The sequence below is a fragment of the Heyndrickxia faecalis genome, assembly GCF_040267745.1.
Taxonomy (GTDB): domain Bacteria; phylum Bacillota; class Bacilli; order Bacillales; family Bacillaceae_C; genus Weizmannia; species Weizmannia faecalis.
In genome coordinates this window covers 2,306,863-2,364,533 of sequence record NZ_CP158453.1, presented here as the reverse complement: position 1 = coordinate 2,364,533, position 57,671 = coordinate 2,306,863, and the positions used below count along the sequence as shown (strand labels likewise).

The 57,671-nt window shown below is 48.3% G+C and carries 52 protein-coding genes and 2 pseudogenes (2 of these 54 only partly in view); 45 read left to right on the top strand and 9 right to left on the bottom strand.

Annotated features, from left to right (window positions below):
• From ABR335_RS11505 to pyrE, 7 genes are all read left to right on the top strand, one after another.
• On the top strand, positions 1–649 hold the 3' portion of the coding sequence (locus ABR335_RS11505) for a dihydroorotase (protein ID WP_014095539.1). It extends 638 nt beyond the left edge of the window; 649 of the gene's 1,287 nt are visible here — the last part of the coding sequence; its start codon lies off the left edge, out of view; its stop codon occupies positions 647–649.
• A complete protein-coding gene (locus ABR335_RS11500) occupies positions 646–1,743 on the top strand; it encodes a carbamoyl phosphate synthase small subunit (RefSeq protein WP_017552204.1) in 1,098 nt (365 codons plus the stop codon). The genes ABR335_RS11505 and ABR335_RS11500 overlap by 4 nt, the downstream gene beginning before the upstream one ends.
• Positions 1,727–4,927 (top strand): carbamoyl-phosphate synthase large subunit, encoded by a 3,201-nt coding sequence (gene carB, locus ABR335_RS11495; protein WP_014095537.1) that lies wholly within the window; start codon positions 1,727–1,729, stop codon positions 4,925–4,927. The genes ABR335_RS11500 and carB overlap by 17 nt, the downstream gene beginning before the upstream one ends.
• Positions 4,924–5,700: a dihydroorotate dehydrogenase electron transfer subunit gene (locus tag ABR335_RS11490; RefSeq protein WP_014095536.1), complete on the top strand. Its 777-nt coding sequence runs from the start codon at positions 4,924–4,926 to the stop codon at positions 5,698–5,700. Before carB ends, ABR335_RS11490 begins: the two co-directional genes overlap by 4 nt.
• 275 nt (positions 5,701–5,975) lie before the next feature.
• On the top strand, positions 5,976–6,887 hold the full coding sequence (locus tag ABR335_RS11485) for a dihydroorotate dehydrogenase (protein ID WP_035181882.1): 912 nt from the start codon (positions 5,976–5,978) through the stop codon (positions 6,885–6,887).
• Positions 6,880–7,587: an orotidine-5'-phosphate decarboxylase gene (gene pyrF / locus ABR335_RS11480; RefSeq protein ID WP_014095534.1), complete on the top strand. Its 708-nt coding sequence runs from the start codon at positions 6,880–6,882 to the stop codon at positions 7,585–7,587. Before ABR335_RS11485 ends, pyrF begins: the two co-directional genes overlap by 8 nt.
• On the top strand, positions 7,587–8,222 hold the full coding sequence (gene pyrE, locus ABR335_RS11475) for an orotate phosphoribosyltransferase (RefSeq protein WP_035181877.1): 636 nt from the start codon (positions 7,587–7,589) through the stop codon (positions 8,220–8,222). Before pyrF ends, pyrE begins: the two co-directional genes overlap by 1 nt.
• Positions 8,223–9,024: 802 nt before the next feature.
• Here pyrE and ABR335_RS11470 read toward each other — a convergent pair.
• Positions 9,025–9,929, bottom strand: a pseudogene (locus tag ABR335_RS11470) (nuclease-related domain-containing protein).
• A gap of 88 nt (positions 9,930–10,017) precedes the next feature.
• Between ABR335_RS11470 and ABR335_RS11465 the strand changes: the two are divergent.
• Positions 10,018–11,127 carry a transposase gene (locus ABR335_RS11465; protein WP_350346173.1) on the top strand — a complete coding sequence of 370 codons (1,110 nt, stop codon included), beginning with the start codon at positions 10,018–10,020 and terminating at the stop codon, positions 11,125–11,127.
• Between the two features lie 177 nt (positions 11,128–11,304).
• On the opposite strand, the gene ABR335_RS11460 is transcribed toward ABR335_RS11465, so the two are convergent.
• Complete coding sequence (locus tag ABR335_RS11460) at positions 11,305–12,165, bottom strand: helix-turn-helix domain-containing protein (protein ID WP_014095530.1); 861 nt, start codon at positions 12,163–12,165, stop codon at positions 11,305–11,307.
• A 212-nt stretch (positions 12,166–12,377) separates the two neighbouring features.
• Between ABR335_RS11460 and rhaB the strand changes: the two genes are divergently transcribed.
• The 7 genes from rhaB to ABR335_RS11425 all read left to right on the top strand — a co-directional run bounded on the left by rhaB (position 12,378) and on the right by ABR335_RS11425 (position 18,780).
• Positions 12,378–13,835 carry a rhamnulokinase gene (rhaB, locus tag ABR335_RS11455; RefSeq protein WP_041818188.1) on the top strand — a complete coding sequence of 486 codons (1,458 nt, stop codon included), beginning with the start codon at positions 12,378–12,380 and terminating at the stop codon, positions 13,833–13,835.
• Positions 13,836–13,851: 16 nt separating this feature from the next.
• Complete coding sequence (gene rhaA, locus ABR335_RS11450) at positions 13,852–15,117, top strand: L-rhamnose isomerase (RefSeq protein ID WP_014095528.1); 1,266 nt, start codon at positions 13,852–13,854, stop codon at positions 15,115–15,117.
• An 18-nt stretch (positions 15,118–15,135) separates the two neighbouring features.
• Positions 15,136–15,972, top strand: coding sequence for a rhamnulose-1-phosphate aldolase (gene rhaD, locus ABR335_RS11445; RefSeq protein WP_014095527.1), 837 nt, complete (start codon positions 15,136–15,138; stop codon positions 15,970–15,972).
• 3 nt (positions 15,973–15,975) lie between these two features.
• On the top strand, positions 15,976–16,179 hold the full coding sequence (locus ABR335_RS11440) for an iron-containing alcohol dehydrogenase (RefSeq protein WP_014095526.1): 204 nt from the start codon (positions 15,976–15,978) through the stop codon (positions 16,177–16,179).
• Between the two features lie 102 nt (positions 16,180–16,281).
• On the top strand, positions 16,282–16,704 hold the full coding sequence (gene mgsA / locus ABR335_RS11435; RefSeq protein WP_014095525.1) for a methylglyoxal synthase: 423 nt from the start codon (positions 16,282–16,284) through the stop codon (positions 16,702–16,704).
• Between the two features lie 163 nt (positions 16,705–16,867).
• Positions 16,868–17,443, top strand: a complete 576-nt coding sequence (locus ABR335_RS11430) for a 5-formyltetrahydrofolate cyclo-ligase (RefSeq protein WP_014095524.1) — start codon at positions 16,868–16,870, stop codon at positions 17,441–17,443.
• Positions 17,440–18,780, top strand: a complete 1,341-nt coding sequence (locus ABR335_RS11425) for an MFS transporter (protein WP_014095523.1) — start codon at positions 17,440–17,442, stop codon at positions 18,778–18,780. The genes ABR335_RS11430 and ABR335_RS11425 overlap by 4 nt, the downstream gene beginning before the upstream one ends.
• Before the next feature lie 172 nt (positions 18,781–18,952).
• Here the strand turns inward: ABR335_RS11425 and ABR335_RS11420 are convergent, their stop codons facing one another.
• Both ABR335_RS11420 and ABR335_RS11415 read right to left on the bottom strand, forming a co-directional pair.
• On the bottom strand, positions 18,953–20,374 hold the full coding sequence (locus tag ABR335_RS11420; protein WP_187287746.1) for a DHA2 family efflux MFS transporter permease subunit: 1,422 nt from the start codon (positions 20,372–20,374) through the stop codon (positions 18,953–18,955).
• Positions 20,375–20,466: 92 nt separating this feature from the next.
• Positions 20,467–21,027: a TetR/AcrR family transcriptional regulator gene (locus ABR335_RS11415; RefSeq protein ID WP_014095521.1), complete on the bottom strand. Its 561-nt coding sequence runs from the start codon at positions 21,025–21,027 to the stop codon at positions 20,467–20,469.
• 233 nt (positions 21,028–21,260) lie between these two features.
• Between ABR335_RS11415 and ABR335_RS11410 the strand changes: the two are divergent.
• From ABR335_RS11410 to ABR335_RS11380, 7 genes and pseudogenes are all read left to right on the top strand, one after another.
• Positions 21,261–21,508: pseudogene (locus ABR335_RS11410) on the top strand (transposase); the annotation flags it as partial.
• Between the two features lie 209 nt (positions 21,509–21,717).
• Entirely contained in the window at positions 21,718–22,263 is a 546-nt protein-coding gene (locus ABR335_RS11405; RefSeq protein ID WP_035181846.1) for a GNAT family N-acetyltransferase, read from the top strand.
• 174 nt (positions 22,264–22,437) lie between these two features.
• Positions 22,438–23,595, top strand: coding sequence for an AI-2E family transporter (locus ABR335_RS11400; RefSeq protein ID WP_350346172.1), 1,158 nt, complete (start codon positions 22,438–22,440; stop codon positions 23,593–23,595).
• Positions 23,596–23,656: 61 nt separating this feature from the next.
• Positions 23,657–24,514 (top strand): Cof-type HAD-IIB family hydrolase, encoded by an 858-nt coding sequence (locus ABR335_RS11395; protein ID WP_014095518.1) that lies wholly within the window; start codon positions 23,657–23,659, stop codon positions 24,512–24,514.
• Between the two features lie 430 nt (positions 24,515–24,944).
• Positions 24,945–26,600: an FAD-binding dehydrogenase gene (locus tag ABR335_RS11390; RefSeq protein WP_014095517.1), complete on the top strand. Its 1,656-nt coding sequence runs from the start codon at positions 24,945–24,947 to the stop codon at positions 26,598–26,600.
• 294 nt (positions 26,601–26,894) lie between these two features.
• On the top strand, positions 26,895–27,035 hold the full coding sequence (locus ABR335_RS11385; RefSeq protein WP_155245505.1) for a hypothetical protein: 141 nt from the start codon (positions 26,895–26,897) through the stop codon (positions 27,033–27,035).
• A gap of 327 nt (positions 27,036–27,362) precedes the next feature.
• Positions 27,363–28,760 carry an MFS transporter gene (locus ABR335_RS11380; RefSeq protein ID WP_014095516.1) on the top strand — a complete coding sequence of 466 codons (1,398 nt, stop codon included), beginning with the start codon at positions 27,363–27,365 and terminating at the stop codon, positions 28,758–28,760.
• Between the two features lie 281 nt (positions 28,761–29,041).
• On the opposite strand, the gene ABR335_RS11375 is transcribed toward ABR335_RS11380, so the two are convergent.
• The gene (locus tag ABR335_RS11375) at positions 29,042–29,452 is read right to left on the bottom strand and encodes a helix-turn-helix domain-containing protein (protein WP_014095515.1); all 411 of its coding nucleotides are present in this window, start codon (positions 29,450–29,452) and stop codon (positions 29,042–29,044) included.
• Positions 29,453–30,156: 704 nt separating this feature from the next.
• On the opposite strand from ABR335_RS11375, the gene queD reads away from it, so the two are divergent.
• Both queD and queE read left to right on the top strand, forming a co-directional pair.
• Positions 30,157–30,648: a 6-carboxytetrahydropterin synthase QueD gene (queD, locus tag ABR335_RS11370; RefSeq protein ID WP_014095513.1), complete on the top strand. Its 492-nt coding sequence runs from the start codon at positions 30,157–30,159 to the stop codon at positions 30,646–30,648.
• Complete coding sequence (queE, locus tag ABR335_RS11365) at positions 30,638–31,363, top strand: 7-carboxy-7-deazaguanine synthase QueE (protein ID WP_014095512.1); 726 nt, start codon at positions 30,638–30,640, stop codon at positions 31,361–31,363. The genes queD and queE overlap by 11 nt, the downstream gene beginning before the upstream one ends.
• A gap of 596 nt (positions 31,364–31,959) precedes the next feature.
• Here the strand turns inward: queE and ABR335_RS11360 are convergent.
• A complete protein-coding gene (locus ABR335_RS11360; RefSeq protein WP_014095511.1) occupies positions 31,960–32,934 on the bottom strand; it encodes a bile acid:sodium symporter family protein in 975 nt (324 codons plus the stop codon).
• A 181-nt stretch (positions 32,935–33,115) separates the two neighbouring features.
• Positions 33,116–34,834 carry an Rqc2 family fibronectin-binding protein gene (locus ABR335_RS11355; RefSeq protein ID WP_035189905.1) on the bottom strand — a complete coding sequence of 573 codons (1,719 nt, stop codon included), beginning with the start codon at positions 34,832–34,834 and terminating at the stop codon, positions 33,116–33,118.
• 141 nt (positions 34,835–34,975) lie between these two features.
• Between ABR335_RS11355 and ABR335_RS11350 the strand changes: the two genes are divergently transcribed.
• The 16 genes from ABR335_RS11350 (at position 34,976) to spoVM (ending at position 51,961) form a co-directional block, all read left to right on the top strand.
• Entirely contained in the window at positions 34,976–37,657 is a 2,682-nt protein-coding gene (locus ABR335_RS11350; RefSeq protein ID WP_104851375.1) for a cation-translocating P-type ATPase, read from the top strand.
• 221 nt (positions 37,658–37,878) lie between these two features.
• On the top strand, positions 37,879–38,754 hold the full coding sequence (locus ABR335_RS11345) for a YicC/YloC family endoribonuclease (RefSeq protein ID WP_014095507.1): 876 nt from the start codon (positions 37,879–37,881) through the stop codon (positions 38,752–38,754).
• The gene (remA, locus tag ABR335_RS11340; protein ID WP_017551488.1) at positions 38,751–39,056 is read left to right on the top strand and encodes an extracellular matrix/biofilm regulator RemA; all 306 of its coding nucleotides are present in this window, start codon (positions 38,751–38,753) and stop codon (positions 39,054–39,056) included. The genes ABR335_RS11345 and remA overlap by 4 nt, the downstream gene beginning before the upstream one ends.
• 2 nt (positions 39,057–39,058) lie before the next feature.
• A complete protein-coding gene (gene gmk, locus ABR335_RS11335; protein WP_014095505.1) occupies positions 39,059–39,673 on the top strand; it encodes a guanylate kinase in 615 nt (204 codons plus the stop codon).
• A 1-nt stretch (position 39,674) separates the two neighbouring features.
• Positions 39,675–39,881 carry a DNA-directed RNA polymerase subunit omega gene (gene rpoZ / locus ABR335_RS11330; protein WP_014095504.1) on the top strand — a complete coding sequence of 69 codons (207 nt, stop codon included), beginning with the start codon at positions 39,675–39,677 and terminating at the stop codon, positions 39,879–39,881.
• Between the two features lie 135 nt (positions 39,882–40,016).
• The gene (coaBC, locus tag ABR335_RS11325; RefSeq protein WP_017551489.1) at positions 40,017–41,228 is read left to right on the top strand and encodes a bifunctional phosphopantothenoylcysteine decarboxylase/phosphopantothenate--cysteine ligase CoaBC; all 1,212 of its coding nucleotides are present in this window, start codon (positions 40,017–40,019) and stop codon (positions 41,226–41,228) included.
• Positions 41,225–43,630: a primosomal protein N' gene (priA, locus tag ABR335_RS11320; protein WP_104851376.1), complete on the top strand. Its 2,406-nt coding sequence runs from the start codon at positions 41,225–41,227 to the stop codon at positions 43,628–43,630. Before coaBC ends, priA begins: the two co-directional genes overlap by 4 nt.
• A 19-nt stretch (positions 43,631–43,649) precedes the next feature.
• Positions 43,650–44,135, top strand: coding sequence for a peptide deformylase (gene def / locus ABR335_RS11315; protein WP_035181825.1), 486 nt, complete (start codon positions 43,650–43,652; stop codon positions 44,133–44,135).
• Positions 44,132–45,085: a methionyl-tRNA formyltransferase gene (gene fmt, locus ABR335_RS11310; RefSeq protein WP_017551492.1), complete on the top strand. Its 954-nt coding sequence runs from the start codon at positions 44,132–44,134 to the stop codon at positions 45,083–45,085. Before def ends, fmt begins: the two co-directional genes overlap by 4 nt.
• Positions 45,078–46,421: a 16S rRNA (cytosine(967)-C(5))-methyltransferase RsmB gene (gene rsmB / locus ABR335_RS11305; RefSeq protein ID WP_017551493.1), complete on the top strand. Its 1,344-nt coding sequence runs from the start codon at positions 45,078–45,080 to the stop codon at positions 46,419–46,421. Before fmt ends, rsmB begins: the two co-directional genes overlap by 8 nt.
• 47 nt (positions 46,422–46,468) lie before the next feature.
• On the top strand, positions 46,469–47,221 hold the full coding sequence (locus tag ABR335_RS11300; RefSeq protein WP_014095498.1) for a Stp1/IreP family PP2C-type Ser/Thr phosphatase: 753 nt from the start codon (positions 46,469–46,471) through the stop codon (positions 47,219–47,221).
• Positions 47,221–49,317, top strand: coding sequence for a Stk1 family PASTA domain-containing Ser/Thr kinase (gene pknB / locus ABR335_RS11295; protein ID WP_328229100.1), 2,097 nt, complete (start codon positions 47,221–47,223; stop codon positions 49,315–49,317). The genes ABR335_RS11300 and pknB overlap by 1 nt, the downstream gene beginning before the upstream one ends.
• Before the next feature lie 165 nt (positions 49,318–49,482).
• The gene (gene rsgA / locus ABR335_RS11290; protein ID WP_104851377.1) at positions 49,483–50,370 is read left to right on the top strand and encodes a ribosome small subunit-dependent GTPase A; all 888 of its coding nucleotides are present in this window, start codon (positions 49,483–49,485) and stop codon (positions 50,368–50,370) included.
• Positions 50,371–50,372: 2 nt separating this feature from the next.
• Entirely contained in the window at positions 50,373–51,023 is a 651-nt protein-coding gene (gene rpe, locus ABR335_RS11285; protein ID WP_014095495.1) for a ribulose-phosphate 3-epimerase, read from the top strand.
• Positions 51,024–51,127: 104 nt separating this feature from the next.
• On the top strand, positions 51,128–51,784 hold the full coding sequence (locus tag ABR335_RS11280) for a thiamine diphosphokinase (RefSeq protein ID WP_026684358.1): 657 nt from the start codon (positions 51,128–51,130) through the stop codon (positions 51,782–51,784).
• Positions 51,785–51,880: 96 nt separating this feature from the next.
• Complete coding sequence (gene spoVM, locus ABR335_RS11275) at positions 51,881–51,961, top strand: stage V sporulation protein SpoVM (protein ID WP_017551496.1); 81 nt, start codon at positions 51,881–51,883, stop codon at positions 51,959–51,961.
• 127 nt (positions 51,962–52,088) lie between these two features.
• Here spoVM and rpmB read toward each other — a convergent pair whose 3' ends face one another.
• On the bottom strand, positions 52,089–52,277 hold the full coding sequence (gene rpmB, locus ABR335_RS11270) for a 50S ribosomal protein L28 (protein WP_013859045.1): 189 nt from the start codon (positions 52,275–52,277) through the stop codon (positions 52,089–52,091).
• A gap of 269 nt (positions 52,278–52,546) precedes the next feature.
• Between rpmB and ABR335_RS11265 the strand changes: the two genes are divergently transcribed.
• Both ABR335_RS11265 and ABR335_RS11260 read left to right on the top strand, forming a co-directional pair.
• Positions 52,547–52,909, top strand: coding sequence for an Asp23/Gls24 family envelope stress response protein (locus ABR335_RS11265; RefSeq protein WP_013859046.1), 363 nt, complete (start codon positions 52,547–52,549; stop codon positions 52,907–52,909).
• A gap of 15 nt (positions 52,910–52,924) precedes the next feature.
• Entirely contained in the window at positions 52,925–54,610 is a 1,686-nt protein-coding gene (locus ABR335_RS11260; RefSeq protein WP_017551499.1) for a DAK2 domain-containing protein, read from the top strand.
• Positions 54,611–54,627: 17 nt separating this feature from the next.
• On the opposite strand, the gene ABR335_RS11255 is transcribed toward ABR335_RS11260, so the two are convergent.
• Complete coding sequence (locus ABR335_RS11255) at positions 54,628–54,837, bottom strand: hypothetical protein (RefSeq protein WP_017551500.1); 210 nt, start codon at positions 54,835–54,837, stop codon at positions 54,628–54,630.
• Positions 54,838–54,888: 51 nt separating this feature from the next.
• On the opposite strand from ABR335_RS11255, the gene sdaAB reads away from it, so the two are divergent.
• From sdaAB to recG, 3 genes are all read left to right on the top strand, one after another.
• Positions 54,889–55,551 carry an L-serine ammonia-lyase, iron-sulfur-dependent subunit beta gene (sdaAB, locus tag ABR335_RS11250; protein WP_035181806.1) on the top strand — a complete coding sequence of 221 codons (663 nt, stop codon included), beginning with the start codon at positions 54,889–54,891 and terminating at the stop codon, positions 55,549–55,551.
• Positions 55,552–55,671: 120 nt separating this feature from the next.
• On the top strand, positions 55,672–56,559 hold the full coding sequence (sdaAA, locus tag ABR335_RS11245) for an L-serine ammonia-lyase, iron-sulfur-dependent, subunit alpha (protein WP_326244116.1): 888 nt from the start codon (positions 55,672–55,674) through the stop codon (positions 56,557–56,559).
• A protein-coding gene (recG, locus tag ABR335_RS11240) for an ATP-dependent DNA helicase RecG (protein WP_350346171.1) crosses the window boundary here: on the top strand, positions 56,552–57,671 show its 5' portion. 929 nt of this gene lie beyond the right edge of the window; only the first 1,120 of its 2,049 coding nucleotides appear in the window; the start codon lies at positions 56,552–56,554; the stop codon falls past the right edge of the window. Before sdaAA ends, recG begins: the two co-directional genes overlap by 8 nt.

Sequence of the window (57,671 nt, the reverse complement as noted above, 5' to 3'; positions counted from 1 at the left end):
CGCCCGCGACGTGTTGCTTGCAGAACATACAGGCTGCCATTATCATGTCTGCCATATCAGCACGAAAGAATCCGTCCGGGTTGTTCGTGACGCAAAACGGGCCGGCATTCCAGTGACAGCCGAAGTGACACCGCACCATTTGCTCCTTTCTGAAGACGACATCCCGGGCCCTGATGCCAACTGGAAAATGAACCCGCCGCTCCGGTCGAAAAGAGACCGCGACGCCCTTATTGAAGGCCTTTTGGATGGCACGATTGATTTTATCGCCACTGACCACGCTCCGCATACCGCGGAGGAAAAAGCAAAAGGCATTGAACAGGCGCCATTTGGCATCACCGGATTTGAAACAGCTTTTCCGCTTTTATATACACATTTTGTTGAAACTGGCATATTTACGCTAAAACAGCTTGTTGACTGGATGACAATAAAGCCGGCTAGCGTGTTCGGTCTTCCATACGGGACGCTGAAAACAGGGGCACCCGCCGATATCACGGCAGTTAACCTGGCAGAAGAAAAAACAATTGACCCGGATCGCTTTTTATCGAAAGGAAAAAATACCCCGTTTTTGGGGTGTGTATGCAAAGGCTTCCCGCAAGCCACATGGGGAAGCGGAAAACTGGTATGGGAAAAGGAGCTGGCATTGAAATGAAAAGGCAACTGCTCTTGGAAGACGGCACGGTTTTTAAAGGGGAAGGTTTTGGCAGTGAAAAAGCGGCTTACGGGGAAATCGTTTTTACAACCGGGATGACTGGTTACCAGGAGACATTAACCGACCCGTCTTTTTACGGCCAGATCGTCACGTTCACCTACCCGCTCATCGGGAACTACGGCATCAACTGGAACGATTTTGAAGCGGTAAAGCCGTATGTGAAGGGGGTCGTGGTGAAAGAAGCGGCTTCGTACCCGTCAAACTGGCGGAGCACCTTAACGCTCGATACCTTTTTAAAAGAAAAAGGCATCCCCGGTATATCCGGCATTGACACCCGGAAACTGACAAGAAAAATCCGCGCTTTCGGTACGCTCAGGGCCGCCCTTTGTGCCGAAGACGAAGATCCGGAAGCCGTGATCAAAAATCTTCAAGCGAAACGAGCTATTCATGATGCCGTTGCAAGAGTATCCACAAAGAAGCGTTACGAAATGGAAGGGCCCGGCAAACATATTGCCCTTGTCGATTTCGGCGCGAAAAAAAGCATTTTAACCGAACTTTCAAAACGAAACTGCCGCGTTACCGTGTTGCCGTATGATACAACGGCGGCGGACATTTTACAGCTCCGGCCGGATGGGGTGATGTTGTCAAACGGTCCCGGCAACCCGAAAGATGTCGCTTGTGCGGTTGATATGGTAAAAGGCATACTCGGGAAAGTGCCGCTTTTCGGGATTTGTCTCGGGCACCAGCTGTTTGCGTTAGCGTGCGGCGCCGATACGTTCAAATTAAAATTCGGCCACCGCGGCGCGAATCATCCTGTCCAGGACATCGAAACAGGGAAAACGGTGATCACCTCGCAGAACCACGGCTATGCGGTCGATGAACATTCGCTTGCCGGAACAGACCTTATCGTAACGGAACGGGCATTGAACGACGGCACGATTGAAGGACTGGCACATCGCAAATACCCTGCTTTTACCGTCCAGTACCACCCGGAAGCATCGCCAGGCCCGCACGATTCGAACCCGTTATTCGACAAGTTTTTAACCATGGTTGAAAAACAAAAGGAGGAACAAACCTATGCCAAAACGCACTGATATCGAAAAAATTCTTGTGATCGGATCCGGCCCGATCGTGATCGGCCAGGCTGCAGAATTTGATTACGCCGGCACGCAGGCCTGCCTTGCTTTAAAAGAAGAAGGGTATCATGTCGTTTTGGTCAATTCCAATCCGGCAACGATTATGACCGATACGGAAATGGCGGATAAAATCTACATCGAACCGCTTACGCCGGCATTTGTCGCCCGCATCATCCGCAAAGAACGCCCGGATGCCCTCCTGCCGACGCTTGGTGGCCAGACCGGTCTCAACATTGCAATGGAACTGGCGAAATCCGGCATCCTTGACGAGTACGGCGTCGAAGTGCTCGGAACAAGACTGGGCGCCATCGAGCAGGCGGAAGACCGGGAAGCGTTCCGCGAACTGATGGGAAAACTTGGCGAGCCGGTGCCGGACAGCATGATCATCCATACACTCGAAGAAGCTTACCGTTTTATCGAAAAAGCGGGCTACCCGGTCATCGTCCGTCCGGCTTACACGCTGGGCGGAACGGGCGGCGGCATCTGCCGTAATGAAGAGGAGCTGATCGAAACCGTATCAGGCGGATTGCGCCAGAGCCCTGTCCACCAGTGCCTGCTCGAAAAAAGCATTGCCGGCTTTAAAGAAATCGAATACGAAGTGATGCGCGACAGCGAAGACCATGCCATCGTCGTCTGCAACATGGAAAACATTGACCCGGTCGGCGTCCATACCGGCGATTCGATTGTCGTCGCCCCAAGCCAGACGTTAAGCGACAAAGAATACCAGATGCTGCGCAATGTTTCATTGAAAATTATCCGCGCCCTCGGCATCGAAGGCGGCTGCAATGTACAGTTCGCGCTTGACCCGGACAGTTTTCAATATTATGTAATCGAAGTCAACCCGCGCGTCAGCCGTTCATCTGCGCTCGCTTCGAAAGCAACCGGATACCCGATTGCGAAACTGTCAGCGAAAATTGCAGTCGGGCTCACGCTGGCCGAGATGAAAAACCCGGTCACCGGCACTTCTTACGCCAATTTTGAACCGGCGCTTGATTATGTCGTCACAAAAATTCCGCGGTTCCCGTTCGATAAGTTTGAACAGGCATACCGCAGACTTGGCACGCAAATGAAAGCAACGGGCGAAGTAATGGCGATCGGCCGCACATTTGAAGAATCGCTGTTAAAAGCAGTACGGTCGCTTGAAATCGGCGTCCATCATTTGGAACTCGAGGAAGCATCCGGTATGGGCGTGATCGAAAAAAGGATCAAAAATGCCGGCGACGAACGCCTTTTTTACATCGCAGAAGCGCTAAGAAAGGGTGTCACGATCGGGCAGCTGCATGACTGGAGCAAAATCGACTTGTTTTTCCTTCATAAGCTGGAAAACATCATCCGCTTTGAAAACACGCTTCAGGAGGCGCAATGGGACAAAGAGGCGGCCCGGAAAGCAAAAGAAATGGGCTTTGCCGATCAGACGATTGCCGGGCTGTGGAAAACGACAGAAGAAAAAGTGTACGCATGGCGCAAAGAGAATGGCATTTTACCGGTCTATAAAATGGTCGATACATGTGCCGGCGAATTCGCATCAGAAACGCCGTATTTTTACGGTACATATGAAGAAGAAAACGAATCGGTTGTGACAAACAGAAAAAGCATCATTGTCCTCGGTTCCGGCCCGATCCGGATCGGCCAGGGAATCGAGTTTGACTATGCAACCGTCCATGCGGTGTGGGCAATCCAGGAAGCCGGGTACGAAGCGATCATCATTAACAACAACCCGGAAACCGTCTCCACCGATTTCAGCATCTCTGACAAGCTCTATTTTGAACCGCTGACGATTGAAGATGTCATGCATATCATCGATTTGGAACAGCCGGAAGGGGTTGTTGTCCAGTTCGGCGGCCAGACGGCGATCAATCTCGCGGAACAGCTCGCAAACCGCGGGGTGCGCATTCTCGGCACTTCGCTTGAAAATCTCGATCGTGCCGAAGACCGCGACAAATTCGACCATTTGTTAAACCGGCTCGGCATTAAACGCCCGCTTGGAAAAACCGGCACTTCGGCGGAAGAAGCCGTCCGAATTGCGGCCGAAATCGGCTATCCGGTGCTCGTGCGCCCGTCGTTTGTGCTCGGCGGACGGGCGATGGAAATCGTCTACCATGAAGAAGACTTGCGCCAGTATATGAAACACGCGGTGAAAGTCAGCCCGAACCAGCCGGTTTTGATTGACCGCTATGTGACAGGGCAGGAGTTTGAAGTCGATGTGATCGCGGACGGCCGGGATATTTTAATCCCGGGCATCGTGGAACATATTGAACGGGCCGGCGTCCACTCCGGCGACTCGATCGCAGTCTATCCGCCGCAGCGGCTTTCCGAGGCATTAAAAGCGGAAATGGTGGAGACGTGCCGCAAGCTTGCTTCAGAGCTTGAAATCAAAGGGTTAATGAACATCCAGTTTATCGTCTCGCACAATGAACTCTTTGTGATCGAAGTGAACCCGCGCTCAAGCCGGACGGTTCCGTTTTTAAGCAAAATTACCGATGTCCCGATGGCAAAACTCGCGATGAAAGTGATTTTAGGCGAATCGCTTGAAAATCTCGGCTATGGCACCGGCTTGAGGCCGGAAAAAGCGGAGGTGTTCGTGAAAGTGCCGGTCTTCTCTTTTGCAAAATTGAAGCGGGTGGAACCGACACTCGGACCGGAAATGAAATCGACGGGAGAAGTGATGGGTTGCGACCGTACATTTGAAAAAGCGCTGTACAAAGGGCTCGTTGCAGCAGGCATGAAGCTTTCGCCGGATGGCAGCATCCTGTTTACGGTTGCCGATAAAGACAAACCGGAAGCCCTGCCGCTTGCGAAACGCTTTGTCGAGATCGGTTTTACCTTAAAAGCAACGGCGGGAACGGCAAAATTTTTAAGGGAAAACGGCCTGGCTGTCGAAGAAGTGGAAAAAATTGGCGGCGAAGGGGCGACCGTGCTCGACTCGATCCAAAGGGGCGATGTGCAATTTGTCCTGAACACGATCACAAAAGGCCGGGAATACGAACGCGACGGCTTCCGGATCCGCAGGGAAGCAGTCGAATGCGGCATCCCGTGCCTGACTTCGCTTGATACAGCAGCAGCCATCGTATCCATTTTGGAATCGATAAGTTTTTCGATCATGCCGATGGTGCAGGGGGCAAAGCAGGCGGTGCACGCATGATCCAGGAATATATGATCGTGAAAAGCAACCGGCTCATTGCGCAGGATATTTGGGAAATGGTGCTTGCCGGCAGTTTGGTCCGGCAAATCGCCCGCCCCGGACAGTTTGTTCATGTGAAAGCGGGAAGCGGGTTTGATCCCCTGTTGCGCCGTCCGATCAGCATCGCGGCGGTGGACCGCAAAAACGGCGCGCTTACTTTGTTGTACCGGGTGCAGGGAAAAGGAACGCGCCTGATGGCAAACATGGCACCCGGCGCACGGCTCGATGTGCTCGGCCCCCTTGGCAACGGGTTCCCGGTGGACGCGCTTCGCCCCGGGCAAAAAGCGCTCCTTGTCGGCGGCGGCATCGGGGTCCCGCCGCTGTACGAGCTGTCCCGGCAGCTTAAAGCAGGCGGCGTTGAAGTCCGCCACGTGCTCGGGTTTGAATCGGCGGCCCACGCTTTTTACGTGGAGAAGTTTTCAACCCTTGCCCCGACATCCGTCGCAACGGTGGACGGTTCATGGGGGACGAAAGGGTTTGTAACGGATGTACTGGCGGCGGAGAATTGGGCATTTGACTGTTTGTACGCATGCGGCCCGGCTGCGATGCTGCGCGCATTGGAAGCGGCATACCCGGGGCAGCGCGGCTTTTTCTCGCTTGAAGAACGGATGGCGTGCGGAACCGGCGCTTGCTACGGGTGCGTCTGCCGCCCGAAAAATGACCCAACCGGCACCGCTTCGAAAAAAGTATGCAGCGACGGGCCTGTATTTGAAATGGGGGAGATCCTAATATGACCGAGTTACCTGAACACCATGATGAAAGACGGGAAGTAAAGCACCGCGTTCCCCCGGATTTGCCTGAACATCATGCTGCAAGACGGGAAATAGAGCACCGTGTTCTTCCGGATTTGCCTGAACATCATGCTGAAAGACGGGAAATAGAGCGCCGTGTTCCCCCGGATTTGTCTGAACATCATGCTGAAAGACGGGGAATAGAGTGTCGTGTTCCCCCGGATTCACCTAAAGACCATGCCGAAAGACGGGGAATAAAGCGCCGTGTTCTTCCGGATTTGCACGTCGAACTGCCGGGCTTGTCCTTGAAAAATCCGGTCATGCCGGCATCGGGCTGCTTCGGTTTCGGGCGTGAGTACAGCCGCTGGTATGATTTGAGCGAACTGGGCGCGATCATGATTAAAGCGACAACAACAGAACCGCGCTTCGGCAACCCGGTCCCGCGGATTGCGGAAACGGAAGCCGGCATGCTGAATGCAATCGGCCTGCAAAATCCGGGGCTGGAAAGTGTGCTTGTGGAAGAGCTCCCGTTTTTACAGTCATATGATGTTCCAATCATTGCGAATGTAGCGGGCTCCACTTTTGAAGATTATGTCTACGTGTCCACCCGCCTTTCAAAAGCGCCGAATGTGCACGCGCTTGAACTCAATATTTCCTGCCCAAACGTGAAATCCGGCGGCATCGCATTCGGTACCGATCCGGAGATGGCGTTTGAACTGACACGGCAAGTAAAAGCTGTTTCGGAAGTGCCGGTGTATGTAAAACTTTCCCCGAATGTCACGGATATTGTGGCGATTGCCAAGGCAGCAGAAGCCGGCGGTGCCGACGGGCTCACGATGATTAACACACTCCTTGGCATGAAAATCGATTTGAAAACGGCGCGCCCGCTTCTCGCCAATGAAACAGGGGGGCTCTCGGGACCGGCCGTCAAACCGGTTGCTGTCCGGATGATTTACGAGGTGAGCCGGGAAGTGGATATCCCGATTATCGGCATGGGCGGTATTATGACGGCAGAAGATGCAGTGGAATTTTTATACGCCGGCGCCAGTGCAGTCGCAGTCGGTACCGCGAATTTTATTGATCCGCTCGCCTGCCCGCGCATCATCCGTGAACTGCCGGCTGTGATGGAACAGCTCGGCGCCGAAAGCATTCAAGACCTGATAGGAAGGAGCCACACGCAGCATGCATAAACCGATCATCGCCCTTGATTTTTCATCGGAAGAAGAAACGCTCGCTTTTTTACAGCAGTTTGGCGGCGAACCGCTCTATGTCAAAGTGGGAATGGAACTGTTTTACCAGACCGGCCCTTGTTTGATTGCTGCCCTCAAAGAAATGGGGCATGATATTTTTCTTGATTTAAAGTTGCATGACATTCCACATACAGTGGGGCGGGCAATGAAAGGGCTGGCACGGCTTGGAGTGGATATGGTGAACGTCCATGCCGCCGGCGGTTCGGACATGATGAAAGCCGCTTTGGCTGGTTTGGAAGCCGGCACCCCTGCAGGGAAAAAACGCCCGGCGATTCTCGCAGTAACACAGCTAACAAGCACCTCTGAAACGCAAATGCAAAAAGAACAGGGCATTTTAAAACCGCTGCGCGAATCAGTGCTGGATTACGCTGTGCTTGCTTATGATGCAGGGCTTGACGGTGTTGTCTGCTCCGCATTTGAAGCCCCTGATATTACGGCGCGGCTCGGCGGGGCGTTTTTGAAAGTGGTGCCGGGCATCCGGCTGGCCGGAGATGATGTTTCCGATCAGAAACGTGTCGTTACACCTGCGAAGGCAAGGGAACTCGGTTCGACCGCAATTGTCGTCGGGCGTTCGATTACGAAAGCGCCCGACCCGTACGAAGCTTATTTAAAAGTGAAACAACAATGGGGGAACGAATAATGGAAAAATACATTGCCGGACAATTGCTTGACATTGAAGCTGTTTTTTTAAAACCCGGTGAACCTTTTACATGGTCATCCGGAATCAAATCGCCAATTTACTGCGATAATCGCATTACATTGTCCTATCCGAACCTGCGGAAAGAAATCGCCATCGGACTGAAAAAGCTGATCGAAGCACACTTCCCGGAAACGGAAGTGGTGGCAGGCACGGCAACTGCCGGGATTGCCCACGCCGCTTTTGTCAGCGACCTGATGAATTTGCCAATGGTATACGTCCGTTCGAGTGCAAAAACACACGGCAAGGGCAACCAGATCGAAGGGCGGGTTTCCACCGGGCAAAAAGTTGTCGTTGTCGAAGATTTAATTTCAACCGGCGGCAGCGTGCTCACCGTTGTCCGCGCATTACGGGAAGCCGGCTGCGAAGTGCTCGGCGTTGTCTCGATTTTTACATATGAACTTCCGGCCGGAGCGGCAAATTTTGCAAAAGAAGGCATCACCGCTTACTCCTTATCGAATTACTCCACACTGCTTCAGGTTGGCGTAGAAAGGGGGCTGATCCGGGAAGAAGACTTGGCGACACTCGAGGAATGGCGGCGGGAACCGGAGAAATGGGGGAAATCCAAAAAGGGCTGAACAAGATACTTTGGTTTGCTATAAAATATGGCAAAAGTAAGCTTACTGTTGTTTCAGGGAGGCATTTAAAAACACAAATGAAATCGCGGGACCATAGCAAATTGTTTTTTTTGGAGTATTCAAGACAAAAAGGAGCCGCACCTAGGCCTGAAATGTTTTTTTCAAGCTGTCAAAAGGACAAAACACGCTGCATCCGGGCTCGAAATGTCTTTTTGAAGCTGCCAAAAGGACAAAACACGTTGCATCTGGTCTCGGAATGTCCTTTTGAACCTGTCAAAAGGACAAAACGCGTTGCATCGGGGTCCAAAGTGTCTTTTTGAAGCAGTCAAAAGGACAAAACACGTTGCATTCTGGCTCGAAATGTCTTTTTGAAGCAGTCAAAAGGACAAAACAAGCTGTATCTGGGCCCGAAATGTCTTTTTGAAGCTGCCAAAAGGACAAAACACGTTGCATCTGGGCTCGGAATGTCCTTTTGAAGCTGCCAAAAGGACAAAACGCGTTGCATCTGGGATCGGAATGTCCTTTTGAAGCAGTCAAAAGGACAAAAGGAGCCGTGAACTGAAACAAAATGTCCTTTTGAAGCTGTCAAAAGGACAAAAGGAGCCGTGGACCGGAGCAAATTGTTCTTTTGGAGCATCCAAAAGGACAAAAGGAGCCATTGACCGGAACAAAATGTCTTTTTGGAGTGTTCAAAAGGACAAAAATAACCGGGGAACTGAGCATATTTGGTCTTTTTGAAGTGTCAAAATACCAAATGCTTTTCCCCGGTAGAATTTGTAATTCATAAGTTTGTGATCATCAATTACTCATAGTAAGACCACCTTCCACCTCTGAACTTATTAAAATTTTTTGCCAGTATCCTGCTCACCCTTTTTTTCGATTCCACAATCCTGCACCAGTCAAAAATATCATTTGTTGTAATCTTCCGCTCTGGAAACAACATCCGAAATTCTCTGACACTGCGGAGGACCGCGGCCTCAACAGATTCAGCATGTCCACAATCCTCACAAATCATTGCATGCCCTTTTACCGCACAGGAAAAAAACCACAAGCGTCGCACACAATGCCTTTCCGCAATTGATCATACTCATATTTCGGCAAATGAAGAAAAGGCGATTCTTCTATATGCAGCGAAGATAGCTTTTCTGCCAGCCTTCTATGCTTTCCGCTCAGCTTTGCAGAAATTGCATTCAAATCTTTCATATACCGTTTTAACTGATTCGGGAAAATAAATGGCGCACTCAGGGGTGCCTGGTACAGGGTAAATTCGGGGTTTACAAAAACAACGGAAGCCGAGACCGGCATATTGAAACCGAGCGAGAGAATCAACTGCCGGAAAAGCGATTCGCAACGTTTGACCTGAAGCAGCGCATTGTTGATTTCAGACTTATTTTTTGTAAAAATTCTGTCCCGCTCGTAATAAAAATCGCCTTCATAATTTTTCACTTCAAACAGGTAAATGGTTTCGCCGGTAATCATGAGGGCATCAATCTGGAACGTAGCATTGTTGCAGGAAAGCCGCAAATCATTCAGTACAAAACAATCACATGTAAGTGCTGCTGTTAAAGAGTCAAAATACCGCTCGCCTTCGTCCCCTTTTTCCAAATTCCGGAGATACTGGATGTCTTTTTCATGGAGTTTCATCCGGTTGTTCAGCGACTTTAAAAGAGCACATTCAAGTGAAGTTTTTCTTTCCTTGAAAAGCATCGTTCACATCCTTTCTAAAATTCAGACTTCACACCCATTATAAGCTACTTTTTGTATAATATAAATATCAATTTTCGCAGGTGAGCAGATGAAAAATTTACGGATTGAGCAAACGAATGAAATGATATTGGATAAATTCGGAATGGGCATAGTAGAGTTCCTTATCAGCCAGACTCATCTCGCATCAAGGCTGAATAGCGCCAAGTCAGAAACCATTAAAAGGAATCCCGGCTATTCAAACGGGGACATCGCGAAGGCCTATATCGGGCTGCTTTGCCTTGGAAAAAATAAGTTTGCTGAAATTGAACCGTTACGGAGCGACTATGATTTCCGTCCTTTTTTAAAATTGGAAAGGGTTCCCTCGCCGGCTGTCTTGGAGCACCGTCTGGACGAGGCAGCTTTATCAGAAGAATGGAAACAGATCATCCTTGAAGAGTCTCTTCACCTGCTTCGCAAGGCTGGTGCACCTATCAACCCGGTGACCATACAAGGCAAAAGTTTTATACCGGTGGATGTTGCAATGCCGTTTGCTTTTATTGGAAAGGAAGGGTACTGCCTTTCCTTTGGACAAGAAACGAGCGTGTCGGTCCGTGCTGCTGAACAATTGGCGGAAGGGGCTTTCCTTTGGCGGCTCGAGGCAAAAGAAGGATCCGAAATTGCGGCAAAACTGCTGGACCTTCACATCGATTTTGTGATGAAACTTCAGACAGATGCTAGCACTTGGGTAGAAACTGCACGGAAACACGGCACATGCTCATCCGAACGGGAAGGAAAAAACGTTTACTTTGGATCTGTTGCGGAAACCAACACGACAGCCGGGGCAAAAAAACCAGCCTATTATGTTTTTAAACTCATTGAAACAACCATTGATAAAAACGGGCAAATCCTTTTGATTCCAGAGTATGAAGCGGATGTGTACATGACAACGCTCGATATTCCGCCGGAAGCTGTGCCAAGGCTTTACGACGAACACCGGAAAGTCTGTAAATCGTTGATACGGGAATTTAGGTTTGATCTTGGTTTTAAACAGCTGCCTTCCCGGAATCAAAAAACGAATGAGCTTGCCCTGCATTTTGGCATATACGCTTACAATCTGCTTCGCTTTGCCGGTCAGGGAAAAGCCCGATTGAAACGAATACGTGAGACTATCAGGGATCTGCCAAAGATGGTGATTAAAGAAGTAGAGGCAGAAGAATAATATTGAACTTTAAATTTTTACATTGGGACAAATCGATCAATTTGCATACAGAATTTTCGCCCACCCGTAATACAGCCCAAACCGCAACCGAAGTATAACCCCGCCCTCGCTTGTGTGCCGGTAACCCTAACAGTAACGTCTTCTCTACGTTCCGATAACACAAACAGCATGGATTCGTCACCCATTCCGCCTGTACGCAAGCGGGGTCATCTCTGTTTTCCGCTTGAACAGTCGGTTGAAATAGGGAGGGTCCTCAATGCCGACGTCAAGGGCAATTTCTTTTACGCTTTTATTGGAGTAGCGGAGCAGTCTTTTCGCGGTGTTGATCCGAAAATGGATTAAGTACTCAATCGGGGGGATGCCGATGTAGTGCGTGAATTCCTTGCTGAGCTGGTACTTGTTCAGGCGGCACACCCGTTCCAAATCCTGCAGGGTAATTTTTTCTTTAAAATGGTCCTCCAAAAATTTTTTTGCTTCTATAATGTAATCGGGAATGTTTTCTTCCTCAAATGCAAGATCGTATTTCTGGATCAGCACTTCATTCAGCATTTCATGGATCAACAGCGAAATCCGGAACTCCGCCTTTGCATTCCGCGTTTCGACAAGCGCCATGGTCTCATCAATGATTTGGGAAATGCGTCCGTTTTTTGCATGAAAAACATTGCTGCCGTTTTTCATAAATTCCCCGTAAAAAGCATCCGCATTCGGCCCGTAAAAATGGATCCAATCCATCTCCCACGGTTCATCGCTTATCGTGCTGTAATGCTGGTAATTCATGCAGTCGATGAAAAAAACATCCCCTTTTTCAAGCGTATATTCGCGTCCTTCATAAATCAATTTCCCTTTTCCGCCAAACGTATATTTTAACAAGTACGATTTCAAATGCTGCCTTTCTGTAAAATACGGTTTCATCGCTTTAAAATGGCCGATTTCCTGCACATAGTAAAACAGCTGGCGCGCCCGCTGCGACGGCGTGTTAAAACAGCGGATGGAGTCATCTGTCCAGGAATAGTCGGCTTTTTCCCAGTATTGTTCCATTTTGCTACCTCTCTTCAAATTGATTATGCCATATCCTTCACGACCTTGCCAAGATCGTACAATGGTTTGCCAATAATGTTTCATGAAATCTTTTTTGATAACGTTTACGATAGGAATATAAACGTTAAATTTTAATAGATGCAATGCTTCATAGAAGAAGCAGATGATGTAAAGATAATTCAATTTTGAAGCTGGAAAGGAGTGAGAAAATGATCCGGAATTACATCGCTGTTGACATTGGGGCTTCAAGCGGACGGCTGATTGCAGGCACATGCCGGCATCAAAAAATCGAAATCAAAGAAATTCACCGCTTCAAAAACGGTTTTACCAAACGGGACGGCCATGACCGTTGGGATATCGGACGGCTGATTGAAGAAATTTTTACAGGCCTGGAAAAAGCCAAAAAGATGGGCATTGAAGCGTGTATGCTCGGCATTGATACGTGGGCGGTCGATTATGTGCTCGTTGACAAAAACGGCGACCGGCTCCAGGATCCGGTCAGCTACCGCGATCCACGGACGGTTGGCGCGATAGAAGCGCTGACGTCCAAATATTCAAAGGAATTCATCTATAAAAAGACCGGCATCCAGTTTCTTGAATTGAACACGCTGTACCAACTGTATGCCGAAGATAAAAATCTTTTGGAAAAAGCGGATAAAATTCTGCTCATCCCGGATTACATCGGATATGTGCTGACGGGAAAGGCCGTTTCTGAAGTGACAAATTCTTCCACAACACAAATGCTGAACTTGCGTGACAAATTATTCGATAAAGACTTGCTCAGCCATGTCCATGTCAGTGCCGATAAATTTGCCAAACTGGCCGATGCCGGCACGATTTTGGGCGAAATCAAACCAGAATGGTACCAAAAATACGATCTTCCGGCATGCCAGGTTGTCACGGTTGCAACCCATGATACCGCCTCCGCAGTCCTCGGTACGCCGGCAGAAGGCGATTCCTGGGCATTCTTAAGTAGCGGGACATGGTCGTTGCTTGGCATGGAATTGAATGTGCCTGTCACAAGCGAGGAAGCATTCAGGGAAAATTACACAAACGAGTGGGGCGCATATGGCACTTACCGATTTTTGAAAAACATTATGGGCATGTGGATTATCCAGGAAATTGCCCGGCATTACGACTACCGTTATACCTATGCCGAAATGGCGGAACAGGCCGGAAAATGCAAACCGTTTGCGCAATTTGTTCATGTCAACGACCCGCGCTTTAACAATCCGGAAAACATGGTGAAAGAAATTCAAGATTACTGCAGGGAAACCGGCCAGGCGGTTCCGGAATCGATCGGGGAATTGACAAACTGCATTTACAGCAGTCTGGCGCTCTGTTACGCAGTCGAGCTGGAAAAACTCGCCGCGATCACGGGGCGGCCCATTGACCAACTGTACATTGTCGGAGGCGGCAGCAATGTAAGCCTTTTGAACCAGCTGACGGCAAATCTCGCAAATGTCAAAGTGTCAGCCGGCCCCCAAGAAGCAACCGCTATCGGCAATCTCCTTGTGCAAATGATCGCCAAAGGGGACATTCGGGACATCCGTGAAGGAAGAAAAATTGTCCGGCAGTCGTTTGCAATCAAATCTTACAAGCCGCAGCAGGACAATTGGAAAGTGGTAATCGACCGTTACAAAAAGACCTTGCTTGAAACGGCAAAATGAAAGGGAGCGGAAAAGAATGGCAAAAAAAGAAGAGATCATCCGAAATTATGAAACCGCAAAACAGCGGTACGCCGAAATCGGTGTGGATACAGATTCGGCGCTTGAAAAATTGCAAAAGATGAAAATCTCGCTGCACTGCTGGCAGGGTGACGATGTCCGCGGCTTTTTAAATCCGGATGGCGACCTGACCGGCGGCATTATGGCAACCGGTAACTACCCAGGGGCGGCACACACGCCTTCCGAGCTGCGCAAAGACCTGGAAAAAGCATTCTCTCTGATACCGGGCAAGCATAAATTGAATCTGCATGCCATTTATGCGGACACGGATGAAAAAATTGACCTTGACACAATTGAACCAAAACACTTTGCTTCGTGGGTGGACTGGGCAAAAGAACAGGGGCTCGGCCTTGATTTTAACCCGACATTTTTCTCGCATCCGATGTATAAAGACGGTTTTACGCTCGCCTCCCCTGACAAAGCCGTGCGGGATTTCTGGGTGGAACATGGGAAAAGGACGCGGAAAATTGCCGAGTATTTTGGAAAAGAAACAGGGCAAACGAGCATCAACAATTTCTGGATTCCGGACGGTTATAAAGACAATCCGATAGATACGCTCGGACCGCGCCGGCGTTTAATGGAAGCGCTCGATGAAATTTTTGCGGAACCGCTCAATCCGGCTTATACGGAAGATGCGGTGGAAAGCAAATTGTTCGGCCTCGGCGCAGAAGCCTATACAGTCGGTTCCCATGAGTTTTATATGGGCTATGGTATTTCAAGAAACAAACTGGTCTGCCTTGACGCCGGCCACTTCCATCCGACAGAAGTGATTTCCAATAAACTAAGCGCCCTTTCTCTCTTCAGCAAAGGGCTTATGCTCCATGTCAGCCGCCCAGTGCGCTGGGACAGTGACCATGTCGTCATCATGGATGATGAACTGGCGGCAATCGGCAGGGAACTTGTCCGCAACGACTTGCTTGAGAAAACAAATATCGGCCTTGATTTCTTTGATGCCACCATTAACCGGGTTGCAGCCTGGGTAGTGGGCGCCCGCAACACACAAAAAGCTTTGCTGAAAGCGCTGCTTGAACCGACAGATTTCTTAAAACAAAAAGAACTGGAAGGCGATTTTACTACCCGCCTCGTCTATACAGAAGAACTGAAAGACTTCCCGTACGGCGATGTTTGGCACTATTTCTGCGAAGCAAACGGGGTGCCGGCCGGGCTTGGCTGGCTGGAAGAAGTCCAAAAGTATGAAAAAGATACGTTGCTTGTAAGGGCGTAAACAAGGAAGGGGAAGCACATGGCAAACATAAAGACGAAATTGAATATCATTGAAGCACCTTTTACACAGGAAATGATGAAAACAACCGCCAATTTGTACCGGCTTGGCTGGGACGAACGGAACGGCGGGAATATCAGCTATCTTCTCAAAGAAGAAGAAGTGGCGCCGTATCTCGATGTGAACGCCGTTATCCGGGCCATCCCTGTCAAATTCGACGCAAGGGCGCTTGCCGGCAAATATTTTATTGTCACCGGTTCCGGAAAATATTTTAAAAATGTGGCCGACAACCCTGCTGAAAATCTCGGTTTGATCCGTGTCGCACAGGACGGGCAAAATGTTGAATTGCTTTGGGGGCTTGAAGGGGGCGGAATGCCGACAAGCGAGCTGCCGTCCCATTTTATGAGCCATATCGCTAGGCTTGAGGTTGACCCGGAAAACCGGATTGTCATGCACAACCATGCGACCCATTTGCTCGCAATGACCTTTACCCATACGCTTGATGAAAAAGCTTTTACGCGCACGCTTTGGCAAATGTGCACGGAATGCCTCGTCGTATTTCCGGAAGGTGTCGGCATCATTCCGTGGATCGTGCCGGGCACAAATGAAATCGGTGAAGCGACGGCAGCGAAAATGAAAGACTATCGCCTCGTCATTTGGCCGCATCACGGCATTTACGGTGCCGGCCGCACGATGGATGAGACATTCGGCTTGATTGAAACAGCAGAAAAAGCGGCACAGGTTTACACCTATGTCCAGGCGCAGGGCGGCATCAAACAAACGATTACCGACCGGCAGCTGAAAGACTTGGCCGATGCGTTTGGGGTCGTGCCGCGGGAAGGATTTTTGGGAGAATAAAGGATGGAATGGCGCATGCGACCTCTTAAAAATGTTGACATTCCGCAATCGCTTGATAAACTCGGTGTCAAAGAAGAAGATATCCCGAACCTCGCAAAAGATGCGTATGCCGATGTGTGCACGGGTGGCAACCCGCGTGATACAAGTGTCGAAGAAATCGAAGGCTTGTACAAATCCATGCTGCATGATCCGGTTGTGAAAGCTTAAGGCTGAAAAACGGATGACCCTGGGAAATGGGTCATTCGTTTTTTTCATCATATTATCGTATTATAGTAGTAACGTTATTTTTTGGAGAAGGGAGTTTCCAAGTTGAAAATTGCTTTTATTGCCCATGATAAAAAGAAAAAGGAAATTGTAAACTTTGCGGTTGCCTATGAGCCGGTATTCGCCGACCATGAATTGTACTCGACCGGCACAACCGGCAAGAGGATTATGGAAAAAACAAATTTGAACATTACCCGCTTCAATTCCGGCCCGCTCGGCGGCGACCAGGAAATCGGCGCAATGATTGCCAAAAATGAAATGGATCTCGTTTTCTTTTTCCGTGATCCACTCACGGCCCAGCCGCACGAACCGGACATTACCGCTTTACTCCGCCTTTGCGATGTCTATTCGATTCCACTTGCCACCAACATGGGTACGGCCGAACTGCTTGTCCAGGGCTTAATGCGCGGCGATTTAAACTGGCGCAACCTCGTGCATGAGAAGGAGAAGAAGAACAGGGGGGAATAAGAATTTCCACCATATTTCATACTTCGGTTTACCGGAAAAAACGATTAGCACAGACATTTTGCAGCCCCCCTGGTTTCATACCCCGGGGGCATTTTCGTTTTCACTTCAGCCCAAACATGGTAAGATGGAAAAGCGCAAATTTTTGCTTTCTGGGGTGGAAAAAATGGACAAGGCGGAAATGCGAAGAGAAATGATCGGCCGGTTAAAGCGGTTGGATCTTAACGAAAAGCAGGCCATCGAAGAAAAACTGCAACAAATTTTGTTTTCATCCGATATATGGAAAATATCCGGAACGGTTGGCGTGACGGTCTCCCAACATTTCGAATGGGATACGCGGCGGATCATTGAAACCGGGTGGGCGCAGGGAAAAACGATTTGTGTGCCAAAATGCGTGCCAAAAGAAAAAGCGCTCGTCTTTTACCAGCTGGATGATTTCACACAATTGAAAAAAAGCTTTTTTAACCTGCTTGAGCCGGAACCGGAAGAAACGGTAAAAATTGAAAAGCAGGCCATCGATCTGCTCATTGTTCCAGGCCTTGTTTTTGACAAAAAAGGCTTTCGCATCGGTTTTGGCGGCGGTTATTATGACCGATTTCTTGCCGGTTTTCCCAATCAGACCGTGTCTTTGATTCACTCGTGCCAATTGAAGGCGCATGTCCCTAGCGAATCTTATGATATTCCGGTGCGGCAAATCGTGACAGAATCCGGAATGTTGAAAGTGAATGGAGGGGTTTCATGAAGAGTAGAACGTTTGTCATGATTAGCATTGTCTTGGCAATGCTTGTGTCATCGATTGACGCAACGATTATGAATACCACGATGCCCGTCATTGCAAAAGAACTCGGCCGCTTTGACTTGTACGCATGGGCATTTGCTTCCTATATGATCACCAGCACGATTTTATCACCGGTTGCAGGCCGGTTGTCTGACTTGTTCGGAAGGAAGAAAGTGTTCGGGTTCGGGATCGTGCTTTTTTTCGCCGGATCGCTTTTATGCGGCATGTCCTCCGGGATGATTGAACTTATCGTCTTTCGGGCTATTCAGGGCATTGGGGCAGGTTTCATGGTCCCGTTTCCGGCCATTATCGCAGGAGACCTGTTTTCTGTTGAAAACCGCGGGAAAATCCAGGCATTGTTTACCGGTATGTGGGGATTATCCGCTGTCCTGGCGCCGCTTTTAGGCTCGTTTTTTGTAACGTATTTATCGTGGAGATGGATTTTCTTTGTAAACCTGCCTGTCTGTCTCATCTCATTTTTAACGCTTTTGCCTTATAACGAGCATTATGCGCCAAAAAAAGCGCGTGTCGATTACATAGGCGCTGCATTATTTGCGGTTGCGATCACACTCCTGCTTTTGGTCACGGTCGTACACCGTAACTACTTGTTGTTTACAGCAACCGGAATCATTTTTCTTCTCCTTTTTTATTTTTATGAAAAAAGACAGGATTCTCCGATTGTGCCGCTTTCGATGTTTAAAAATAAGACATTTGCCCGGATGAATGTCAACTCCTTTATCGGGACAGTGGCGTTGTTTGGTGCTTCCAGCTATGTGCCGCTGTTTTTGCAGAAAGTAACAGGGCTGTCACTATTGATGAGCGGGGTTGCGTTGCTTGGGTCGTCGATCGGCTGGATGGCCGCTGCAGTCCCTGCCGGAAAATGGATATTGCGGTATGGCTACCGTAGGCTGTTATTAATCGGGAACGGACTTTTGCTTGTTTCGGGTGTATGTTGGATCTTTTTAAATCCGGGCCACGGGTTCTGGTACGTTTTTCTCGTCATGATTGTCCATGGCGCTGCGTTCGGGTTGCTTTCGACGGTCGGGATTATCGGTTCCCAGCAAATGGTGAGCGCCCACGAAAAAGGGATCGCCACTTCGTTTTTTATGTTTTGCCGGAACATGGGAACTGCGATCGGGGTGACCGTAATGGGCGCCTTTCTGACAAGCGGGTCCACCTACATGCAGGGCATTCACCATTTATTCCTGTTCGGCTTTTGCGGCAGCATTTTGGCCCTTTTAACTTCTTTTCTGATTCATAATGATGCGAGTGAAAGCGGAAAAACAGCAGCAAATCAATAAGGCTTATCCCGGGCTTGGCAAGGACTCTGACAGTGCTGGCAAAATTTTATAAAATGCAGGCCAGAAGCCGGTTCTTTCGCAGATCCATGATTTTATCATATTGAGGCGGAGTGCTGACAAACCTAAAAAAAACCCGTTTTAGCTTATCAGGCTAAAACGGGTTTTTTGCTCCTCAGTCGGGGGAGTCTGTTTCTTTTTTTAATTGCATTTTCCTTTGCTGGTCCTGCGGTTTTTCAAATACCCCAACGGTTCGAACGGTAAAGGAAAGGGCAAATCCGATGACTGCCAGGATGAGCGTGAACATAAAACCGTACTGGACGCCGTTTGTTAATGCTGCTGCGGCATGTTGTCCGCCGGCTCCTGTATAAGCGTGTTCACCTGCAGCCAACAATGTGGCAGACAAGGCAGTGGCAATTGCGCCGCTCACTTGCTGGGCGGTATTCATAATTGCGCTGCCGTCAGGGGACATTTCTCTTGGCAATGCATTCAGCCCGTTCGTTTGTGCCGGGGACATAACAAGCGGCGCGCCGATCATGAGCAAAAGATTTGCTGCGATCACGAAAAGAAAAGAAGATGTTGTTTGGACACAGATAAACATTGCACCAGCTGCGATGCAGATCAGAAAGCCGATTCTGACAAGCCATTTTGCGCCGTATATATCATAAAACTTGCCCGAGACAGCTGACACAATCCCGTTTACAATGCCCCCTGGCAAAAGAAGGATGCCGGTAAGCGCGACAGCTACCAGTTTTCCGCTCTGCCAGTACATCGGCAGCAAAAGCATAGACGACATGATAATACTGAAGACAATCATCATCATCAGCGTGCCAATAGTGAACATTTTATGCTGGAAGACACGCACATTCAGCATCGGTTTTTCCATTCGTAATTGCCGGATGGAAAAAATCGCCAGAGCCGCAATACCGATTGCAAGGGTTACAATGACTTTTGCATTTCCCCAGCCTGAATCCCCCGCGGAACTAAATCCGAAAACAATTCCGCCGAACCCGATCGTGGACAGAACGATAGAGAGCACATCGATTTTTGGCCGGGTGACTTCATTTACATTTTTACAAAAAATGGCGGAAATGATCAGGGCAGCAACCAAAAACGGCAGCATGACCCAGAAAATCCACTGCCATGTGAGTTTGCCCAAAATGAACCCAGCAGCAGTTGGGCCAATGGCCGGCGCAAACATAATGACAAGCCCGACAACGCCGAGTGCCGCGCCTCTTTTATGCGGCGGAAAAATCGTCATGACCGTATTAAAAATGAGCGGGATGAGAATGCCGGTTGCGATTCCCTGAACGAGCCTGCCGATGAGTAAAAAGGGGAAGGTGTGGGACACGGCTGAAATGAGCGTGCCAATAATAAATGCGCTTAATGCACTTAGCAGCAGCTGCCTTGTTGTAAACCATCTGATCATTAACCCGGATACCGGCACCAGCACGCCGACAACAAGCAAATATCCGGTTGTAAGCCATTGGACGGTGGAAGCGGTAATGTGCAGATCTTTCATCAATGAAGTTAATGCAATATTTAAGGCTGTTTCGCTGAACATGCCGATAAAGCCGCCAATTAAAAGCCCAAGCATAATCGGAAATTTTTTATAATCACTTTGCAATGGTAAAATCTCCCCTTTATTTTTAAATAGACCGGTCAGTATAATTTGGAGAAAAAAGAACATCAAATGTTCTTTATTATTTTTGGGATTTGTTCTGCAACTAATTGAAAATAGGAAGCGTCCTTGTATGTGATCGACATCGTCATCGCGCCTTCGATTAAGATATGAAACAAAACAGCGGTTTGCCTTGCGCTTTCCTTTGTGTAGCCTTTTTTCATCAGATAATCGGTATCGGTTGCGATCCATTCCTCATACGCATTTTTGCACGCTTCCCTGATATTTTCGTTAAGGTTCGCACTTTCCGAAGCGAGCAGGCCGATCCGGAAGTCCGGTTGATCGCCAAATACTTTTTCAGCGACATGTAAAAGTTGCGCCTGCATGGCTTCAATCGGATCGTCGCAACCGGCAAGCAACTGCTCCAGTTCCTGCCTTACTTCAACCTTGACGCTGTCAATTGCGGCAATTGCAATTTCTTCTTTCCCGTTTGGAAAATGGTAATATAAAGAGCCTTTCGGTGCGCCGCTTTCCTCAATGATTTGATTGATGCCGGTCGCATGGTAGCCCTGCACCTGGAAAAGTTTTTTTGCCGCCTGGATAATTGCTTCTCTTTTACTCTTTGCCATCTTTTCTCTCCTTTTTTGTACAGAACGGTCTAACGAAAAATATATCATTGATTGACTTTATTGTCAAACAGCCGTTTTTTTTAAAATAGCTCTGTTAAACATTTATGTTGATATTTACTAAAATCAAACATTCTTCCTATAATAACAGTAAGGAACAGGTCAGCGTTTTGGTTGCGAGGGATCGTCAAAACAAACCTTCTTTAACGTGATGAAGGTCGTATTTTAACCAAGCAATTGGTTCCAAGGTATCCGTTACGAATCTCCTTTTTACAGACGCCTGGAGAGCCTTCAAAGCCTAGACAAAAGAGAAAGGAATCGAACATTACCCGTTCAAATCCTGTGGAAAGGAACGGGTAAAAGGGCTTTACCATATCCAAAATGTTAATAACTATTACAGCCGCTTAAAGGGTTGGATGAACCGATTCAATGGCGTGACAACCAAGTACCGCGACCAATATTTGAGCTGTTTTTGTATTTGAATACGATCCGCCTCCGAACGATTATACAACTGTATGTAGGCAGATTGTCGACAGCTGCTTATTCCCGACAATGGCGACTTATGATAAATTGAGGTTATCTATATTCAGAGCTTCATAAGCATTATTCAACTATTGGGGCAGTCATGTTAAAGAGTGTAGGTATTTAGGCTTGTGCTAGAAAAATTCTTTTTCAGAATGGGAAGGTGCCAAAATGAATATTGCAGAAGAAATCATAATTTCTCCATTAAAGGATGAATTAATTGAGGACATTAATAAAACAAATGATTATTTCAACGTGTTTGGTAAGGTTGTACCCAGTCTTCAATCAGGAAAATGGTCTTTTGAAGAGATTCTATTTGATGAAACTAAAGAAATTCGTTTCCCAGATGATAAACTGGATTGGAGCCGTTATATAAATCGTGAAGATAAAGCTCTATTTTTAGCTTATAAGAATCATAATTGCATTGGGCAAATTAGAATAATTAAGGATTGGAATCGCTTCTGTTATATTGAAAATATCGCTACAAAAAAAGAATTTAGAGGATATGGAATCGGGAAGTTGCTTTTAACTAAAGCGGAAGAATGGGCAAAAAAAAGAAAACTTATCGGAATGTCTTTAGAAACGCAAGATGATAATCTTGGAGCGTGCAGGTTTTATGTGAAACAAGGATTCATACTAGGTGGAGTTGACACATTGAAACAGTCATATAATCCAAATATAGAGACCACTTTGTATTGGTATAAGCTATTCAAATAACGGGTGCTAATCTTCAATATGAATCTAAAACAGGGATCCCACATCGGGTCCTTGTTTTACGATCATTTATCCACAATATTATTTAACATAGCTTTTAAAATAATCCGGAAAAAAACTTCCTTTTCAAGTATAATCAAGATAAGAAAATGAACAAAAAAACGACGGAGTGATTGGATGAAAGAAATGAAACTCAGTTTATGGATCAAATACATACTGCTGGCGGTTGTGGCCGTACTTTTCGTGAAATATTTCAGCACGATTCTGGGTGCACTCGGGGCGATTTGGCATGTTGCCTTTCCGCTTTTGCTCGGGGCTGCGATTGCCTATGTGCTCAATATTTTAATGAAAAAAGTGGAACGCGTTTATTTTCCGAACGCGCAAAACAAATTTATCCGCGCAACGCGGAGGGGCGTCAGCATTCTTTTTTCGTTTGTGGTCATTTTTGGCATTGTTTCCATTCTGGTTTTGATCATTGTGCCACAATTAATCCAGGCTTTTACGGTATTGATTGATGCCATTCCGCGCGTTTACGCAAGAAGCCTAGACTATTTCCAGTCAAACAGCGGCAAGTACTCCAGTCTCGGAAAATTCATTTCAAGCCTCCAGGTCGATCTGGATGCAGTCACAAAAAAGTTGACCGCATCCCTTTCCAAAGTGGTGACCGGTATTTTAAATTCGACGTTTTCCATCGCCGGCGCCTTAACAAGCGGTATAATGAACTTGATCATTGCCATTATTTTTGCCATCTATATTTTAGCGGCAAAAGAGAAGCTGGCTGTTCAGGCAAATCAAGTGGTTCGTGCTTTTTTGAAAAAGCAGACGGCGGACAGATTGTACTACGTGCTCGGAGTGGCAAATCAGACTTTTTCAAGCTTTATTGTTGGGCAATGCGTGGAGGCGGTCATTTTAGGAAGTCTATGTACGCTTGGCATGTTTCTTTTCCAGTTTCCGTATGCTGCGATGGTCGGTGCTTTCATTAGTGCAACGGCTCTGATCCCGGTTGTCGGTGCCTATTTGGGGGCGGCATTCGGTGCCTTTATGATTTTAACAGTAGATCCGATGCAGGCAGTATTCTTTTTGATTTTCATTGTTGTGCTGCAGCAAGTGGAAGGCAACATCATCTATCCGCGGGTAGTCGGTTCGTCGATCGGGCTGCCGGGTTTATGGGTCTTGGCGGCGGTCATCATCGGGGGCGGCCTTGGCGGTGTTGTTGGCATGCTTTTCGGTGTGCCGGTTGCCGCGACATTGTATAAGCTGCTGAGCGACCAAGTGCAGAAACGGCTACAGACACCATCGGGAATAGAGGAAACAAACAGGGGCGGGGATATATAGAGGCGAATAATATTGCCTCTCGAAAAAGACCGTCCGGGAACAACAGGAAGGAGAGCGCAAAATGAAACTGATCGCGATTGATTTTGACGGGACATTATTATCTGATGACGGAACAATTAGCGAAGAAAATGCCGGAGCGATTCGGGAAGTACAAGAGCAGGGGAATATCGTTGTTGCCTGTTCAGGGCGTTCGCTTCATGATACGCGGCATATTCTGAAAAAAGCAGGCCTTGATTGCCCGGTGATAACGGGAAATGGTGCCGTCATTTACGATTCGGATCAATGCATTTTAAAGCTTGTGATGCCGGATAAAGTACTGGACGACTTGCTTCCGGAACTGGAAGCGCAAGGATACTATTACGAGTTATATACTAACCAGGGCGTGTATTTGCTGGAAAAAGGGAGAAAGCGCCTTGAATCGGAAATGCATTCCTTGCACGAAAAAGATGAAACCTTTTCTTTGGAGTGGGCTGCCGGCCAAATTGAGCTCCAGATGCGGCAGTACGGGATTCATTATTTCCACCATTATGCTGAGTTGGATTTGCCGCATTTGGAGGTTTACAAAATTTTTGTACTGTCCTTTCATCCTGAACGGTTAAAGCAACTCCGCAGCTGGCTAAGCGGAAGACAAGATCTTTCCATGACCACATCGGGGCGCACGAAGTTGGAAATTGCCCATGCAGAAGTTAGCAAAGGCCATGCCCTTCAGTTTATGGCCCGCCATTTGAACATCCCGTTGGAAAATACGGTCGCAATTGGTGACAATTTTAACGATCTGTCCATGTTTGAAGTAGCCGGTATAAGTATTGCGATGGGAAACGCTGAAGAACAAGTGAAAGCGCGGAGCACCTATGTCACAAAGACCCATAACAAAAACGGCGTTGCCCATGCTCTGCGGACATACATATTGGGAAAATGATGGGGAATAAAACCAAAAAAGCGGTGGCTGTTTGCTGCCGATCTCCGCATTTTGCGGCAAGTTTTTTGGGCAAGTTACGGATTCATCCGAAAAAAATGAAGGTTCACAGCTCAAGTCCCCTTTTATTCCTCATCGAGCGTTTTTCTGATCGCCTGTTTTTTCTATCTTTATAAAAAGGAAATTATAGTTTCGTGTCGAATGTTATAAGTTGAATTTTAGTTTTTACATCGAGCCCGGGCACCACCCATTTGCACGATGATTTTTTACAGCAGGCAACAGAGCTGCTCATTCGTTCATTTTATATCGTTTACAATGCTATGCTGTCCGGGAGAAGCCGGCTGTAGAGGAAAATCGCATCGATGAAATCATCGCATAGGATATTTTCAATCATAGACATCACCATGCTTTGTGAAAACGGGAGGTCTCTATTATGAATTTCGATGTCATTGTCGTCGGAGCGGGGCTGGCCGGCTTGGTTGCAACCGCAGAGATGGCAGAGGGTGGGAAAAAAGTGCTGCTTTTAGACCAAGAGCCGGAAACCAGTATCGGCGGCCAAGCGTGGTGGTCGTTTGGCGGGTTATTTTTAGTAAATTCTCCGGAGCAAAGGCGGCTTGGGATAAAAGATTCCAGGGAACTGGCGTGGCAAGACTGGATTGGCACTGCCGGATTTGACCGGGAGGACGATGAAGATTATTGGGGAAAAAAATGGGCCGAAGCTTACATCGATTTTGCAGCCGGCGAAAAAAGATCGTGGCTGCACAAAATGGGCGTGCGATTTTTCCCGGTTGTCGGTTGGGCTGAACGGGGCGGACATTTAGCCACTGGACACGGCAATTCTGTTCCCCGCTTTCACATTGTGTGGGGAACCGGACCGGCACTGGTGGCACCTTTTGAGAAAAAAGTCCGGGAATATATGAAAGCCGGTTTGGTTCAATATTTGCCCCGCCATCGGGTCGATCACCTTTTAAAAGAAAATGGCACTGTTAGAGGGGTAGCCGGTTCTGTTTTGATTCCCAGCACAAAGGAGCGGGGAGAGGATACGGAAAGAGAGGTTATTGGCGATTTCGAATACCAGGCCGAAGCTGTATTAGTGGCGAGCGGTGGCATTGGCGGGAACCTTGATTTCGTTCGCAAAAATTGGCCGAAGCGGCTCGGAACGCCGCCTGCTCATATGTTATCGGGCGTTCCTGCGCATGTGGACGGCAGAATGCTTGGTATTACGGAAGAAGCGGGCGGGCGGATTGTGAATCGGGATCGGATGTGGCACTATACGGAAGGCATAAAAAATTGGAACCCGATTTGGTCCAACCATGGCATCCGTATTTTACCCGGGCCATCCTCCATTTGGCTTGATGCGGAAGGTAAACGCTTTCCTGTCCCTAATTTGCCGGGATTTGATACGCTCAGCACACTGGAAGCCATTCAAAAAACCGGTTATGACTATTCGTGGTTTATTTTAACGCAAAAAATCATAGAAAAAGAGTTTGCCCTGTCAGGATCGGAGCAAAATCCGGATCTTACCGGCAAAAGTATCCGGAAAGTGCTGGGCAGAGCTTTGCCTGGCGCGCCTGAACCCGTCCAGGCCTTCATGGATAAAGGAGAAGATTTTATCATTGCCCATAATCTGGAAGACCTGGTAGACAGAATGAACCGATTGACTGGTGAAAATCGATTAAACTTTAAAGAAATTGAAGACCAAATAAAGGCGCGGGATCGGGAACTGGATCATAAATTTACAAAAGATCTGCAGGTGACGGCAATCCGGGGCCATCGAAATTATTTGGGGGATAAATGGATTCGCGTTGCCCCGCCGCATAAAATACTCGACCCTAAAAATGGTCCGCTCATTGCCGTGCGCCTTCATCTTCTAAGCAGAAAAACATTAGGCGGCCTGCAAACCGATTTATCTGGAAACGTTTTAGATTCCGCAGGCGATGCCATACCCGGTTTATATGCAGCGGGGGAGGTTTCCGGGTTTGGCGGTGGAGGCGTCCATGGCTACAGGGCTCTTGAAGGAACCTTTCTGGGCGGCTGCCTTTTTACAGGAAGAACAGCCGGCCGGGCGATTGCGGCTGAACTAAGTTAATTGCATAACGGACCCAGTGATTTTTTACCGGGTTTTCATGTGAAAATGGCGGGTCGGGCAGAGTTCCGGGCGTTTATAGGCTTGAAAGCCGGATTCTAAATGTCATATGCAACAGAGGTCAACATTTTTGTGATCTATTTCTCCCGCGTAATATTCCGCTCGGTGAGGTCTGATTCCTTGCATATCAGACAAATTTTATAGTTTTGCGCTCTTAGGATGATTCTTAATAAAGCTGTAAGTTGTTTATCGCCGGTAATCCTTTCTAGTTTTGTCATTGATCAGGGAGGGGGATATTTGCATTTTAATATCACTATGATTTGTAAACGCCAACATAAATCCAGCCTGCGAAATGAGAACCAAAGCAGCCGACAAAAAAATCATGATTTTTCTTTTGGAAAAGTTCGTCCTTTTTCTCCTCTGGAATTTAAAAAATAACCTCTTATAGGTGCTTCTAACTCACATTATGGCCAGCCAAGCGGCGAAAACGAGGGCAAGGGCCAACGATATTTCGACAAGATGGAGAAATGAAGGTTATGAGAAAGCGCATTTGCATAATGCGCTTATTTTGATTGTTTTGCGCTTGCTTTAAAAATGAGCCGTTTTTGGCCGGAAATGTACGCCAACAAGTCAGTTTCTTTTCAAAAATGATAGGACGGCCGCTTTCATGATCTCGTCAAAAAAATAATTTTAAAAATGGAGATAAAAAACTATAAACAGGGTATATATGTTTTTACTTAAGATCATGAAAAAGGAGGTTTTTACATGGACCATTATGCCAGCCGGTTGGAGGAGGATCACGCCGGTATTCAAAACCCGGTCACGCAAACGGGAGAATTGCACCGAAAGGAAAAAATCGCATACGGTGCAGGGGACATCGGGTATAATTTTCTGTTTGACCTCGGGCAAATCTATTTGCTCAAGTTTTACACGGATACGCTCGGGCTTCCGGCTTCCATTGCAGGAATGGTATTTTTAGTGACAAAAATTTGGGACGCTTTTTCGGATTTTACCATTGGCACGGTTGTAGACCACCGGAAAAAAATTGGGCCAAAAGGGAAGTTCCGTCCCTTCATTCTGTATACCGCAGTTCCGCTGGCGCTGATGACGATTACGAATTTTCTTTCTCCGGATTTTTCATTAAATGGAAAAGTGATTTGGGCCTTTGCTACATACATGGCTTTCGGCACCATCTACAGCATTTCCAGCATACCATACGGTTCAATGGCTCCGGCAATGACGAAAAATCCTAACGAACGGGCTGAATTGTCCGCCTTTAGGCAGGCCGGCGCTAATCTTGGATTGCTCATTACGACAGTCGGTTTTATGCCGGTTGTCCTCCTGTTTGATAATCCGAAAATCGGATATCCGGCAGCGGCTGCGATTTTTGCAACGGCCGGCATATTGCTGCAAATCTATTCTTATAAGCATATAAAAGAGCGCCATGTCGAACTGGAACCGAAAAAAACAAGCCACACGATAAAAGACAGCTACAAGGCGCTTGTTAAAAACGGGCCCCTTTTCATTGTCAGCCTGGTCAATTTATTTACCATTTCAGCTTACAATGTGAAACTGGCTGTTCAGGTGTATTACTGCCAGTATGTATTGCACAATGTCACCATCGTTTCTTATATGGGATTTTTTAGTATGGGTTGCGCATTTTTCGGGATTGCCCTCGCTCCTTTTGTTCAACGAAAAATCGGGAAAAAGTACACGTATATGATCGGTTGTGCCATTTGGGCGGTTGCCGATCTGCTTGCTTTGTTTTTTGCCCATAATGCCGTTCTGTTTATTGTATTTGCCTGCCTCGCCTTTTTCGGAAACGCTTTTGTCAACAGCCTGAACTGGGCATTGATTTCCGACTGCGTGGAATACGGGGAATGGAAAACCGGAAAGCGGACGGAAGGTATTGTCTACTCCTTTTTTACATTCTTTCGCAAATTGTCACAGGCTGTCGCCGGGTTTATTCCCGGGTTTGTGCTGAGCATTTCCGGATATGTACCGAATGCCGTCCAGTCCGCAAGTGCCATTTTTGGTATCAAAGCGCTTATGTTTATCTATCCGGCAGCACTGTCCATTTTAACGATTGTTGTCTTCGGCTTTTTCTACCGCTTGACGGAAAAGAAATATAAAGAAATCGTGGCGGAGATGAATAGCAGGTAATGCAGGTCAAGGGAGCAGTTTCAACAAGCAAACGTCCAATTTTGGAATGAACAAACAGGGAATTGGAAAGAAAAAATGCTGATTTGGAAAGAAAAATACAGATTTTGGAACAAAAAGGAAAGTCCGGAAAGCAAGATTTCAAGTTTAAATGAATTGTTCGGGAGGTAACAGGCACCCTCCCGAATTTGGAGTGAAAAGCCGCCTCTTTCCAATATACAACGCAAACTTTTCATCTGCAAAGTCTGCGTTGTATATTGGATAAAAATCACATAAAACTGTCGTCAATGAGACCGTTCTCCAGTTCCTTTTTCAACGCTGGAAAAGTGACTTCTTTGAACTCCTTGTTCGTCCGGATCAGCTTTTGCCAAAGTATACGTTGCCTTAGTGTAGCTGAATCCAAGCCTGTGTAACATCTTAGAAACACCCTTGGGAGTAAAAGACTGCTGAAACTCTTGTTGAATCCAGTCGGCAATTAATTGGAGCGTCCAAGTGTATTTTGCTTCGAAACCGACTTCTGCAGGTGTTTTATTCACGATGGTATCGGCCAACTGTTTCTGTTGTTCTTTACTTAACTTTTCGGGTTTACCTGTTGTTTTTTTCATTTGTAGCCCGGAAATTCCACCTTCTTCATAAGAATGAAAGTATGCCATAACCGTCTGCCGATTACGTCCTATAATCTTAGCGATATCCATATAAGTAGGGCTTGCTGAACGAATCCGGTTCTGAATTTGTACCCAATTTGTCTGCAAACTCCATCGCAAAATATATGCGAAAATGCGTGAGTTTGTCTTCTCCGGACGTTGAATCGGCTTTCGCGTGCAGGCATTTCCCTGGATTTGTTGTAAAACCTTTGCATTTAAATGGTTGCCAAAGCTGTCAGCATCCTTGCCAAATCTAGGAATTTCGCTTATTCAGCAAGCCCTAAGTATGGCCTTCTAGGTGTAATAGCACAGAAAGGTAACGCTCATAAAGACGTTTATCTTTTGTATTTTTCATTGCATTTCGTAAGGATTCAATTTCTTGTTTTACCATTTTTTCTCCATCCTTTTTGGTATCATTACAGACTTTATACCCGAAAAAGGACCAAAAAATTGAGCAAAGATGATTAGTTCATCTTATATAACTTAAGTTTTATCAATGGACGGTTCAAAGAGAACTCGCTGTGGAAATTTCAACCGGAGTTTTAAAAGGCGCAGCATTTGGCCTATATGTTAAAAGCATTTCCGAGGAACAATGGGATATGCGAATGCCGGGCATTTTTTCATTTTAATGGATATAGACTAGTCTACGGTTTCCGAGTTTAGAAAAAGAAGAAGGTGAATTCCAAAATCTTTCTGGTTTTCCAGAATACCATTATAATAGAGAAATAAGCAATGATCAGGAGAGGATGTTAACGTTGAGTGAATATCACATTCCGGAGAAGGTCCAGATATTTGGAAAAGATATTCGGAAAGAGCAATTGAAGTATCATCATAAGAGAACAGCTGTGACAAAGGCATTTACTTTCGATGCTGCCCATCATTTGCATTTGTATGAAGGAAAATGCAAAAGCTTGCACGGCCATACATACAAAGTAAAAATAACATGCAGTGCGTACTTAAATGAAATTGGCATCAGCATAGACTTTGGCGATCTGAAAAAGATATTTCAGGAAGCGGTTGAGGAAAAACTGGATCACCAATATTTAAACAACGTTCTTCCGCCAATGAACACCACTGTGGAAAATATGGTGGTCTGGATGTGGGAAGAGATTGAAAACCGGCTTAACCGGCAAAAAGATTACAAAGACCGGGGAGCGAGATTGGAAGAACTGGTACTCTATGAAACACCAAAAAGTTATGCAACGATGAAACGGGAATGGATGGAGGAAGAAACAGATGGCAAGTAAAATTCCGGTGATCGAAATATTTGGTCCAACGATACAAGGGGAAGGAATGGTCATCGGAAAGAAAACCATGTTTGTCCGCACGGCCGGGTGTGACTATGCCTGTAGCTGGTGCGATTCTGCTTTTACCTGGAACGGGGAGGAAAAAGGCCGGATTGCGCTGATGACGGCGGAGGAGATCTTCCAGAAGCTGAAAGAAACAGGAGGAGAAAACTTTAGCCATGTCACGATTTCGGGAGGCAATCCACTTTTGTTGAAAGGCCTTGGCGAACTGGTTGATTTGCTTAAAACCCATCAAATCCGTACAGCAGTTGAGACACAGGGATCGCGCTGGCAAAATTGGCTTCCGGACGTTGATGATGTAACCATTTCGCCAAAGCCGCCGAGTTCCGGCATGCACACAGATTTTGAGACTTTGGATAGGATGATTGAACAGCTAACACTAGCGGGAAGCCATTTTTGCTTAAAAGTTGTCGTTTTCGATGATAAGGATTTTGATTATGCCAAAAAGATCCATAAACGCTATCCTGTTGTCCCCTTCTATTTACAAGTCGGCAATCCGGATATTGCTTTGCCCGACCGGGATGCGTTAGCGAAAATGCTGATCGGAAGATACGAATGGCTGGTGAATCTAACCTTGCAGGCAGAAGAAATGAATGATGCTTATGTCCTTCCGCAGCTGCATGCATTGGTGTGGGGGAACAAGCGGGGCGTATAAAAAAGATGTTATTTTTATTATAGGATGCAAAAAAACGGTGAGACACGATTAATGGCGGTGTCTCGCCGTTTTTTTGTCAGCGGCTTCATTCAAATGTTAAGGAGTCGCGGAAAAAGAAAGTCCTTCCTTAACCTAGAGCCTGTCTACGTTAAGAAAGCAAGCAAAAACGAAGGCCTTCCTTAACATAGAATGCATCTATATTAAGTAAGCGTGAAAAAACGAAGTCCTTTCTTCACATAGAGGACGTCTACGTTAAGGAAGTGCGGAAAAAAGACGGCCTTTTTTCACCTAGAGGGCGTCTACGTTAAGGAAGCAAGCAAAAACAAAGTCCTTCCTTCACCTAGAGCCCGTCTACGTTAAGGAAGCGTGAAAAAACAAAGTCCTTCCTTCACCTAGAGCCTGTCTACGTTAAGGAAGCAAGCAAAAACGAAGTCCTTCCTTTACATAGCCCCCGCCTATGTTAAGAAACCGCAGAAAAACAAAGTCCCTTCTTAACATAGAATGCGTCATCCTCTTCTTGTTGCTTTCGCTTTTCATCATGTGTCCTTGTCATCGGTACCACTTTACCTGTCTTCGCTGGCCGTTCCCTCTTTTTCTCACATATGCTGGCTTGCGGCCGGTTTTGTGTCGGGATTGACTGCCTTTTTATCTTTCATTCGGCTGTAGATGTTTGCGAGCAACGAACCGGACAAATTGTGCCAGACGCTGAAAATCGCGCTCGGGACGGCGGCAAGCGGGGAAAAATGCGCGGTGGCCAGCGCAACGCCGAGCCCGGAATTTTGCATGCCGACTTCCATCGAAACCGCTTTTTGCTTGGCAAGGTCCATCCCGCACAAACGGGCGAAGAAAAAGCCGATGATAAAGCCAAGCAAGTTATGCAAAATGACGACGGCAAAAACGAGTAAAGCCGTTTGTGCGATTTTTTCGGCGCTTCCGGCGACCACTCCTGCTACAATCAGCACGATCGCCACAACCGAGACAAGCGGCATCGCTTTTGCACCGGCGCGCGCCTGTTTGCCGAAAAACTTTTTCACGATAAACCCGAGCAAAAGCGGCACAATGATCACTTGCACAACCGAAAGGAATAAAGACAATACACTGACATGCACCCATTTGCTAGCAAACAGCAGGATTAAAAGCGGTGTGACAATCGGCGCAAGAATCGTGGACACGGAAGCGATCGCAACAGCAAGCGCCACATTGCCGCGTGCAAGAAACACCATTACGTTCGAAGCCGTGCCGCTCGGGCAGCAGCCGACAAGGATGACGCCGATTGCAATATCTTTCGGTAAGTTGAGCCCGACTGCAAGCAGAAAAGCGATAAGCGGCATGATGACAAAATGGCCGACCACGCCGAGCGCCACCTCAAGCGGCTTTTTGAAAACTTCTTTAAAATCTGATAATTCAAGCGTCAACCCCATGCCAAACATGACAATTCCCAATAAAGGTACGATATAATTCCCGATCCACGCAAAATGCTGCGGTAAAAAATAAGCGATGACTGCAAAAATCAGCACCCATACGGTGAACGTTTTCCCTGCAAACGCGCTGATTTTTTCTAAAGTTGCCATGTGAAGACCTCCAAATATAAATTGTTTTCTAAAATGATAGAATATCTGACAAAATAAATCAAGGCAGCCATTTCAATATTTTGGGATTTATTTAGATCATTCGTTTCCGAAAACATTTTTTTCACCAAAAAAAACAGCGCAATGCCTGGGCCTGCGCTGTTTACAACATATTCCGTGTTTTTCATGCATCCTTCGTTTTTTTCATGGCCAGCACTTTGTCGGTATCCGGTGTGACATAAACGGTTTGTTGGTTCTCGTAAATGACAAATCCGGGTTTTGCGCCGTTCGGTTTTTTCACGTAGCGCACTTTCGTATAATCGACCGGGACGGAAGCGGACTGGCGCGCTTTGCTAAAATAGGCGGCGAGTGATGCGGCTTCCAAAATCGTTTCCGGCGCCGGGTTTTTGCTGCGGATGACAACATGCGACCCGGGAATGTCTTTTGTGTGCAGCCAGATTTCATCGCGGGCGGCGACCCGGTTTGTCAAATAATCGTTTTGCTTGTTGTTCTTTCCGACAAGAATTTCCGTGCCGTCCGAAGCCTCGTATTTTTCGAGGGCGATTTTGTTTGCATTTTTCCGCCGGGCGCGGCTGTGCCGTTTTTTCAAATAGCCTTCTTCTTCCAGCTCTTCGCGGATTTCCCCGATATCTTTCGGCGAGGCTGTTTCAAGCTGCTGGAGGAGGTTTTCAAAATACAGCACTTCATCCCGGGCTTTTTTGATCTGTTCACGCACGGCGACTTGCGCATGCTTCGCTTTCTGGTAGCGGGAAAAATAGCTTTGCGCATTTTCGGCAGGGGTTTTTAGCGGATCAAGCGGAATTTCAACCATTGCCCCGTCCTCATCGTAATAGTTTTGCACTTTCACTTTGTCCATGCCTTTTTTTACAGCATACAAATTTGCTGTCAAAAGTTCGCCGTACAGCTGGAACTGTTCGGCATTTTGCGCTTCCGCAAGCGTGACTTCCAGCTTTTTAATTTTGCTTTCGTTTTTCTCTAGTTCATTTTTCACAAACCGCTCAAGATCGTGGCCTTTTTGCTTGACGCGGTCACGTTCGGCTTTACCGGCATAAAAACGGTCAAGCAGCGCGCTTAAAGTCGGAAACGTTTTGACTTCGCCTTCAAGAGACGTAAGCGGGATCATGTAGAACGATTCTTTTTGCGTGCCAATGATCATCACTGGCTGGAGGTCAAACTTTTTAATCGGCTCCATAACGGACAAAAACGCGTCCGTGACCGCATCTGGATTCGAAAACTTCGCCCGGTGCATGATTTCTTTCGCCAAAAGAGGGGAGACGCCGGCAAATTGCGCGACAATTTGCTTGTCCATTTTCCCGCTGTTCCAGTCAAGCGCTGCTATGACATCCTCTTTTGCCGCCTCAAGCGGGTTCCGTTTGTGTTGTTCAGGGGGCATGACATATTCATGCCCGGGGAGAATCGTCCGGTACGTATTCACAGCCGGTGGGACATGTTTGATGCTGTCCATGATCAGGTTCCGCTCTTTGTCGACCAAGATGATATTGCTGTGGCGGCCCATGATTTCCACGTACAGCTGTTTAAAGGAAATATCCCCGATTTCGTTTCGGTTTTTGATGTCAAAGACAACAACGCGGTCAAGGCCGGCCTGGTGAATATCCTCGATCACGGCACCTTCCAGATGTTTTCTTAAAAGCATGCAAAACATCGGCGGGTCCTGCGGGTTGTCAAATGGTTCATCCGTCAGCTGAATGCGCGCATAGGCCGGGTGTGCCGACAAAAGCAGCCGCCTGTTTTTTCCGTTTGCACGCACCACAAGGACCAGTTCATTCTGGTACGGCTGGTGGATTCTGTTAATCCGCCCACCTTTTATCGTATCAACAAGTTCTTTTACCATCGCTCTTGTAAATAATCCGTCAAATGACATATCGCATTCCTCAATTCTTTCGCGCATGCATAAAGCATTGCGTCAGTCGTTGGCATGTTAAATTATATCATTTTTTTGGACAGGGCTGAATATGTTGCTATTAAGACAATAATGGGCAGAAGCAGGGGAGAGTGTATTTTCATGATGTTTCACGAAATGAGTGAAAAAGAAGTAGAACAGGAATTCGGAACTGATCTGGAAAAAGGGCTCACCGAAAAAGAAGCGGAAAAAAGAATCAGGCAGTACGGCTTTAATGAACTGGAAGAGGCGGAAAAGGAATCTGCCCTTATGCTCTTTCTCAGCCAGTTTAAAGATTTTATGACGCTCGTCCTGCTTGCCGCAACCGTGATTTCCGGATTTCTAGGCGAATATGTCGACGCGGTCGCCATCATCGCCATTGTATTGATTAACGGGTTTCTCGGCTTTTTTCAGGAGCGGCGGGCCGAGAAATCGCTTGAAGCATTAAAAGAACTTTCCGCACCGCAAGTCAATGTGCGAAGAAACGGGCGATGGGTAAAAATCCCTTCCAAAGAAGTGACGCTTGGTGATATTTTAAAATTTGAAAGCGGGGACCGGGTTGGCGCCGATGTCCGGATTGTAAAGGCCAATAATCTTGAAATTGAAGAGTCGGCGTTAACCGGAGAGTCCATCCCTTCCCCGAAATCAACGGAACCGATTCCTGTGGAAAATGCGGGCCTCGGCGATTTGCATAATATGGCGTTTATGGGGACAATGGTAACGCGCGGCAACGGCATCGGCATTGTCACCGGCATCGGGATGCAGACGGCAATGGGGGAAATTGCCGATATGATTCAAAACGCCGAAGCGATGGCGACCCCTTTGCAAAGAAGGCTCGAGCAACTGGGAAAAATTTTAATCGTGGTGGCGCTGCTTTTAACCCTCCTTGTTGTTCTTGTCGGCGTCTGGCACGGGCATGACTTGTATTCCATGTTTCTGGCGGGGGTTTCGCTCGCGGTTGCGGCGATTCCGGAAGGCCTGCCGGCGATTGTGACGATCGCATTATCGCTCGGTGTCCAGCGCATGATCCGGAAAAACGCGATCGTCCGGAAACTGCCGGCTGTGGAAACGCTTGGCTGTGCGTCTGTCATCTGCTCGGATAAAACCGGCACAATGACGCAAAACAAAATGACAGTCACTCATTTATGGAGCGGGGGAAAGACGTGGAAAGTGTCCGGGACGGGCTATGAGCCGAAAGGGATTTTTACGGACAATGGCGCGGAAATCCACCCGTTAAAGGAAAAAAGCGTCTACCAGCTGTTGACGTTCGGGCTATTATGCAACCATGCCGAATTGAAAGTGAAAAACAAAGAATATATCATAGACGGCGACCCGACGGAAGGCGCGCTCCTCGTTTCTGCCCTGAAGGCCGGTTTAACGAGGGAATTACTGCTGAAAGATTTTACGATTGAACAGGAATTTCCATTTGATTCAACGCGGAAAATGATGAGCATGGTGATCCGTGACAAACACGGCAAACGGTTTGTGATCACAAAAGGCGCGCCGGATGTGCTGCTCGGGGTAAGCCGGTCGGTGCTCTGGAACGGCAGGGAACAATCGTTTGATCCGGAAACACGGAGAAAAGTAGAGAAAGCGGTCGAATCTTTGGCTGCCCAGGCGCTCCGGACGATCGCCATCGCATTCAAGCCGCTTGCAGCAGGCGAAACGGCAAAAAACGAACAAGAGGCGGAGAAAAATTTGATTTTTCTCGGCGTCCAGGGAATGATCGATCCGCCGCGGCCGGAAGTCAGACAAGCCATTAAAGAATGTAAGGAAGCGGGCATCCGGACGGTGATGATTACGGGCGACCATGCTGTGACCGCAAAAGCAATTGCAAGACAGCTCGGGATTTTGCGCACAAGCCGTGAAAAAGTGGTGGACGGCGCGATGCTGAACGAACTGACGGTGGATGAGCTGGAAGACGTGATTGACGAAGTTTCCGTGTTTGCACGTGTATCGCCGGATCATAAACTGAAAATCGTCAAAGCTTTCCAAAACCGCGGGGCAGTCGTCGCCATGACAGGAGACGGCATCAATGACGCACCGGCCATAAAAACGGCCGATATCGGCATCTCGATGGGCATAACCGGAACCGATGTCGCAAAAGAAGCGTCCTCGCTCATTTTGCTCGATGACAATTTTGCGACGATTAAAGCGGCGATCCAGGAAGGCCGCAATATTTACGAAAATATCCGGAAATTCATCCGTTACCTGCTCGCTTCCAATGTCGGCGAAATTCTGGTCATGCTGTTTGCGATGCTTTTGTCCCTGCCGCTTCCCGTCGTTCCCATCCAAATTCTGTGGGTCAATCTCGTAACGGATGGGCTGCCGGCGATGGCGCTCGGCCTCGACCAGCCGGAAGAAGATGTGATGAAGCGGAATCCGCGCCATCCGCGTGAAGGGGTGTTTGCGCGCGGGCTCGGCTGGAAAGTGATTTCGCGCGGTTTTCTGATCGGAATTGCGACATTGGCCGCTTTTGTGACCGTATATTACCAGCATCCTGACCGGCTTCCTTATGCCCAAACGATTGCATTTGCAACGCTTGTCCTTGCTCAGCTGATCCATGTGTTTGACTGCCGCAGCGAACGCTCGGTGCTTGCGCGCAACCCGTTTGGAAACGTCTATCTTGTGCTTGCTGTTTTGTCATCGGTGTTGCTTATGCTTGCCGTGATTTATGTTCCGGCCCTCCAGCCGGTTTTCCATACGCTTCCGATTTTGCCGAAAGACTGGCTGCTCGTCCTCTGCATGAGTGCGATTCCGACATTTTTGCTTGCGGGGACCTATTATTTAAGAAAAAAACCTTAAATTATGCTATAATCTTAAAAGTAATAGGGGATCCTCTATTACTTTTTCTTTTGGCGAAGTTTCCCCCGGCGCTCCGGTTAAGATTTTCTTTCCTAATTGAACGGGGCGCGGTATAATCTCCGTAAAAGCTTTTTTGATTGAGCCAGGAAAAGGCGCGATGAAAGCCGTGAAGGTTAAAACCGGCGCGACGGTAGATGTAAGAAGAGATTGGGCGTGAGAAGATGGTCTTAAGCATGACGGGCTATGGCAGAGGCCGCCGAAAGACGCAGCAGTTCAGTGTGACAGTTGAGATCAAGTCTGTCAACCATCGCTTTTGCGAATATCAGATCAGGATGCCGAAGCAGCTTGTCAAAGTGGAAGAAGAGTTGAAAAAAATCATCGGGAACTATGTGCAGCGGGGTCGTATTGACGTGTTTGTCACCATTGCCGGTGAAGGGCTTGTCAAACGCAGGCTGCGGGTCGACTGGGATTTGCTGGACGAATACCACCGGTTTTTAAGCCGGATCCGTGAGCAATACGGAATTGAATCAGGTTTTGGCATTCGCGAGTTATTAAACCGCGAAGATTTAGTTACAATAGAAGAAATAGAGGAAGATAATGAAGAAATCCTCACCCTTGTCTTGGAAGCCTGCAAAGAGGCGGCCGGGCAGTTGCGGCTTATGCGCGAAAAAGAAGGTTCCCTGCTCAAAGCCGATTTGGAAAAACATCTCCAAACGATTTCAAAGCAGGTGGACGATATCAAAACAGAGGCGCAGTCGCTCGTTTCTACATACCGATTCAAACTTGAAAAGCGGATGCAGGAGCTATCAGGCGGCCGGCTGGATGAAGCGAGGCTCGTCCAGGAAGCGGCGCTGTTTGCCGACAAATCCGATATCCATGAAGAAGTAACAAGGCTTGAGAGCCACTTGATTCAATTTGGCGAAACGTTGGCGCTTGATGAGCCAATTGGCAGAAAACTGGATTTCATGATCCAGGAGATGAACAGGGAAGTGAACACGATCGGATCAAAAGCAAATGCTTCCGGTATTTCAACAGCCGTTGTTGAGCTCAAAACGGTCCTTGAGAAGATGCGCGAGCAAGTGCAGAATATAGAATGATTCGCGCGAAGTCAATTGTATGCGAGCGGGAGAGGATGCAGGTGGTAAAACTCATTAATATCGGCTTTGGCAATATCATTTCGGCAAACCGCATCATTTCCATTGTAAGCCCGGAATCAGCGCCGATTAAGCGGCTCATTCAGGATGCACGCGAGCGTGGCACTTTAATCGATGCGACATACGGCAGAAAAACCCGGGCAGTGGTAACGATGGACAGCGGCCATGTGATTCTCTCCGCAGTTCAGCCGGAAACAGTGGCGCACCGTGTTACGGACGGGGAAACAGATGGCGAGGAGGTATAGCGTTGAAGAAAAAAGGATTGCTCATTGTGTTATCCGGTCCGTCCGGTGTCGGGAAAGGGACCGTACGGAAAGCCATTTTTTCGCAGCCGGATACGAAATTTGAATATTCCATCTCAATGACGACGAGAAAACCGCGGGAAGGTGAAATCGACGGGGTGGATTATTTTTTCAAAGAACGCGAAGAATTTGAAGAACTGATCAGGCAGGGAAAACTGCTGGAGTACGCGGAATATGTCGGCAATTATTACGGGACACCTGTCGATTATGTGAAGGAAACATTGGAAGCGGGAAAAGATGTGTTTCTCGAAATTGAAGTGCAGGGCGCACGGCAGGTCCGCGAAAAATTTCCGGACGGCTTATTCATTTTTCTTGCGCCGCCAAGTTTGTCCGAACTGGAATTGAGGATTACGCAGCGCGGGACGGAAACAGCCGAAAGGATTCGCGACCGGATGGAAAAAGCCCGCAAAGAAATCGAAATGATGAATTTATATGATTACGTCGTGGAAAATGATACAATAGAAAACGCCTGCGAAAAAATCAAAGCCATTGTCGTCGCGGAACATTGCCGGACGACACGCGTTGCGAAGCTGTATAAAAAAATTCTGGAGGTTGAATAAGATGCTTTATCCTTCCATTGATGAACTATTGAAAATTATCGATTCAAAATATTCCCTTGTCACGATCGCGGCAAAACGCGCCCGCCAGCTGCAGGACGAGCATAACGAAGTACTTGAAAAATATGTTTCCGATAAAAATGTCGGCAAGGCGCTTGAAGAAATTTATGTCGGCGTCCTCCGGATCAAACACGATGGAACAGCTTCTTAAGGCATCCTGGCGCGATCATACGGAAAATCACAGAGCAGGGACTGGCGGATATGGCGTCAGCCCTTTTTCTTATATTTGCTATTTTGTTAGAATGGTCGTAAGGAGTTTGACTGAGATTTTACAGGGGGCATATGGATGCTTGGAAAAAATATACTATTGTGCGTAACCGGCGGGATTGCCGTCTTTAAAGCGGCTGCGCTCACAAGCAAGCTGGCGCAGTCCGGCGCACATGTGAAAGTCATCATGACGGAATCCGCCTGCAAGTTTGTGGCGCCGTTAACGTTTCAGGCGCTTTCCCGGAATGAAGTGTACACCGATACATTTGATGAGAAACACCCGGAAAAAATTGCCCATATTGATCTTGCAGACTGGGCGGATCTTGTCCTCGTTGCGCCGGCCACCGCTAATATTATTGGAAAATTGGCGAACGGAATAGCGGATGATATGGTCTCGACCACGATTCTCGCCACGACCGCGCCGGTATGGGTGGCGCCGGCGATGAATGTCCATATGTATGGCCACCCGGCTGTCCGCCGGAACCTGGAAACGCTTGGAAGCTTCGGCTACCGGCTGATCGAGCCTGCGGATGGGCATCTCGCATGCGGCTATACCGGAAAAGGAAGATTGGAAGAACCGGAGAACATCGTGGCGCTTTTGAAAGATTTTTTCAGCGGTGGCGGACCAAAACCGTTGTCCGGGAAAACGGTTTTAGTGACAGCCGGCCCGACGATTGAAAAAATTGATCCTGTTCGCTTTCTTTCAAACCGTTCGTCCGGAAAAATGGGATTTGCGCTTGCCGAAGAAGCGGCCAATATGGGGGCAAACGTTTTGCTTGTCACAAGTGTGGACAATCTGACACCGCCCGCCGAAACGGAAATCATCAAAGCGGAGAGCGCAGAGGAGATGTATCATGCGGTTATGGGCCGCTACAAAGAAGCGGATATCATCATTAAAAGCGCAGCCGTGGCAGACTACACGCCGGTCCGTGTTTTTGATAAAAAAATGAAAAAACAGCCGGGCAACCTGACGCTGGAATTGAAACGGACAAAAGATATTTTAAAAGAACTCGGCGAAAGGCCGGACAAGCCTTTTCTCGTCGGCTTTGCCGCGGAAACCGATAATCTCGAAAACTATGCGCGCGACAAAATGGAACGGAAGCGTGCGGATATAATTGTTGCCAATGATGTGAGCCGGGAAGGCGCCGGCTTTGCCGGTGATACCAATATCGTGACCATTTTTAAACGCGACGGCTCGAAACGGGAACTCCCGCTGCTTTCCAAGCATGAGGCGGCAAGGGAAATTTTGCGCGAAATCTGCCGCGAGATCGAAAAGGGCGAAAAGAAATGAAGATTGCAAATGTGATTGTCGATATACCGGCAATGCAGACAGATAAATATTTTGATTACCGGATCCCGGAAAAATGGGAAACGGCCATTCAGCCGGGAATGCGTGTCATTGTCCCGTTCGGCCCGCGTACGATCCAGGGATTTGTTGCGGGCATAAAAGACCGTTCAGAAGTGAAGAACTTGCGTGAAATCATTGCGCCGCAGGATTTGGCCCCGGTTTTGAATGCGGAGCTGCTTGCGCTCGGGGACTGGCTTGCGAAGGAAACGCTTTGCCTGAAAATCTCCGCTTACCAGGCGATGCTGCCGGCTGCGATGAAGGCAAAATATGAAAAACGCATCAAAAGGCAGGACGGGGGCGCCAACCCTTTTCTTGACGAAGTGTTTAAGGGTCATGACGAAATCAGCTGGAAAGAAGCACAGCAAAAGGGCTTTCTGCCGTTTCTCCAAAAAGAAGCGAAAAACGGATCGGTGGAAGTCGTGTACGAAGTCAAAAGCAAAGCCAATAAGAAAACGGTCCGGCTTATTTTCTGCCCGCTGTCCAAAGACGAGCTTGAAAAACGGATGGAAGAAGTGCCGAAAAATGCACCGAAGCAAAAGCAGGTGCTGCAATTTTTCCTGGAAAATCCGGATGCTAAGATGCCTTCTCCCGAACTGGCGGAAACAGCTGGCGTATCGCGGGCGGTTATCAAAACATTGCTTGAAAAAGGATGGTTGGAAGAAAAACAGGAAGAATCGTACCGCGACCCGTATGCCGGCCACCAATTTCAAAAGAGCGTGCCACATGCTTTAACTGCGGAGCAGAAACAGGCAATTGGCCCGGTCCTCTCCGCTGTCCGCGAAAACAGAAATGAAACGTTTTTGCTTTTTGGCGTAACCGGTAGCGGAAAAACGGAAATTTATCTCCAGTCGATACAGGAAGTGCTGAACCAGGGAAAAGAGGCGATTGTCCTTGTGCCGGAAATTTCTCTTACGCCGCAAATGGTGAACCGTTTTAAAAGCCGTTTCGGCAAAGACGTGGCGGTTTTGCACAGCGGCTTATCGGTCGGCGAAAAATACGATGAATGGCGGAAAATTACCCGCAAAGAAGCGAAAGTGGTCGTCGGGGCGCGGTCGGCGATTTTTGCCCCGCTTGAAAATCTTGGCATCATTATTATTGATGAAGAACATGAAAACAGCTACAAACAGGAGGACAACCCGCGCTACCATGCGAGGGACGTCGCCCTTTTCCGGAGCAAAAACCACCATTGCCCGGTCATACTCGGCAGCGCCACCCCGTCGCTTGAATCATTTGCCCGCGCGCAAAAAGGGGTCTATACTTTGCTGAAAATGGGAAAACGGATGAACAACCACCCGCTTCCCGAAGTTTCAATTGTCGATATGCGCGAAGAATTGCGCGCAGGCAACCGTTCCATGTTCTCAAGAGAGCTTTTTGAAAAATTGAAAGACCGTCTGGAGAAAAAACAGCAAACCGTGCTGCTGCTGAATAAAAGGGGATACTCCTCCTTTGTCATGTGCCGGGACTGCGGGTATGTGCAGCAATGCCCGAACTGTGATATCTCGCTTACTTATCACCGCTCTACAAACGAAATGAAATGCCATTACTGCGGTTACGAGACATTTGTGCCCGCAACATGCCCGGAATGCGGGAGTTCCCATATTCGTTATTTCGGGACAGGGACGCAGAAAGTGGAAGAGGAACTGGGGCGGCTGTTGCCCGAAGCGCGCGTGATCCGGATGGATGTCGATACAACCGGCCGCAAAGGGGCACATGAACGGATGCTGCAAAGCTTTGCAAACGGGGAAGCCGATATTTTGCTTGGGACGCAGATGATTGCAAAAGGGCTCGATTTCCCAAATATTACGCTTGTCGGCGTGCTGAATGCGGACACGATACTCCATTTACCCGATTTCAGGGCGTCTGAAAAAACGTTTCAGCTTTTAACGCAAGTAAGCGGGCGCGCGGGGCGGCACCAGCTGGAAGGCGAGGTTGTTGTCCAAACCTATACCCCCGAACATTACAGCATCCAATTTGCAGGGGAACAGGACTATGAACGCTTTTACCGCCAGGAAATGAGAATGCGGAAAGTGGGCGCCTATCCTCCTTTTTACTATCTCACCCTGATTACGGTCAGCCATGAAAATGTGATGAAAGCCATGTCCGCAGCCGAAAAAATCGCAGGCTTTATGCGGAACCGGGTGTCGGGCGGAAGCGTGATTTTAGGCCCTTCGGCATGCCCGGTACCCCGTGTGAAAAATAGATATCGTTACCAATGTCTGATAAAATACAAACGGGAACCGCGGCTCAATGAAACATTATCTGTTTTGCTGGAACATTTCCAGCACCAGATTGCCTCGGAAGGATTAAGCATCGCGGTCGATGTCAATCCTAATATGATGATGTAACAGGAACGAGTGATTCGAAATGATGGAGATTGTAAAATATCCTGCCGCTATTTTGGAGGAAAAATGCAAACGGGTCACGGCATTCGGCCCGTCTTTAAAAGCGGTACTGGATGAAATGTATGAAACGATGCTTGAAGCGGACGGGGTCGGCCTTGCCGCCCCGCAAGTCGGCATCAACCAGCAAATCGCCGTTGTCGATACCGGGGATGAAACAGGCCGGATTGACCTCATCAATCCGAAAATCGTAACAAGGCGCGGGGAACAGACGGATGTCGAAGGCTGCCTGAGTTTTCCCGGCGTTTATGGGACGGTTTCGCGCGCCCATTATGTGAAAGTAAAAGCACAGGATGCAAACGGAAGGGCGTTCACCATTGAAGCGGAAGATTTCCTTGCCCGCGCTTTGCAGCATGAAATCGACCATCTGCACGGCGTTTTGTTTACGTCCAAAATCATTGATTATGTGGATGAGGAAGACTTGGTTTTTGAGGAGGCCGATGCCGAATGACGAAAGTGGTGTTTTTGGGAACGCCGGATTTTGCCGTGCCGGTTTTACAGACTTTGATCCGCGACGGGTACGAGGTCATTGGCGTTGTGACGCAGCCGGATAGGCCGGTTGGCAGAAAACAGGTTTTAACCCCTCCGCCTGTAAAACGGGAGGCGGAAAAGCACGGCATTCCGGTTTTTCAGCCGGAAAAATTGCGCGAGCCGGAAAGCCTCGCCCGTATTTTGGCGCTCAAACCGGATGTTGTGGTTACATGCGCATACGGGCAGATTTTGCCGAAAGCATTGCTTGATGCGCCCCCGTTCGGCTGCATCAATGTCCATGCGTCACTGCTGCCGGAACTGCGTGGCGGGGCGCCGATCCATACGGCTATTTTACAAGGGAAGAAAAAGACCGGCGTCACCATTATGTACATGGCGGAAAAACTCGATGCCGGCGACATTTTCAGCCAGCGGGAAGTCGAAATTGAAGAAACCGATGATGCCGGCACCCTCCATGACAAGCTGAGCAAAGCGGGCGCTGTGCTTTTATCCGAAACGCTTCCGAAAATCTTGGCAAAAGAAGTGACGCCGGTGCCGCAGGATGAACAGAAGGCGACGTTTGCCCACAATATTACGCGCAGCCAGGAAAAAATCGATTGGAAAAAACCGGGGGAAGTCATTTACAACCAAATCAGGGGGCTGTGCCCGTGGCCGGTTGCCTACACCGTGCTTGGCGGAAAGACGTTTAAAATATGGAAAAGCGAAAAAGTGCCGCTTTCTGAGCAGGCGGAGCCGGGCACCATCGTCACGATAGAAAAAGACGGGATCGTGGTCGCAACGGGCAACACAACCGGCATTAAAGTGACGGAACTGCAACCTGCCGGGAAGAAACGGATGGCGGTTGCACAATTTTTAAACGGTTCAGCGGGCGGCCTTGCACCCGGAATGAAATTTGGAGATGAAGATGAGTAAAGATCGGAAAAATGTCCGTGAAGCGGCGCTTGAACTTTTGGAGGCAGTGGAGAAAAACGAGTCGTACAGCAATTTGCTGCTTGACCGCTATATTGAAAAATACCGGTTCCACGGTCCTGACCGGGCGCTGCTTACGGAAATCACTTATGGCACGTTGCAGAGAAAACAGACACTGGACTATTTTCTCGCCCCGTTTTTGCGCAAAAAAATTGAAAATTGGGTGCGGATTTTGTTGCGCTTGTCTTTATATCAAATGGTATACTTAGATAAAATCCCTGACCGCGCGATTATTTTTGAAGCGGTGGAGATCGCCAAAAAACGGGGCCACCGCGGGATTTCCGGAATGGTCAACGGCGTTTTGCGCGCCATCCAGCGCGGGGGGCTCAGAAGTTTAAAGGAAATAGAAGACCCGCTTGAAAGATTATCGGTGGCAACGAGCCATCCGCACTGGCTTGTGGCAAGATGGGCGGAAGCTTACGGCTATAAAACGACGAAAGAAATGTGTGAAGCAAACCTGATTCCGCCGTTACAGACAGCAAGGGTGAACCTGAACCGGGCATCCGTGGAAGAAGTCATCGAAAAACTGGAGCGGGAAGGGTTTACCGTTGAGCGGAGCCCGGTTATTCCGGAAGCTGTCCGCTCACGAAAAGGCAATCTTGCCCGCTCGGCATGCTTTAAAGAAGGGCTCTTCACCATCCAGGATGAAAGTTCGATGGCGGTTGCCTATGCGCTTTGCATCCAGGAAGGCCAGCGGATTCTGGACGCTTGTGCGGCACCGGGCGGAAAAACGACCCATATTGCGGAAAAGTTAGAAGGAACGGGAGAAGTTGTCGCGCTCGATCTCCATCCGCATAAAGTAAAACTGGTTCAGGAAAATGCAGAGAGGCTCGGTACCGGACAGGTCGAAGCGATTGCGATGGACAGCCGGGATGCAGGCGCCCGTTTTGAAAAAAATACTTTTGACCGCATTCTTGTCGACGCGCCGTGCACAGGTTTTGGCGTGCTGCGACGGAAACCGGATATCAAATATGCGAAAACCGTTGACGATATCCATGCGCTAAAGCAGGTCCAGCTTTCGATTTTATCGGGCGTGTCGGAACTGTTAAAACCGGACGGCATCCTTGTTTTCAGCACGTGCACCGTTGACCGGAAAGAAAACGAAGGGACGATTGAAACATTTTTGCAGGAACATCCGGAATTTGAACCGTATCCGCTGCACGTCCCGGAAGCAATGGAATCTTGCGTTGACGGATACCGGATGCAGATTTTTCCGCAGGACTTCGGCGGGGACGGATTTTTCATCGCCAGCATCCGCAAAAAGGCCGGTAAAGCATAGGTTTGCCTGATGATAAACACGTCAAAGAGTATGAAGGTGGGGGTATAATGGAATCTGTCTACAAAACGGACAAGGGCAGAGTAAGGCAGCATAACGAAGACAGTGGGGGAGTCTTTGAAAATGCCGGCGGTGATCTCCTTGCGATTGTTGCGGATGGAATGGGCGGCCATCGTGCGGGTGACATTGCGAGCGGCATGACGGTGCAATGTTTTAAAGAAGCGTTTGAAAAATTCGGCCCGGTTGCCGATGCGGAGTCCGCGGAGGCGTGGCTTTCCGAGACGATCGGCGAGGTGAATGCCCGTTTATTTGAACATGCCGCCCATCACCCTGAATGCGAAGGAATGGGCACCACACTGGTTGCAGCGGTCTGCACCGAAGGCTTTATTTCCATCGCCAATATCGGAGACAGCCGCGGCTATATTTTTAATGAAAACGGCTTCCAGCAGCTGACGGAAGATCATTCGCTGGTCAATGAACTGGTCAAAACCGGCCAGATTTCAAAAGAAGACGCCGAAAATCACCCACATAAAAATGTGATCCTGAAAGCGCTCGGGACGGAAGATTCGATCTCGCCCGACTTAAAAACGATTGTATTTGAAGAAAATGATACTTTGCTGCTTTGTTCAGACGGCCTGTCGAATAAAGTGCCGACGGAAGTGATGAAAGAAGTGCTGGAAAAAGATCTGCCGCTTGGGGAGAAAGCGGACATGCTCGTGGATTATGCCAATGAAAACGGTGGGGAAGACAATATTACGATTGTGCTTCTTTCGTCCGGCCGCAATAAAGGCGGGTGCCCTTAATGTTAATCGGAAGACGGATCAGCGGCCGCTATAAAGTCAAAAGCCTGATCGGCGGCGGCGGCACGGCAAACGTCTATCTGGCCCGCGATATGATTTTGGACCGTGATGTGGCCGTCAAAGTGCTGCGCCCGGATTTTGCAAATGAGCCGGAGTTTATCCAACGTTTTCACAGGGAGGCCCAATCGGCAACGAGCCTGGTCCATCCGAATATTGTCAGTATTTATGATGTTGGCGAAGAGGACGATTTAAATTATATCGTCATGGAAAATGTCGAGGGCATGACGTTAAAACAATACATACAGCAAAACGGCCCGGTTTCCGTTGAGAAAACGCTGGACATTATGGGACAGCTTGCAGCGGCGATCGCACATGCCCATGACAACCATATTATCCACCGTGACATTAAGCCGCAAAATATTTTAATCAGCCATGATGGCGTTGTGAAAATTACGGACTTCGGGATTGCCATGGCTTTATCCGCTACTTCAATCACCCGGACAAATGCCGTGCTCGGTTCGGTCCATTATCTTTCCCCCGAGCAGGCAAGGGGCGGTGTTGCCACATATAAATCGGATATATACGCACTCGGCATCGTGATGTTCGAGCTTTTAACGGGAAGGCTTCCTTTTTCCGGGGAATCTGCCGTTTCCATTGCTTTAAAACATTTGCAAAGCGAGACGCCGTCGCCGAAAAGGTGGAATCCCGATATTCCCCAAAGTGTTGAAAATATTGTTTTAAAAGCAACGGCAAAAGATCCGTTTTACCGTTATAACAGCACTGAAGAAATGGGGGAGGATATCCGCACCGCACTCCTGCCGGAAAGGCTGAATGAACCGAAATTCGTCATCCCAGAAGACGAAGATCAGACGAAAATTATCCCGGTGATTTCCGAAGTGGCTGCCGGCCCCGACCGGAATGAAGAAACGATTATCGCAAATCCGGCCGGGGAAAACGAAAAAGAAAAGAAACCGGACACAAAGCGGGACAAAAAAGAGAAAAAACGGCGGAAAAAATGGCCATTCGTTGTCGGCACCCTTGCCTTTTTGGTCGTGCTTGCCGGCCTTGCCGCCTTGTTGCTGCCGTCCCTGCTCGGCCCGAAAACCGTCAGCGTCCCGAAAGTATCAGGCAAAACGGCGGATGCTGCTGCCGCCGTGCTTACGGCGCATGGTCTGAAAACCGGGGAGAAGATTAAAACAACAAGCGAAACGGTACCAAAGGGGCAGGTGATCAAAACGGATCCCGAAGCCGGGGAAAAAATCAAAGAGGGGACAAAAGTTTCCCTTTATATCAGCACGGGAAAAGAAACATTTACCCTGTCCGATTATACCGGCAGGCAGTTTGACGATGTCGTGAATTTATTGACTGGGGAACATTTTAAAGACATCGATAAAGAAGAAGTATACGATGACAGTGCGCAAGGGACCATTATATCACAGGATCCCGCGCCCGATAAAAAAGTGGTGCCCGAAAGCACGGTGCTTACCTTTACTGTAAGCAAAGGCCCGGAAATTTATGCAGTCGGGGATTTAACTGGATTTTCAAAAAAACAGCTGGACGCATATGAAAAAACATCCGGTTTTTCCATTGAATATGCCGGAAAAGATTATTCGGATACCGTGAAAAAGGACCATGTCATTTCGCAATCCCCGCAGCCGGGAACCGAGCTGAAAAAAGGCTCGGTCGTAAAAGTGACCATCAGCAAAGGACAGAAAGAAATGCCGCCAAAGACGGTCACAAAGGAAGTAACGATCCCGTATGAGCCGGACACGGATTCCGCCGGGAGCACAAATGAAAACAATAGCGAAAGTTCCGGGTCGGACGGAAACAGCCAGTCCGGTGACAGCAACAGCGAATCAAACGGAAACGATTCCGGCGGCAAAACAGATGCATCTGCACAAGAAAACCCGAAACAGGAAGTGCAAATTTTTATTGAAGACATGAACCATTCGATGTCCGCACCTGTTCAAACGTTTGAGATTACGAAAACGGTGAAAAAACAGCTGGAGTTCACGATTGAATACGGGAAAGAGGCGACATACAAAATCATGAGGGATGGCAAAGTCATCGCCGAAGAGACCGTTCCGTATCCAAATTAAGAAAACGCGGGCGTCCCATCCTTAGGCGAGAGCAGCGCCGTCGTTGCATTTATGCGTTAGGAAAGTAGAAATTGAAAAATTTATCCTTTCTTAACTGAGAAAGCGCCGGGCCGTAACCCGGCGCCTCCCCTGGTTTGAAAATGTCGGAGAGATGGAGGTGGATGTATGGCAGAAGGAAAAATCATCAAGGCTTTAAGCGGCTTTTACTATGTGAAAAATCGTGAAGACGGCGAAATTTACCAATGCAGGGGCAGAGGTGTCTTCCGGAAAAGGAAAATCACCCCGCTCGTCGGGGACCATGTCGAATTCCAAAAAGAAAACGGGCGGGAAGGTTATATTTTGGACATCGGCGAAAGAAAGAATGAACTCGTCCGTCCACCGATTGCCAATGTGGATCAGGCTGTTTTGGTTTTTTCCGCAAAAGAACCAGCCTTTTCTACGCTGCTTTTGGACCGTTTTTTAGTCCCAATTGAAAAGAACCTGATCCGCCCGCTTATTCTGATCACAAAATGCGATCTCCTGGACGCGGATGAAAAAGAAGAGCTGCTCGAGACGCTTGCAGTATACCGGCAAATCGGTTACTCGGTTATTTTGTCGTCGGCGAAAGCAGGCGAAGGGGCAGATGCTTTGCTTTCGGCATTGAAAGGAAAAATCACCGTCTTTTGCGGCCAGTCCGGAGTGGGGAAAACGTCCATTCTCAACCGCCTGGACCCTGCTTTGGGTTTAAAAACAAATGAAATTTCCACGCATCTGGGCAGGGGGAAGCACACCACCCGCCATGTTGAACTGTTACCGGTCGGAGGCGGTCTCGTCGCGGATACGCCGGGTTTCAGCTCACTGGACTTCGCCGGTGTGGAATTCACGGAGCTTGGGGACTATTTTCCGGAAATCAGTGAAAAATCGGCCGGCTGTAAGTTCCGTGGCTGTCTGCATGAAAACGAGCCACATTGTGCGGTAAAAGCCGCTTTGGCCGAAGGGGAGATCGCTTCATTCCGGTACAGTCATTACATCCAGTTTCTTCAGGAAATAAAAAACAGAAAGCCGAGGTATTGACGATGGTAAAAATCGCACCTTCTATTTTGTCTGCAAATTTTGCAAAACTGGGAGAGGAAATTAAAGATGTGGAGGAAGGCGGAGCGGACTGGATCCATATTGATGTGATGGACGGCCATTTTGTGCCGAACATTACGATGGGGCCGCTCGTTGTCGGGGCGGTGCGGCCGGTCACAAAGCTTCCGCTCGACGTCCATTTAATGATTGAAAATCCGGACCAGTATTTGGAAGCTTTTGCGAAAGCAGGGGCGGATACAATTTCTGTCCATGTGGAAGCGTGCAGGCATCTCCACCGGACGATTCAGGAAATCCGGTCTCTTGGTGTAAATCCCGGCGTTGTCTTAAATCCCGCCACACCGGTCGAATGGATTGCGCCAATACTGGGGGATGTCGGCCTTGTGTTGCTGATGACGGTCAATCCCGGGTTTGGCGGACAGGCTTTTATTGAATCCGTTGTCCCGAAAATTGAAAAACTGCACCGTTTAAAAAAAGAGCAGGGGCTTGCATTTGACATTGAAGTCGACGGCGGCATCCATCCGGAAACAGCGCAAAAATGCACACAGGCCGGTGCAACGGTGCTGGTTGCGGGCTCCAATATTTTTAAAAGCAAGAACCGGAAAAAAGCGATCCAGGCATTAAAATACGGGCAGTAAAACAACAGCCGGGGTTCATCCGGCTTTTTCTGCATGAAAAACCCGCGGGGAGTGGACAAAGCATCAGGTTGTCTTAAATCCGTCGTATAAAAGGGGAATGAGGCATGGAAAAGAAAATCTATATTTTAGCAGGCGGCCCGCCCGAAAATGTACCGGATCTTGCGCCATATGCGGAGGACAAACGAGCGGCATGGGCAGGTGTAGACAGGGGCGTGCTGCATTTGCTTAAACAAGGGATCATCCCGGAAATGGCCTTTGGCGACTTTGATTCTGTCAATCAGGAAGAATGGGACTGGATCAACCGGAAACTTGAGCATATCCGCAAATTCCAGCCCGAAAAAGATGAGACCGACATGGAGCTGGCCTTGATGTGGGCAATCAGCCAGGATCCGGATGTGATCCGCATTTTTGGCGCTACCGGCGGACGGCTCGATCATGCTTTTACCAATGTCCTTTTACTTGTACATGAAAAAGCTTTGCAATTTAAAGGAAAAATAGAAATGATCGACAGGCAGAATCTCGTGGAAATGTTTTTGCCCGGAACTTATACGATTGAAAAAATGGATGCGTATCCGTATGTTTCTTTTCTCCCGTTGACGGAAGAGGTAGAAGGGATCTCTTTAACCGGATTTAAGTATCCGCTTGAAAACCGGCATATTGTAAGGGGCACCACCCTTTGTGTCAGCAATGAACTAATCCGTGATTTTGGTACTTTTTCTTTTTCAAGCGGCATATTAATGATGGTAAGAAGCCATGATTAATGATATTTCATGAACAAGCAGGCTGTATCCTTTTCGCTTACGCATGAATATAATGTGCGGGAGACCCGGATTGTATTTGAATGGGGAGGGACATACATGAAATTTTATACGATTAAACTGCCGAAATTTTTGGGCGGTATTGTCAGGGCCATGCTGGGGACTTTTAAAAAAGGATAAGAGATAAAATGGACGCATGGCGGTTCGTGGGGCAGTTCATTCTACACAGCGGGAAAATCGGCGGCGCGCCGGTTTTTTTTGCCGCAAAAAAAACAGGAAACCGGATACCCGGTTTCCTGTTTTTGCATTATACACGTTCGACTTTCCCGGATTTCAAAGCGCGAGCGGAAACCCAGACGCGTTGCGGTTTGCCGTCCACCAGAATGCGCACTTTTTGCAAGTTCGCTTTCCAGGTGCGTTTGTTTGCGTTCATGGCGTGAGAACGTTTATTGCCGGATACCGTTTTACGTCCTGTAATTGCACATTTTTTCGGCATTGTATTCCCTCCTCCTGTTGCGAAGCAGAAATAGAACATATTTATGCTTTCATCTCTTCATTTTTCGTTAAAAATTCACTATAATAATTTATCATATTGGAAGACACAATGCAAGTCCTGCCGGAAGGGATACATGCAGGACAACCTGTTTTGTGGTAAACTATAACAATGCAGACCTGCTCTGCTTTCCATGTACCCTGTCTTATAGTACAATGGCGGTAGCAGGTCAAATCCGGTTTGGAAACAGTGAAGATAAGGGGGAGCGATTTATGCCGATTGAAATAAATACGCATTACGGACAAATTGATATATCGAATGAAGTCGTCGCCACGATTGCAGGAGGTGCCGCCATCGACTGTTTCGGCATTGTTGGCATGGCCTCGAAAAATCAAATTAAAGACGGCATTACAGAAATCCTGCGCAAAGAAAACTTCTCGAGGGGCGTCATTGTGCGTCAACAGGATGAAAGAGTCGAAATTGACATGTACATCATTGTGGGCTACGGGACAAAAATTTCCGAAATCGCCCGCAACGTCCAGCAGAAAGTAAAATATACGCTGAATCAAACAGTCGGCTTATCAGTTGACGCCATTAATATTTACGTTCAGGGCGTGCGTGTCGCGAACCCGTAACGAGGAGGAAATTTTGTGGTTACATCACTGGATGGAAAGCGTTTTGCAGAAATGGTCATACAAGGGGCGAACCATCTTGCGGCAAATGCCAAAACGGTTGACGCCCTGAATGTATTCCCTGTCCCTGATGGCGATACGGGAACAAATATGAATTTAACGATGACTTCCGGTGCAAAGGAAGTGCAAAAAAATGTCCAGGCGCATATCGGGTCCGTTGCCGCAAGTTTTGCAAAAGGGCTGCTGATGGGCGCGCGGGGCAATTCGGGCGTGATTTTATCCCAGCTGTTCCGCGGCTTCTCCAAATCGATTGAAACAAAAGCGCATATTTCCGCAAAAGAGTTTGCAGCGGCTTTTCAGGCCGGGATCGAGAGCGCTTTTAAGGCGATCATGAAGCCGGTTGAAGGAACGATTCTCACCGTTGCAAGGGAAGCGGCCAAAAAAGGCGTGCAAACGGCGAAAACCGAAAAGGATCTGGCGGCAGTCATGGAAGCGATCCTCGGGGAAGCGAAAACGACGCTGAGCCGGACGCCGGACATGTTGCCGGTGTTAAAAGAAGTCGGCGTGGTCGACAGCGGCGGCCAGGGGCTTGTTTTTATTTATGAAGGCTTTCTTGCCGAGTTAAAAGGGGAAGAGCTGCCGGATACACCGTCCGTCATGCCGTCAATGGACGAGCTCGTAAACGCCGAACACCATAAGCATGTGCAGGACTTTATGCGTACGGAAGATATCAAATATGGGTACTGCACGGAAATCATGGTCAGGCTCGACCGCTCCAAACCGTCCGCCAAGACATTCTCGGAGGAGCGGTTCCGCAGTGATATGAGCCGTTTCGGGGATTCCCTCTTGGTCATTTCGGATGATGATATCGTGAAAGTCCATGTCCACACTGAGCGCCCGGGTGATGTTTTGAACTACGGCCAGCAATACGGCAGCCTCATTAAGTTAAAAGTGGACAATATGCGCGAGCAGCACAGCGCGATAGTGGGCGAAACGCATCATGCGCTTGTTGGCGAAAACGGAGCGGAACAGGAGAAAAAAGAAAAGAAAGATTACGGTGTGATTACGGTTGCCATGGGGGACGGAATCGCTGCGCTGTTTAAAAGCATCGGCGCCGATGTTGTCATTGAAGGCGGCCAGACGATGAACCCGAGCACCGAGGACATATTGAAAGCCATTGAAGAGGCAAACGCAAAACAAATCATCATTTTACCGAACAATAAAAATATTGTCATGGCAAGCGAGCAGGCAGCGGAACTAGCGGAAGAAAAAGTGGCTATTGTCCCGTCTAAAACCGTGCCGCAGGGAATGGCGGCGCTGCTCGCATTTAACCCCGGACAGCCGTTTGACAAAAACGTCCAAGCAATGGAAGAAGCGCTCGGCCGCGTGAAATCCGGCCAGGTTACCAATGCGGTCAGGGATACGAATATTGACGGCATCTCCATCAAAAAAGGGGATTATATGGGGATTTACGAAGGGAAAATCGTCAAAACGAGTCCTGCCCTGTTGGAAGCATCCGGGCAGCTGCTTTCGCACATGATCGGCGCGGAAGATGAAATTGCCACCGTCATATACGGAAAAGATGTCAGCAAGGAACAGGTAAACGAACTCGTTTCCTATATTGAAACCAACTGGCCGGAGATAGAAATCGAAGTCCATGAAGGCAGGCAGCCGTTATATTCCTTTATTTTGGCAGTGGAATAAGATTGCTTGCCCGCATATTATAAAAAGAGCTTGCTGAATACGAAAAAATGCACCATCCGCTGCTGTTTGTTTTCATCTGTTGCAGCGCTTTCAAGTGCAAAGCTTTCATCCATTCTTTTTTGGTAAAAAGGTTCCAGTTCGGGCGAGCCGGCCGAACCAACCCGGTTTTGCCCGGCAAACTTTAAAATCAGCACAACGGCGGGTGCGGCCTGAAAAACGGGGCGCACCCACCAAGATTGAAATCGCGAAAAAACACAATAATGTGGGTGTGATGCGCAATGAAATATAAAAGTGTTTTTGATATTATCGGCCCGGTGATGATCGGGCCCTCGAGCTCCCATACAGCAGGTGCCGCGCGCATCGGTCGGGTGGCGAGAAGCTTATTCGGCAGGCAGCCACAGTGGGCAGACATCCATTTTTACGGATCGTTCGCGACCACCTATAAAGGTCACGGCACAGACGTTGCCATTGTCGGCGGCCTGCTCGATTTTGACACGGATGATGAACGGATCAAATCTTCTCTTCAGATTGCGGAACAGCACGGACTTTCGGTAAAGTTTTTCGTGGAAAGCGCCGTCACGGATCACCCGAACACGGTAAAGATCCGGATGGGCGACGCATCGGGAGATATGGAACTGACCGGTATCTCAATCGGCGGCGGAAAAATTGAAGTGACAGAACTGAGCGGCTTTGAACTGCATTTATCCGGCCACCATCCGGCTGTGCTCGTCGTTCACCAGGATCGCTACGGGGCGATTGCGGCCGTATCCAATATTTTATCAGCACATGAAATCAATATCGGCCATATGGAAGTATCGCGCAAAGAAGCCGGAAAGATGGCCTTGATGGCTATCGAAGTGGACCAGAATCTCGATGACGCCGTCATTGAAGAGATGAAGCAGCTCCCGAATATTACCCAGGTTGCAAGAGTTGTAGATTAATAGGGAGAAAAAAGCGCAGCTGCTAAGCAGGTGGCGCTTTCTTTTGGCTGTCTTTAAAAAATGTGCGTGCATCCTTGCCTGTGCCAGGAGAAGCAGCATGGATATTGAAGGAGGGAAATTATGTTTCGGAATGTTGCTGACCTTGTAGAACTGGCCGAACAGCAAAATAAAAAAATCTCGGAAATTATGATAGAGCAAGAAATGGAAGTAACCGGAAAATCGAGGGAAGCCATCATAAAAAAGATGGATGAAAATCTGGCTGTGATGGAAAAAGCAGTTGAAAAAGGGATTGCCGGCGTCCACTCCCACTCAGGGCTTACGGGCGGCGATGCCGTACTGTTGCAAAAATATATTGAAAAAGGCAATTTCTTATCCGGCGCCACCATTTTGGATGCCGTCAGCAAAGCTGTTGCGACAAATGAAGTGAACGCGGCAATGGGAACGATTTGCGCAACGCCGACAGCCGGTTCTGCCGGCGTCGTGCCGGGAACGCTCTTTGCGGTCAAAAACAAACTGCATCCGACGCGTGAAGAAATGGTCCGTTTCTTATTTACAGCCGGCGCATTCGGTTTTGTGGTGGCCAATAATGCGTTTATTTCCGGCGCAGCAGGCGGCTGCCAGGCAGAAGTCGGATCAGCCGCCGGGATGGCTGCCGCGGCTATCGTTGAGATGGCGGACGGCACACCGGATCAATGTGCCCATGCGATGGCCATTACGTTGAAAAATATGATCGGCCTCGTATGCGATCCTGTTGCCGGTCTTGTGGAAGTACCATGCGTGAAACGGAATGCAATGGGGGCGGCCAATGCAATGGTTGCGGCAGATATGGCGCTTGCCGGCATTAAAAGCCGGATCCCTTGCGATGAAGTGATTGATGCGATGTACCGCGTCGGGCAGCAGATGCCGACTGCGCTCAAAGAAACAGCGCGGGGAGGCTTGGCGGATACGCCGACCGCCCGGAAACTGGAAGCCAAAATTTTCGGTATGCCGCTTGATCTGCATGAATAGCCCACTTGATCTGCCGGTATCCGTTTTAAAAGGGATCGGCGAAGAAACGGAAGCAAGCCTCGGGCAGATGGGGATTTTTACCATCTATGACCTGCTTACTTATTTTCCTTTCCGGTATGAAGATGACCGGCTCAAAGATTTGCGTGAAGTCGGGCATGATGAACGGGTGACGGTGACGGGGAGGGTGCATAGCGAACCCTCCCTCATCTATTATTCAAAAAAACGGTCACGCCTGTCGATGAAAGTGTTCGCAGGCGATTTTCTCATTACGGTTGTCTGTTTTAACCAGCCGTATTTGAAAAAGAAAATCCATGTCCATGATGAGATTACGGTTACCGGAAAATGGGACATGCACCGGCAGACGATTACGGCCCAATCCGTAAAAACAGGCACGGCTGATCAAACGTCCGGATTCGGGCCCGTCTATGCGGTGAAAGGAAAAATGACGGTAAAAACGTTGCGCAAATACATTCAATCCGCCTTTCATGCTTATGGCAGTGAAATCGAAGAGGCGCTCCCGGCAGAAATGCTTGCAAAATATAAATTAATGCCGAAAAAGCAGGCCATGTTTGCGATGCACTTCCCAAAATCGGAACAAGAAGTGAAAATGGCGAGAAGGACCATTGTATACGAAGAGTTTTTGGCTTTTCAGCTGAAGATGCAGGCGTTAAGGAAATTCGAGCGCGAATATTCAAACGGCCGGGCCATCCGCTATGATGTGCGGAAATTAAGACATTTTATCGACTCCTTGCCGTTTTCATTGACGGCCGCCCAGAAAAGAGTGGTAAACGAAATTTGCGCGGACATGAAGTCGCCGTTCCGCATGAACCGTTTACTCCAGGGGGATGTCGGCTCCGGGAAGACGGTCGTCGCTGCGATTGCGCTATACGCTGCGGTGACGGCGGGATTTCAAGGGGCACTGATGGTCCCGACGGAAATTCTCGCCGAGCAGCATGCCGAATCGCTTTGCCAGCTGCTCGAACCGCACGGCGTCCAGGTCGCTTTACTGACGAGCACCGTAAAAGGGAAACGGCGAAAAGCGCTTTTGGAACAGCTTGGAACTGGCGGTATCGATATTTTAATCGGCACGCATGCTTTAATTCAGGAAGATG

Bases quoted from the DNA above. Each gene is read 5' to 3' on its own strand.
- ABR335_RS11500 (WP_017552204.1), top strand. From the start codon at position 646: ATGAAAAGGCAACTGCTCTTGGAAGACGGCACGGTTTTTAAAGGGGAA.
- carB (WP_014095537.1), top strand. From the start codon at position 1,727: ATGCCAAAACGCACTGATATCGAAAAAATTCTTGTGATCGGATCCGGC.
- ABR335_RS11490 (WP_014095536.1), top strand. From the start codon at position 4,924: ATGATCCAGGAATATATGATCGTGAAAAGCAACCGGCTCATTGCGCAG.
- pyrF (WP_014095534.1), top strand. From the start codon at position 6,880: ATGCATAAACCGATCATCGCCCTTGATTTTTCATCGGAAGAAGAAACG.
- pyrE (WP_035181877.1), top strand. From the start codon at position 7,587: ATGGAAAAATACATTGCCGGACAATTGCTTGACATTGAAGCTGTTTTT.
- ABR335_RS11465 (WP_350346173.1), top strand. From the start codon at position 10,018: ATGAAAAATTTACGGATTGAGCAAACGAATGAAATGATATTGGATAAA.
- ABR335_RS11460 (WP_014095530.1), bottom strand. From the start codon at position 12,165: ATGGAACAATACTGGGAAAAAGCCGACTATTCCTGGACAGATGACTCC.
- rhaA (WP_014095528.1), top strand. From the start codon at position 13,852: ATGGCAAAAAAAGAAGAGATCATCCGAAATTATGAAACCGCAAAACAG.
- rhaD (WP_014095527.1), top strand. From the start codon at position 15,136: ATGGCAAACATAAAGACGAAATTGAATATCATTGAAGCACCTTTTACA.
- ABR335_RS11440 (WP_014095526.1), top strand. From the start codon at position 15,976: ATGGAATGGCGCATGCGACCTCTTAAAAATGTTGACATTCCGCAATCG.
- ABR335_RS11430 (WP_014095524.1), top strand. From the start codon at position 16,868: ATGGACAAGGCGGAAATGCGAAGAGAAATGATCGGCCGGTTAAAGCGG.
- ABR335_RS11425 (WP_014095523.1), top strand. From the start codon at position 17,440: ATGAAGAGTAGAACGTTTGTCATGATTAGCATTGTCTTGGCAATGCTT.
- ABR335_RS11420 (WP_187287746.1), bottom strand. From the start codon at position 20,374: ATGCTTGGGCTTTTAATTGGCGGCTTTATCGGCATGTTCAGCGAAACA.
- ABR335_RS11415 (WP_014095521.1), bottom strand. From the start codon at position 21,027: ATGGCAAAGAGTAAAAGAGAAGCAATTATCCAGGCGGCAAAAAAACTT.
- ABR335_RS11405 (WP_035181846.1), top strand. From the start codon at position 21,718: ATGAATATTGCAGAAGAAATCATAATTTCTCCATTAAAGGATGAATTA.
- ABR335_RS11400 (WP_350346172.1), top strand. From the start codon at position 22,438: ATGAAAGAAATGAAACTCAGTTTATGGATCAAATACATACTGCTGGCG.
- ABR335_RS11395 (WP_014095518.1), top strand. From the start codon at position 23,657: ATGAAACTGATCGCGATTGATTTTGACGGGACATTATTATCTGATGAC.
- ABR335_RS11390 (WP_014095517.1), top strand. From the start codon at position 24,945: ATGAATTTCGATGTCATTGTCGTCGGAGCGGGGCTGGCCGGCTTGGTT.
- ABR335_RS11380 (WP_014095516.1), top strand. From the start codon at position 27,363: ATGGACCATTATGCCAGCCGGTTGGAGGAGGATCACGCCGGTATTCAA.
- ABR335_RS11375 (WP_014095515.1), bottom strand. From the start codon at position 29,452: ATGGATATCGCTAAGATTATAGGACGTAATCGGCAGACGGTTATGGCA.
- queE (WP_014095512.1), top strand. From the start codon at position 30,638: ATGGCAAGTAAAATTCCGGTGATCGAAATATTTGGTCCAACGATACAA.
- ABR335_RS11360 (WP_014095511.1), bottom strand. From the start codon at position 32,934: ATGGCAACTTTAGAAAAAATCAGCGCGTTTGCAGGGAAAACGTTCACC.
- ABR335_RS11355 (WP_035189905.1), bottom strand. From the start codon at position 34,834: ATGTCATTTGACGGATTATTTACAAGAGCGATGGTAAAAGAACTTGTT.
- ABR335_RS11350 (WP_104851375.1), top strand. From the start codon at position 34,976: ATGATGTTTCACGAAATGAGTGAAAAAGAAGTAGAACAGGAATTCGGA.
- ABR335_RS11345 (WP_014095507.1), top strand. From the start codon at position 37,879: ATGGTCTTAAGCATGACGGGCTATGGCAGAGGCCGCCGAAAGACGCAG.
- remA (WP_017551488.1), top strand. From the start codon at position 38,751: ATGATTCGCGCGAAGTCAATTGTATGCGAGCGGGAGAGGATGCAGGTG.
- rpoZ (WP_014095504.1), top strand. From the start codon at position 39,675: ATGCTTTATCCTTCCATTGATGAACTATTGAAAATTATCGATTCAAAA.
- coaBC (WP_017551489.1), top strand. From the start codon at position 40,017: ATGCTTGGAAAAAATATACTATTGTGCGTAACCGGCGGGATTGCCGTC.
- priA (WP_104851376.1), top strand. From the start codon at position 41,225: ATGAAGATTGCAAATGTGATTGTCGATATACCGGCAATGCAGACAGAT.
- def (WP_035181825.1), top strand. From the start codon at position 43,650: ATGATGGAGATTGTAAAATATCCTGCCGCTATTTTGGAGGAAAAATGC.
- fmt (WP_017551492.1), top strand. From the start codon at position 44,132: ATGACGAAAGTGGTGTTTTTGGGAACGCCGGATTTTGCCGTGCCGGTT.
- rsmB (WP_017551493.1), top strand. From the start codon at position 45,078: ATGAGTAAAGATCGGAAAAATGTCCGTGAAGCGGCGCTTGAACTTTTG.
- ABR335_RS11300 (WP_014095498.1), top strand. From the start codon at position 46,469: ATGGAATCTGTCTACAAAACGGACAAGGGCAGAGTAAGGCAGCATAAC.
- pknB (WP_328229100.1), top strand. From the start codon at position 47,221: ATGTTAATCGGAAGACGGATCAGCGGCCGCTATAAAGTCAAAAGCCTG.
- rsgA (WP_104851377.1), top strand. From the start codon at position 49,483: ATGGCAGAAGGAAAAATCATCAAGGCTTTAAGCGGCTTTTACTATGTG.
- rpe (WP_014095495.1), top strand. From the start codon at position 50,373: ATGGTAAAAATCGCACCTTCTATTTTGTCTGCAAATTTTGCAAAACTG.
- ABR335_RS11280 (WP_026684358.1), top strand. From the start codon at position 51,128: ATGGAAAAGAAAATCTATATTTTAGCAGGCGGCCCGCCCGAAAATGTA.
- spoVM (WP_017551496.1), top strand. From the start codon at position 51,881: ATGAAATTTTATACGATTAAACTGCCGAAATTTTTGGGCGGTATTGTC.
- rpmB (WP_013859045.1), bottom strand. From the start codon at position 52,277: ATGCCGAAAAAATGTGCAATTACAGGACGTAAAACGGTATCCGGCAAT.
- ABR335_RS11265 (WP_013859046.1), top strand. From the start codon at position 52,547: ATGCCGATTGAAATAAATACGCATTACGGACAAATTGATATATCGAAT.
- sdaAB (WP_035181806.1), top strand. From the start codon at position 54,889: ATGAAATATAAAAGTGTTTTTGATATTATCGGCCCGGTGATGATCGGG.
- sdaAA (WP_326244116.1), top strand. From the start codon at position 55,672: ATGTTTCGGAATGTTGCTGACCTTGTAGAACTGGCCGAACAGCAAAAT.